Origin of the sequence: Pseudomonas sp. PSB18 (assembly GCF_014596565.1) — a bacterium.
In the GTDB taxonomy this organism is placed as follows: Bacteria; Pseudomonadota; Gammaproteobacteria; order Pseudomonadales; family Pseudomonadaceae; genus Aquipseudomonas.
This window is the reverse complement of the sequence record NZ_NOIN01000001.1, coordinates 1-57,671: the sequence shown is the minus strand read 5'-3', so window position 1 is coordinate 57,671 and position 57,671 is coordinate 1. Positions and strand designations below refer to the sequence as shown.

Here is a 57,671-nt window from a genome sequence, read left to right as displayed (position 1 = left end):
GGGAAGGGCTGCGGGATCTGGATTGCACCTTCGAACTGCATGATCGCAGCCACCTGGCTTGCCTGGTGTCGGTGTGCTCACTGGAGCAAGGTGGACGCATCGTTTCGCTGCGGGAAAACCGGCGCATCCGCGAAATCACCCGGCGGATCATCGGCACCCAGGCCAGTTACACCTTCGACACCATCCAGGGTAATTCCCGGGCCATCCAGGACGCGTTGCACCTTGGACGAATCGCCAGTCGCAGCGACTCCACCACGTTGATCCTTGGCGAAAGCGGCACCGGCAAGGAGCTGTTCGCCCAGGCGATCCACAACGCCAGTGAGCGTCGCAGTGGCCCATTCGTGGCGGTCAATTGCGGGGCGATCCCACGGGACCTGGTGCAGAGCGAATTGTTCGGGCATGTCGAGGGGGCTTTCACCGGTTCCGCTCGCGGCGGATCCGCCGGCAAGTTCGAGTTGGCCGATGGTGGCACGATCTTCCTCGACGAAATTGGTGACATGTCGTTCGGGGCCCAGGTCAGCCTGTTGCGGGTCTTGCAGGAAGGCGAAGTCACTCGCGTGGGGGCGAAGAAATCCCAGCGGGTGAACGTGCGCATCATCGCCGCCACCCACCGCAACCTGAGCCAGGCGGTGGCTGACGGCGCGTTTCGCGAGGATCTTTATTATCGGCTCAATGTGCTGAATCTGACGGTGCCGCCGCTGCGCATGCGCCGGGAGGACGTACCGTTGCTGGCGCACCATTTCCTCTCCCGTTGCGCCCGCTCACTGCGCAAGTCGGTGCGGGGCATCTCGCCCCAGGCGCTGGACGTGCTGTCGGCCTACCACTGGCCAGGCAACGTGCGTGAGTTGGAAAACATCATCGAGCGTGCGACCAATCTGGCGGTCAGCGAACAGTTGCAGCCGGATGATCTACCGCTGGAAATCAGGCAAGGCCCGCGGCCGTCATCGCCAGGGAATGTGCCTGAGCGACCGGCAGCCCTGGGCCTCGACGCCCATGAGATGAACGCGATTGTCGCCGCCCTAGAGGCCACTCGGGGCAATATCCGCCTGACTGCCCAGCAGTTGAACGTTTCCCGGGGTGGGCTGTACAACAAGATGAGTCGGTATGGATTGAGGGCCGAAACGTTTCGTTCTGGGGGTAAGGCTGCTCACTTAAGTCAGTAGATGAACCTGTGGCGAGGGGATTCATCCCCGCTGGGGCGCGAAGCGGCCCTAAGATTTTGGGGCTGCTACGCAGCCCAGCGGGGATGAATCCCCTCGCCACAGTGAACCGGGCGAGTCTTGAGTGAACAGCATTGCGTTCAGGGGTGAGCATTCTCCGAGGTCATGATCTGCAACGGGATATGGATGCGATGCCGCACCGGATCGAAGGTTGGTGCAGTCTGCAATTCAACCAGTAGATCAACCAGCGCCTGGGCCAGCAAGCGCGGCTGGGAATCGATGACCAGGCTGATCAGGCCCTGGGCAAGGGCCTGGCGCGACAGCTCGGTGGACTCCTGCAGGATGCAGCACAGTGACGGCCGGCTCGGCAGTTGCGAAAGGGCGCTGATAATGCCGTCGCCACCGCCACCGACCACACACAAGCCACGCAAGTCATCATGGCGCGCCAGCAGGTCCAGGGTCGCCTCTTCGGTGATGTCGTCGTTGTCCAGGTTGATCAGCGCCTCCAGCGGTCGCAGGCCGGGAGCATGCTCCGCCAGGTAGCTGCGCAGCCCGTCGATCCGTGCCTGGTGGCCGAGGAAACGATGGCCACCGAGTAGCACCCCGACACTGCCTTCACGGGTGCCGCAGGTGTGGGCCATCAGCCAACCCATGGTGCGCCCGACTGCATGATTGTCCTGGCCGACGTAAGGCTCGTCGGCCGTTTCAAGTATGTCGGACAGTAGCGCGATCACCGGCACGCCGGCGGCCCTGATCTGGGCAATGCTGGCGTTGATCGACGGGTGCGCGAAACTGACCACTGCCAGGCCGTCGCACTGCACCGCCAACTGTTCGATCTGGGCAACGATTGCGCTGGGCGTCCGATCGAAAACGTACTCGAATTGAATGCTCAGGTTGGCCCCGGCGTGACACTGCGCCGCTTCCGTGATGGCTGCGGCCACGTTGCCGTAGAACGCCTGGGCGGTGCCGAGCAGGAGAATGCCGAAACGGTAGCTGGGACGGCGCTCACGGATCCTTTGGCCGATCAGTCGGGCGGCGAAATAGCCGACTTTTTCGGCGGCCTGGAACACCTGCTCGGCGGTGGCCGGGGTGACCGGCGCTCGGGCGTTGAGCACCCGGTCCACGGTTGCGACACTCAACCCCGCGTACTGGGCGACGGTGGCGATGGTTGGGCGTTTGGTGGTGTTGGTCATGGCAGGCCCCACAGCGCGTTGATAGAAAACTATCAAGCTTCGATGGGCCTGGATGATAGCTTGATAGGGAATCAATTCAAGGGCTTGAGGCTAATCGGCGCGCTCTCTATGGTTTCTCCAACGATGCGAACCTGCATCGAGCAAGGGTTCAACACCATCCAGCTTGCGGAGAACAATAAAATGCCTGAACAAAACGCAGCCTCCGAACACCTCGATAAACCCGCACGTCGGGACTATTCACTGCTCGGACCCGAAGCCGCCAAAGCGGCGCAAAAAGGCCTGGTATCCGCCAATTGGTACCAATCGCCGATCTCGCGTAAACGTATGAAGGAATTGATGCAGCGCCGCGACGGCCCGGCGCTGCGGGACACCGCGATCTGGTTGCTGTCGATGGTCGTCACCGGTTTCGGTGGTTACTGGTTCTGGGGATCCTGGGCCTGCGTGCCGTTCTTCTTCGCCTATGGGCTGCTCTATGGCACGGCGTCGAATGCCCGTTGGCACGAAACCGGTCATGGCACCGCGTTCAAGACCCGTTGGATGAATGACGTGGTCTACCAGGTGTCGAGCTTCATGTTCATGTTCGAGCCCCATGTCTGGCGCTGGAGCCATGCGCGGCACCACACCGACACCATCATCGTCGGTCGTGATCCGGAGATCGTCGAGCCGCGCCCGCCAAGCCTGATCGGCATGGTGCTGAGCCTGATCAGGATGCCTTACGCGATCAAGACCATGGGGTCGGTCTGTCGGCATGCGACCGGGCGGATGGCGGAAGAAGAGCAGACCTTCATCCCCGAATCCGAGTGGCCGAAGATCTTTCTGGCAGCACGGGTCTGGCTGGTGATCTATGGATTGACCGTGGCGGCTGCACTGTACCTGCGGAGCTGGTTGCCGCTGATGTTCATCGGCTTGCCGACGCTCTATGGCGGCTGGCTATCCTACGTGTTCGGCCTGTCCCAGCATGTCGGCCTGGCTGAAGACGTGCTGGATCATCGCAGCAACTGCCGCACCATCTACATGAATCCGGTGCTGCGTTTCCTGTACCTGGACATGAATTATCACCTCGAACATCACATGTATCCGATGGTGCCGTTTCATGCGCTGGCGCAGCTTCACGAAGAGATCCGCCACGACTGCCCGCCGCCCTATACCAGCCTGTGGGAGGCGTTCAAGGAAATCCTCCCGACCATCTGGAAACAGCGCAAAGACCCGAGCTATTTCGTCCGTCGCCCTTTGCCGCCACGCACGGCGCCGACCGCCAGCACCCAGGCTGAAGCAACACCGGCCTGATCCTTCCCGTTTTACCACTACAAGAGAACGCGCCATGACCGATCAATGGATCGACGTTTGCGCCGTGGGCGAAATAAACGAAGAGGACGTCATTCGTTTCGACCACGGCCCGCAGACCTACGCCGTCTACCGCTCCGCTGACGATGAGTTTTTCGCCACCGCCGGCCTGTGCACCCATGAATCCATCCACTTGGCCGACGGTCTGGTGATGGACCATGTCATCGAGTGCCCCAAGCACAACGGGCGCTTTGACTACCGCTCCGGCAAAGCCCTGGGCGCGCCGGTGTGCGTCAACCTCAAGACCTATCCGGTCCGGGTTGAGGCAGGGCGGGTCCTGCTCGGTATTGACGTTTGACCACGTGGAGGTTGTGCCATGAAAGCTGACAACGCTCCCTTGGTGATCGTCGGTGCCGGGCATGCCGGCGGTCGTGCGGCGCTGACCCTGCGCGAGGAAGGTTATGGGGGGCGCTTGATTCTGATCGGCGATGAAGTCCATCCACCCTATGAACGTCCGCCGCTGTCCAAGGGGCTGTTGCAGGGTACGGCCGAACTGAGTGGGTACAGCCTGTGTGACAGCGCCCGGTTCGCCGAACTGGACATCGAGCACTGGGCGGGCAATCCGGTGGAGAGCCTCGACCCGCAACGACATCGACTGCAGTTGGCCGATGGTCGTGGGCTGCACTATGCGCGGCTGTTGCTGGCGACCGGGGGCAGGGCGCGGCGATTGACGTCGGTGCCTGAGCGTCTAGCCAATGTGCTGTATCTGCGCACCCATGACGAGGCATTGAGATTGCGTGCCTCGCTGCAACCCGGCAAACGATTGGTCGTCATCGGCGGAGGTTTCATCGGCCTCGAAGTCGCCGCCACCGCCCGGGCCTTGGGTTGTACCGTCATTGTGCTTGAAGCAGGACCGCGACTGGCGGGCCGCGTCCTGCCGGAGCGACTGTCCCACGAACTGCTGGCATTGCACCGCAGCCAGGGCGTGGACGTGCGCCTGGACGTCGCCATCGAGGCGGTGCAGGGCGACACTCGCGCCGAGTCAGTACAACTGGTTGACGGCGCGTTGCTGCCTTGCGATCTGGTCGTCGTTGGCATCGGCATGCAACCCAACATCGAATTGGCTGCGTCCGCCGGACTGGCCGTCGGTCAGGGCATCCGCGTCGATGCCCAGCTGCGTACCAGTGCGCCGGACATCTTCGCCGCCGGTGATGTCTGCGAGTTTCGGCTGCATCCGGAGGGCGTTTTTCAGCGTCAGGAGACCTGGCGCAACGCCGAAAACCAAGGGCGGCATGCAGCCCTCAACCTGCTGGGCCACGAGCTGCCCTTCGAGGTGATCCCCGGCTTCTGGTCCGACCAGTACGACTGGGGACTCCAGACCGTGGGCTTGATTTCAGATACGCAACCGACAGCGAGCCGACCCCTCGCAAACGGCGGTTTCCTGATGTTCTACCTCGATGCCGAGCGTCGCCTGCAAGGCGCCTGCGGCTGGGGCCAGGGCAACAGCGTCGCCAAGGACATCAAACTGTGTGAGCGACTGATCGCCAACCGAAGCTGCCTCGCCCTGGACGCCCTGGCCGATGCCGATGTGTCGCTTAAACAATTACTGAGGACCTGACATGCGCGAGTTCCTGATCTTTCAATCGCTCTGGGCCATGCAGGATCACCGTGGCGAATGCGTGCTTCCCCTCGAAGCACAGCTGGAAAACATTGCCGCCGCCGGCTTCGATGGCATCACCGATCACTTCTGGGAGCCTTCCCACGCTGCGCGCCTGCACGCCGCCGCCAAGGCACTGGACCTGCGAATCGAAGGTCAGCTCTTTCCCCGTACCGTGGATGATCTGGCGGCCGCCCTCGATGTCGCTGCGCGCCACGGCTGTCACCATCTCACGCTGCAAGCCGACGTCCGGCCGCGCACACTGAGGCAGGCGATCGCGCTGGTCGAGGGCTGGCAGCGCCTGGCCGAACAGGTGGATTTTCCGATTCTCCTAGAGACCCATCGTTATCGCCTCAGCAATGACCTGTTGTTCACGTTGGACCTGCTCGAGCAGATGCCCGACCTGAAACTGTTGGCGGACCTGTCCCACTATGTCGTGGGGCGCGAGATGCCGGAACCGGCCACCGCTGAAGACGACGAGTACATCCAGCGCATCCTGCGGCATAGTTGGGGTTTTCATGGACGTGTCAGTAATGGCGAACAGGTGCAAGTGCCCTTGAGTTTCACCCAGCACCGACCCTGGCTGGAGCGCTTCCTCGGTTGGTGGCGCTACGGAATCGAGGATTGGCTGGCTCGCCCGAGCACACCTGCGAGCCTGTCCTTTACCTGCGAACTTGGTCCGCCACCCTATGCGATCACCGGGGCCGATGGGCGCGATATCAGTGATCGCTGGGAAGAGGCGTTGATATTGAAGCAGTTGATGCGTGAGGTTTGGAGGGATTGTCACGTTCCGGGCGGAGGCTGATGGGTGTGGGATGACAATCGATGGCTATCGCGAGCAGGCTCGCTCCCACAGAGGGTTGTGTGTACAGAACTTTAATGAGCACCCCGGAATGTGGGAGCGAGCCTGCTCGCGAAGGCGTCGGCACAATCAATATCCATGCAAGCTGACCCACCGCTGGACAGACAGATTGTGCTGCATAAAGCCCTCAACAAAATTTTTCCTGCGATTTCATGGCCTGAAAACGAGACGGCGTTACCTGCGATGCATGCGGTAATGGATGACACGAAATCCGTGCCCTTAAACAAGGCCAACGCGCAGGAGAATTCCATGACCCAGCGGATCGCTTTCATTCATACCGTCGGTTTCCTGATCGAGGAGTTTCGGGCACGTATGCGTGCTGAGCTTCCCACCGCCGACTGCTTCCATATCCTGAACGAAAGCCTGCTGCAGGACCTGTTGCGTGGCGTACCGCAGCCGCAGGTCTACCAGCGCGTGGTTGATCAGATTGTGCTGGCGGCGCAAGCGCAGCCTGACTTGATCGTCGTCACCTGTTCATCGACGTCTCCGGCTGTCGACATCGCCCGCAGCATCGTGTCGCAGCCGATCCTGAAGATCGATGACCCGATGGCCTCGGAAGCGGTGCGCCGTGGCGCGCGCATTGGCCTGCTTTGTACGGCGACCAGTACGGTGGAACCGAGCAGCGCGCTATTGCACGCCCATGCCGCAGCGCAAGGGCGCGACATCATGATCAAGACGGTGCTGTGCCCCGAGGCCTACCAGGCGCTGATGGCGGGTGATCGGGCGCGGCATGACGCAATTCTCCATGAAGCGGCCCGCGGGATTTCCAATGAGGTGGATGTGTTGGTGCTCGCCCAGGCATCGTTGGCGCATTTGCGCGACGGGCTCGCCGCGGAGCTGAAATGCCCGGTATTGGCAAGCCCGTCGTTATTGATGGGGGAAATCGCCCGGCGCTGTGCCGAATGAGTCGATGAGGTGACACAAGGAGGCCGTGGCAGATTGTGCTGCACATGCCCCCAAAACAAGTTTTTCTGCGATTTAATGCGATGAAAACGAGACAGCTCTGCAGGCGGTGCATGGCGTAATGATCACTATCAGGTTGTTGGAAAAAACTACCTGCATTGCTCGGCTTGATAACCCCATCCAGATGAGACTCTTGGCATGTCACCCTCGATAAAACGCATCCCCAGCGATGAAAAGCTTCCTTCCCATGCCGATGTGGTGATCATTGGCGGCGGCATCATCGGCGCGACTGCCGCCTATTTCCTGGCAAGACGGGGACTCTCTGTGGCGCTGGTCGAGAAGGGCTATGTCGGCGGCGAACAGTCGAGCCGCAACTGGGGTTGGTGCCGCCAGCAGAATCGCGATGCCCGCGAGCTGCCTCTCTCTGGCATCGCCTTGCGGTTGTGGGATGAACTCACGGCGCAGATTGGCACCGATCTCGGTTTTCGCCGCTGCGGCCTCAAGTATGCGACCGACGATGCCAAGCAGCTCGCCGAATGGGAAGCGTGGCTGGCTATCGCGCGTCAATTCGACATCAAGACGCGGATACTGAGCCCCGGGGAGGCCACCTCCGCGATTCCGGCTGTCGGTCGGCAATGGCTGGGGGGCGTGCATTCCGTCGATGACGGCAAGGCAGAGCCCGCGCTCGCGGCGCCGGGGATTGCCGAGGGCGCACGTGCCCTTGGCGCGACCATCCACCAGGACTGCGCCGCCTACGGTCTGGATATCACCAATGGTGCGGTGACGGGGGTGATCACCGAAAAAGGTGTCATCCGCACCCAGGCCGTCCTCTGTGCCGCCGGCGCCTGGGCCTCGGCGTTCTGTCGGCGACACGGGTTGAGTTTTCCTCAGGCGAGCGTGCGCCAGACCGCACTGCGTACGCGCCCGGCGCCGAACCTCGGAGATGCGCTCTACACGCCGGATTTCGCGCTCACTCGCCGTCTGGATGGTAGTTATACGATCGCCATCAGCGGCAAGGCCCGGCTCGACATCACGCCCCAGGGCCTGCGTCATGGGAAGGCTTTTCTGCCGATGTTCATCAAGCGGCTGGCCGCCATGGAGTTCGGTATCGGCAAGGCCTTTATCCATGGCCCCGAAGGGTTGGCGGGCTGGGGCGCGGAAAAACCCCTGGCCTTCGAGCGCAACCGTGTACTCGACCCCGAGGCCAGGCCCGAGGCTATTGCCGAGATCCTGAAGCGGGTCCGGACGCGCTTCCCGGCCCTGGCGAACATTGAAGTGGCTGAAACCTGGGGAGGCTACGTGGACTTCACACCCGATGCCGTGCCGGTGATCTCTACCGTGGAGGGGCTGTCAGGCTTCGTTCTTGCGGCGGGCTGTTCCGGGCATGGGTTCGGCCTGGGGCCGGGGATCGGTTATCTGGCCGCTGATCTGGTCGCCAACGATACCCCTTGTGTCGATCCCAAGCCCTACCGTCTCTCGCGCTTGACCGATGGCTCGAAAATGGATGTGGGCGCGATTTGAGCATCAAGGGCGGCCTCGGAGCCGCCCTTGACCTGATCATTGATAAGCTGGGCCAGTATCCGCACCGGTTCGGTGAACGTCTGTCCAGGCCTGTGCACCAGTCCGATATCACGATGGAACGTATGCTCTCCCAGGTCGAGTGCACGTATGCCCGCTGGCCATTCCCGATGGGACACGGTCTGTGGCACGAGCGCTACACCTACGCCATTCTCGACCAGCTTGATGATGGCCTCCAGTTCATCCAGCTCACAGACTTCACGCAAGGTGAAATGCATCCGCCGCAGGAAGCGATCGACCTGCCTGCCACCGAAGGACGAACGGTCGTATCGAACGAAGGGCTGGCTGGAGAGCAGTTCCGACCAGTCTTCTCCCGGAACATCACGGGGGACGATCAGGCGATAGGGCTCCAGCGCCAAGGTGGTCCAGCGCAGATCGCTCTGGAGCGAGAAGGGCGGGCGGATGATGACCGCCATGTCGATTTCGCCGGCATCCACCAGGTTGACCAGTTCCATCGACAAGCCCGGAATGATCCGCGTCCGGCACTGTGGGCATTGTTGGTGGAACCGGGCCAGCGCGTCGGGCAGATAGGAGCGCTGGACGGACGCGATGGCGCCGATATTCACCAGGGTGCTGGCGGGCAGTCCCACGGTGGCGGAGCCGAGGTTGTCATAAAGACGAAGCAGCTCTTGAGCCTGCAGGAGTACTTGGTGGCCCATCCGGTTGAGGTGGGCCGAACGGCCTTTCCTGTCGAAAATCTCGAAACCGAGTTCGGCCTCCAGACGCTGGATCTGGGCGCTGACCGCTGCCTGGGTGAGGCCGATCCTGTTCCCGGCAGCGGCGAACGTACCTTCCCGGGCCACGGCGACAAGTGTCTTGAGTTCTTTGATCATTCACAAATATTAATTGTGATTTTGAAAAATATATATTGATTTTTCTTGATGATTTTCCGGCTTAGGCTCCACGTTCATCCACAAATATCACTCTTGGAGTGCTGATGAGCCTTTCGCCTTTCCACCTCGCAATCCCCGTTTACGACCTGGCAGCCGCACGTTCCTTTTATGGTGAAGTCTTTGGCCTGGAAGAGGGGCGTTCCAGCGCCCAGTGGGTCGACTTCAACTTCTATGGGCACCAACTGGTGATTCACGAGCATCCCAAAACGGCTTCGCAGGAAGACGTTCACAGCAATCCGGTCGACGGACACGATGTTCCCGTTCCGCATTTCGGCATCGTCCTGGGTTGGGAAGAGTGGGAGGCGCTGGCGGATCGCTTGAAGTCCTTTGGCATTGAGTTCGTGATCGAACCGTACATCCGTTTCAAAGGGCAGGTAGGGGAGCAGGCCACCATGTTTTTGTTCGACCCATGTGGTAACGCCCTTGAGTTCAAAGCTTTCAAGGATATGACCCAGCTCTTCGCCAAATAATCCGCCATTGCCGGGACGCTGATAAACCCGTGAAACAGTCGGCGCCAATAGTTTGGCGCCCACTTGTCTTGTTCTTAATTGGATCCAATAAAAACGCTTGTTGTTAACAAAATATTGACGATATCATTTGGCCACGCGAAGCCAGTCGTTTGCCGTTATACGAGCCCGAATGCTTCTTACCCTCGCAGTGAAGGGCTTATGAATCGGACAAATGATATTGACAACCTGATGAGCAGGTTCGGAGAAAGTGCGGCCAGCTATATCGAGATGGATAATTCCTTTAATTACAAGGAACTGTCCGAATCTCCGACGCTTGCCGCTCCTGTCATTCCTGCGCAAACGGAGAAATCGACAGGGGCTGTCCTGCCTGAGCCGGTCGAGATGGCGGACCCGCTGCCTGTCACAGTAGCGACGACGCTTCATCCGCTGGAGCGACGCGTCGAGCCGGTGCTGGATGAGCTGCTCCAGACCACGTCGGCCGGCGATGCGGTATCCGAACCTGTATCAGCCCCCGCCAATGCTTGTTCCTTGCGTTCACTGCTGGCTGAAGTCGCCCTTGAGCGCCAGGCAGAAGCGCGTGCGCAGAACGAGGAGGCGTTACGCCGGTCGATCCCGAACGGCCCGGCGGCGGTCATCCCGGCTCGGGTCATTGCGGTGGTATCGCCCAAAGGTGGCGTGGGCAAGAGTACGCTCTGCGCGGCGCTGGCTGGTGCGCTGGATGCCAAGGGGCGCCGGCTGGCCATCGACCTGGATCCGCAGAACGCTTTGCAATATCACCTGGGTGTCAGTCCGGATGTCGCAGGCATGGCCAGCGCAAGCCTGACCGGCGGGTGCTGGAGCGGCTTGTTGCTCGATGGCATTGGCGCAACGCGCGTCCTGCCCTTTGGCCCGGTTTCCGGGCAGGAACGTCGCGCCCTCGAGCGTTTCCTCGAGGACGACGCCCATTGGCTGGCGCGCCAGCTGGCACGCATGGATCTGACGGCCGACGATGTGGTCATTCTCGACACACCGCCTGGCCGCACCCTGTATCTGGAGCAGGTGCTCGATGTCGCTGATCAGGTGATCGTCGTCATTACACCGGACGCGGCTTCGTTCATGACGCTGGACCCGATCGATCGATTGCTCGAAGGGCGGACCCATCAGGCTTGGCGTCGTGACTGTCACTACATCGTCAACCAGTACGATGCCTCGCGCACGTTCTGCCAGGACATGCTCGAAGTGCTCAAGCGCCGCTTCGGCAAGCAGCTGATCGGTGTCCTGCCGCTCGATCACGCCATCAGCGAAGGCCTCGCCTTTGGCGTCAACCCATTACTGGAAGACGAAGACTCATCTGCGCGGCAGGAAATCCTGGCCATTGCCGATGCGCTGAAGTCGCCTGTCCGAACCTCTGCATTGGCAGGTAATCGCGCATCATGAGTCAACCCAACGAGCAGCATGAAGTTTCCGGCCGCCTGCAACGCTGGGTGCAAACCCTTGCAGACGGCTTTGACGGCCTTTCGCAAGGTGTTCGTCGCACCGTTCAGCTCAGTATCCTGCTGGTCTCGGGTTTATTGGCGCTGTTTATTATCACGGTGCCTTTCGACCTCCAGTCACAGTGCTATTTCGCCGCAGGCTGTTTTGTCGTCGCGCTGATTCTGCGCAAACAATCCGGCCGGTTCCCGGTGGTGCTGTTGATCGGTCTGTCGCTGACGGCTTCGCTGCGCTACATGTACTGGCGGATCACCTCGACCCTGGGCTTCGACGACTGGCTCGACATACTGTTCGGTTATGGTCTGCTGGCGGCGGAGCTGTACGCGTTGGTCGTACTGATTTTCGGTTACCTGCAAACCGCCTGGCCGCTGCGGCGCCAACCGGTGCTGATGAGTACGCCGCCTTCCGAATGGCCGGTGGTGGACGTGTTCATTCCAACGTACAACGAAGCGCTGGATATCGTGAAGGTGACGATCTTCGCCGCCCAGGCGATCGACTGGCCGAAAGACAAGCTGCGCGTGCACGTGCTGGACGATGGCCGTCGTGAAGACTTCCGGATCTTCTGCGACAGCATTGGCGTGAATTATCTGGCCCGTGACAACAATCGCCATGCCAAGGCCGGCAACCTCAATGAAGCACTGAAAGTCACGGAAGGCGAGTTCGTCGCGATCTTCGACGCCGACCACGTACCGACCCGTTCTTTCCTGCAGATCTGCCTGGGCTGGTTCGCCAAGGATCCAAAACTGGCGATGCTGCAGACGCCGCACTTCTTCTTTTCGCCGGATCCGTTCGAGAAAAACCTCAACACGTTCCGCTCCGTCCCGAACGAAGGCGAGCTGTTCTATGGCCTGGTCCAGGACGGCAACGACTTGTGGAACGCCACGTTCTTCTGCGGTTCCTGCGCCGTGATGCGCCGTACCGCGCTGCTGGAAGTGGGCGGCGTCGCGGTGGAAACCGTGACCGAGGATGCGCACACCGCCCTGAAGATGAACCGCGCCGGCTACAACACCGCCTACCTGGCCATTCCGCAGGCGGCAGGCCTGGCTACCGAAAGCCTTTCGCGTCACATCAGCCAGCGTATTCGCTGGGCACGGGGCATGGCGCAGATCTTCCGGACCGACAACCCGTTGATGGGCCGCGGTCTGAAACTGGGGCAGCGGCTGTGCTACCTGAACGCCATGTTGCACTTCTTCTACGGTCTGCCGCGCATGGCATTCCTGACGGCGCCACTGGCCTATCTGTTTTTCGGGGCGCAGATTTTCCACGCCTCGGCATTGATGATCACCGCTTACGTGCTGCCGCACATCTTGCACGCCAGCCTGACCAACTCACGGATCCAGGGCCGTTTCCGGCACTCGTTCTGGAACGAGGTCTACGAGACGGTACTGGCCTGGTACATCATGGGGCCGGTGCTCATGGCGCTGGTGAACCCCAAGTTCGGCGGTTTCAACGTGACCGACAAGGGCGGGATCATCGACCGCAAGTTTTTCGAGTGGAAACTCGCGCGTCCCTACATTGTGCTGTTGACCCTCAATGTCGCGGGCCTTGCCTTCGGCCTCTGGCAGCTGTTCCAGGGCGAGGAGGGCGCGATGACCACGATCCTCATCAACATGGCCTGGACGCTCTACAACGTCGTCATTACCAGTGCGTCGGTGGCGGTGGCCAGTGAAACGCGCCAGGTGCGCAGCGAGCCGCGGGTTGCCGCCGAACTGCCGGTGCGCATTGAGCTGGCGGATGGGCGCACGTTTGACGGCATCACCCAGGACTTCTCGCAGAAGGGGCTTGGTTTCCGTCTGCCGGACGGCGTTGAAATCGCCCAGGGCGAACGCATCCGCATGACGTTGTTTCGCAACCAGCAGGCCAGTGTGTTCCCCGGGACCGTGATGTTCAGTCGCGGCACTCTCCTGGGGGCTCAGTTCGACCCGCTGAGCCTGCGTCAGCAAAGCGAACTGGTGCGCCTGACTTTCTCGCGCGCCGACACCTGGGCGTCGACCTGGGGCGGTCGGCAGGTGGATACCCCCCTGGCTGCATTGCGCGACGTCGCTTTCATCGGCATGGGCGGTATCTACGAATTGCTCAAGGCAACCCTCGCCGAGCTGCAAAAATTCTTCTCTGCCCGCCGACCGTCTTCCCAACCACTCGACAACCTCATGGACAAGCAATGAACGCGAAGCATTTTTCAGGCGCGGGCCAGCGCGATAACAGGCGCTCGCTGGTTATTTTGGCTTCAACGTTGCTGGCTTTGAGTGGTGGCGCGGCTTTCGCCGATACGGCGCCAGCGGACACGGGCAATGGCTACAACCTGACCCTCAAGCAGTTGGGGCGGGCCTATCCGATGAACCTGCACGGTGTCGAAGCGACCGATAGCGTCAACTTTGACGTGCGTGCCGATCAGGTGGTGACCGGCGCGCACCTGACGCTGCAATACAGTTATTCGCCGGCGCTGCTGCCCGACCTGTCGCAGATCAACATCATGGTCAACGACGAAGTCGCGGCGAGTGTGCCGCTGCCCAAGGAAAACGCCGGCACGCTGCAGAAGCAGACGGTGGAGATTCCCCCGCAGTTGATCACCGAGTTCAATCGCCTGAGCGTGCAGTTCATCGGCCACTACACCATGACCTGTGAGGATCCTCAGCACTCGAGCCTGTGGGCCAAGGTCAGCAATGACTCTTCGCTGCAGATCCAGACCTCGCCGCTGGCCTTGCCGAACGATCTTTCGCTGATGCCCGTGCCGTTCTTCGATCGGCGCGATGCCCGCCCCCTGGATCTGCCGATCATCTTCAGCGCCGCGCCGGACAACGGCACCCTCGAGGCCGCGGGTGCGCTGTCGTCCTGGTTCGGGGCCCTGGCGAGCTATCGCGGGGCGACCTTCCGAGTCCAGCTCAATACGCTGCCCGCCCAGGGCAACGGTGTGATCGTGCTCAGCGGCGACGTGCCTGCGCAGATTGGCGGATTGTCGATTCCTGCGCCAAAGGGGCCGACCCTGAGCATCCTGACCAACCCGAACGACGCCAACGGCAAGTTGCTGGTGGTGGCGGGGCGCAACACCGAAGAACTCAAGCTGGCCGCCATCGCGCTGACGGTCGGTGGCCAGGCGCTGTCGGGCAGCACGGTGGTCATCAACAAGCTCGATACCCTCAAGCCCCGTAAGCCTTACGATGCACCGAACTGGCTACCCACCGATCGCCCGGTCAAGTTGGGCGAGCTGATCGCGAGCAAACAACTGAACGTTTCCGGGTACAACCCGGGCGACATCACCGTGCCGCTGAACTTCCCGCCGGATCTGTTCAACTGGCACCAGGATGGCGCACCGCTGAACCTGAAGTATCGCTATACGCCGCAGCCGAAATCCGTCAATTCGTCCTTCATCGTCAGCTTCAACGACGGCCTGATCAAGTCCGAGACCCTGCCTTCGGTGGAGCGTCTGGACAAGAGCCTGTTGAGCGCGATCAAGGACGAGACCCTGGTGCGTGACATGCGCGTGTTGCTGCCGCTCAATTCCGTTGCGCTGAAGTCGCGCCTGCAACTGCGCTACATGTACGACTACATCAAAGAGGGGGAATGCCGCGACATCATCATCGACAACATGCGCGGCAGCATCGACCCTGAGTCGACGCTGGACCTGACCGATTACGACCATTTCATGGCCATGCCCAACCTGGGCGTGTTCAAGGACGCCGGCTTCCCGTTCACCCGCATGGCTGACCTGTCGCAGACCGCGGTGGTGCTGCCGGACCACGCCGGCACGGGTGACGTAAGCGCTTACCTGAACGTATTGGGCCGCTTCGGTGACTCCACCGGTTACCCCGCGACCGGCGTGACGGTCATCCAGGCCGCACAGGCTCCATCCTTTGCCGACAAGGACCTGCTGGTGATGGCGTCCGGTGACAACCAACCCTTGCTGAGCCAATGGGCGGATCGTCTGCCGGCGGCCGGGACCGGTCAGCAGCAACGTTTCGAAGTGTCTGACCTGACCCTGCGCATACAGGACTGGCTCAGCTCCGATCCTGAAGCGAACCTGCGCAAAAGCCGTCTGGCCATGGCGTTCTCCGGTGACCAGCCAAACACCTATCTGACCGGCTTCGAATCGCCGCTCAAGAATGGCCGCAGTGTCGTGGTCATTGCCGGCGGGGATGCTGTCGGTCTGGCCCAGGCCACTGAGGCATTGGCCCGTACGGACCAGGGCGCAGGTTCCATTCAGGGCAGCCTGGTGGTCATCCGTGGCAAGTCCATCGAGCCGCTGGTGGCTGACGAACAGTATTTCGTCGGCAGCCTGTCGCCGGTCAAATACGTGCAGTGGCTGATGTCGCGGCATGTGGGCTGGACGCTACTGATGACCGCACTGGGTGTGCTGTTGCTGAGCGGACTGGCCTACCTGGGCCTGCGTTCCAAGGCCAGGAAACGGCTGAGTGTCTGAGCGCGACGATGAGACTTTATCGATGACGGTGCGTCACGCTCTATCCGGCGGTTGGCTGCGCGGCACTGCCTGCGCGATGCTGGCTTCCCTCGTGTCATTGACGTGCTTGCCGTCGTTCGCGTCGGAGCCGGCGTGTGCCGCCAAGGCCTGGCCCCTGTGGGAATCCTGGGCCACGCGCTACATCCAGGACGATGGCCGGATGTTGTCTTCCAGCATGGAGGCCAACCACAGCACCTCGGAGGGGCAGTCCTACGGCATGCTCTTCGCGTTGATCGGTAACGATCAGGCGCGCTTCGAGCATCTGTGGACCTGGACCCGCGCCAACATGCTCGGTTCGGATCCCTCGACCCGTCTGCCGGGCTGGCTGTGGGGGCAGGGCAAGGACGGGCGCTGGCAGCTTCAGGATGCGAACTCGGCCTCCGATGCCGACCTGTGGATCGTCTACTCGCTGCTCGAAGCCGCGCGTCTATGGCAGCGTCCCGAATACCGTGTCGATGCGCTGCGGTTGCTCAAGACCATTGAATCGAAGCTGGTCGTCACGTTGCCGGGCCTCGGCAAAATGCTGCTGCCGGGCCCAGAAGGTTTCGTTCAGCCAGACCATCTGTGGCGCCTGAATCCAAGCTATCTGCCTCGGCCGTTGCTCCTGCGCCTGGCCAAAGAGCAACCGAAGGGACCGTGGAAAGAGATTGCGGACAACACCGTCAAGCTGATCCGCAGTGCCAGCCCCAAAGGCTATGTCGCGGATTGGGTGGGCTATCGCGGGACTTCCGCGCAGTCCGGCCTGTTCGTGATCGATCCGATCAAGGGCGGATCGGGCAGTTACGATGCGATCCGCGTTTACCTGTGGGCGGGGATGACCCCCAAGACCGATCCAGCGAATCCAAAGCTTCTGGAAGCATTGGATGGTATGGCGCAAAGCACGGCGTCCAGCGGTGTCCCGCCAGAAAAAGTCCAGGTGGCTTCCGCTGCGATCGATGGCACGGGGCCGTTCGGCTATTCGGCGGCACTGGTGCCGTATTTCATCGCCAAGGGCCACCCATGGCTGGCCGAGCAACAGCAACGTCGCGCCCAGGACGGTATTGATGCGGCCTTCGCTAAAGGCAGCGACCAAGGTGCCGATCCTCTTTATTACAACGTCATGCTAAGCCTGTTCGGGTTGGGTTGGGCAGAGAAGCGTTACCAGTTCCGTGATGACGGAACGCTCACTTTGTCCTGGGAGACGTCATGCGCCCGCGCCGCTCTACGCTAGCTGTTGCAGTTTTCATTGCGCTGATTGCCTCCGGTGTCCATGCCGAAGGCACGGACATCCAGGCTCAACTGGTTGAACAGGGTCAGTACTGGCAAGCCCGTTCGAATGCGGCGCGCTCTGCCGAGATCTGGCAAAAGGTCCTGCGCCTCGATCCGAATCAGGTCGATGCCCTCTATGGCATGGGCTTGATCGGCGTCAAGCAGAACAAGCCGCAACAGGCCCAGGAATACCTGACGCGCCTGCAGGCGTTGTCACCGCAACCCTGGATGGCTCGCCAACTGGAGCAGGACATTGCGCTGGCCAGGCCGGACAACAAGGCCCGGCTGGATGAGGCCCGTCGGTTGGTCGACGCCGGTGAGCGTGACAAGGCGACCGACGTGTTTCGCCGGATGTTCAACGGGCTGACCCCGGAAGGCACGGTGGGGCGCGAGTACTACAACAACCTGGCCTTCAATGCCAACGGTTGGCCCGAGGCGCGCCAGGGCATGGAGCGTCTGCTGCGGGAAACTCCCGATGATGCGATCCTTGCGCTGTTCTATGGCAAGCAACTGATTCGTCACGAAGACACCCGCGCCGAGGGCGCTCGCGTGCTCGCCAGGCTGACCAAACGCGTGGAAATCGCCGGCGATGCCGATGAAAGCTGGCGCTTGGCGCTGGTCTGGATCGGCCCGCCGAATGCTGCCCAGGTGCCGCTGTTCGAGGAGTTCCTGAGGGCTCACCCGGATGATCAGGAAATCCGTGACCAGATGAACAAGGGTCGCCAAAAAGCGGCCACCGCCGGCGGTTCCACCTGGCAGCAGGATCCGCTGGTGGCGAGCGGGTTGCGGGCCTTGGAAAAGGGTGATCAAGCCGGCGCGGAAGCGGCCTTCCAGGCACGCCTCAAAACCCGTCCGGATGATAGCGATGCCCTGGGCGGCCTGGGTGTGGTCCGTCAGCAACAGGGGCGCTTCGCGGAAGCCGAGCAACTGCTGACCCGTGCGATCAACACCGGTGGGACCCGCTGGAAAACCGCATTGAACGGCGTTCGCTATTGGGCGCTGTTGCAACAGGGCCGCGACCTGCAGGCCAAAGGGCAGACCGCCAAGGCGACCGAGGCCGTCGCTCAGGCCATGCGCTTGAACCCCAATGGGGTCGACGCTCGTCTTACCCTGGCCGACATCCAGGCCCAGGCCGGCCAGTTCGACAGCGCAGCCGCCAACTACCGCCAGGTACTGGCGAGCCAGCCTGGCAACCCGCAGGCCATACGCGGCCTGGTCAATGTGTTGTCGCAAACCGGGCAGGCCGATGAGGCCTTGAGTCTGCTGGACAGCCTGCCTGCCGCTGAACAGGCCAAGCTCGGCAATACCGGCCAGTTGCGTGCCTTGCGTTCCACCCAGATGGCCAGTGTGGCCGAGCAGCGTGGCGATATCCGCAGTGCCCAGAATGCGCTGCTCGATGCCGTGAACAGCGATCCGGATAACGTCTGGACGCGCTTCAGCCTCGCGCGCCTGTATCTGAAAACCGGCGAATCGAAAAAGGCCCGCGATCTGATCGACGCCTTTCTCAAAAGCCACCCGGACAACGTCGATGCGCTGTACACCAGTGCCTTGCTGTCGGTGGAAATGGAGCAGTGGAAAGACGCCCAGGCCACCATCAACCGGATTCCCGTCGACCGTCGCACCGCTGACATCAACGAACTGGCGGATCGGATCACCTTGACCACGCAGATCAATCTGGCGGCGGCCATGGCCAAGCGTGGGCAGCGTCAGGAAGCCCTGGCTTTACTGGATCGCCTGCAGCCGATGGCCGGTCGCAGTCCTGGGCGCACGGCGACGTTGGCGTCGGCCTATGTCGACGCCGGGGATGTCGAGCAGGCGCTGTCGATGATGCGTTCGTTGCTGACCCAAAGCAGCGCACCGTCGGCCGATTTGATGCTGCAATACGCCTCCCTGCTGCTCAAGACGGGGGACGATGCCCAGGTCAACTCGATCCTGAACAGCTTGCAGAACCAGCCGTTAAGCGTCGCGACCCGCAAGCGTTATGACGATGTGCTGTACCTGTACCGTATCCGTCAGGCCGACCGCTTGCGCGAGGGCGGTGACCTGGCGGCGGCCTACGACACGTTGGCGCCGGCGCTGGCCCAACGGCCGGGCGATGTCGCCGCGACCTCGGCCCTGGCCAGGATGTACACCGCCAATGGCGATAACGCCAAGGCCTTCGACCTGTACAAGCCCCTGCTCAAGCGCAACCCGAATGACCCGTTGGTGCTGTTGAACGCGGCCGATGCCGCGGTGCTCGCCCACGACAACGGCTATGCGGAAAACGCCTTGGAACAGTTCATGGCGTTGCAGAACTACGATCCAGAATCGTTGACTGAAGTCGCACGCATCTACCGGGCGATGGGCAACAGCGGCAAGGCGACTGAAGTGCTGCGCAAAGCGGTAGCCATCGAGCAGAGCGAGAAGCAACGCAGCCTGGCCGCCCAGCCTGGTGCGATGAACGTGGCGGCGAATCCGTTCGCTGGCGGGGCGGGGCAGCGTCGGCAGGTCTTGCGTGGCCCGGCGTCGGCCATTCCGCCGCCGGCGGAGGCCATTCTCAACGGCGGCGTCATGCTCGCCAGTGCCGACGGCGTGCCTGCCGATGCCTATCCAGGCCAGCCACGAAGCAACAGTCAAGCGGCCTCCGTGCGGGGTACCCCGGTCGCCCAGAGCAATCCTTTCAACGCACAGCCGCAGCCCCGAACGGTACTGACTGTCGTCGACTCGACAAGCTCCGCCCAGCGCGCGCTCAACGATATTCTTCAGGAGCGCAGCGGTTACATTGCCCAAGGATTGAGCGTTCGCAGCAACAACAGCGAATCGGGCCTGAGCAAACTGACTGACGTGGAAACGCCATTCGAAGTGAATGTGCCGGCCGGTGACAACCGCGTGGCCGTGCGCATCACCCCCGTAGCGCTCACGGCCGGCAGTGTGAAGGGTGAGGCCGCCAGTCGTTTCGGCAGCGCCTCCAGCGCGACCTCCGGCATCGGTTCGCAGCGTGCCGAGGGCGTCGGCCTTGGGGTGGCGTACGAGCGTCCCGACGAGGGCATCAAGGCCGATATCGGTACCACGCCGATCGGCTTCAAATACGCGACAGCGGTAGGGGGCGTGAGCGTTGATCGTCCACTGAGCGATAACGGCAATTTCCGTTACCGCATCGCCGCTTCGCGTCGCGCGGTCACCGACAGCCTGACATCGTTTGCCGGCACCACCGACAAGCGTGACGGTGGATCGTGGGGCGGGGTGACCGCCAACGGTGTACGTGGCGAAATGAGCTACGACAACTCGCAGGTCGGTGCCTACGGTTATGGCTCCGTGCATGAACTGGTGGGCCACAATGTCGAGTCCAACACCCGGGGTGAACTCGGTGGTGGCGTCTATTGGTACCTGGACAATATGCAGGACCACTCGCTCACCGTTGGCCTCAGCGCCACGGCGCTGGGCTACGAGAACAACCAGGACTTCTTCACCTACGGGCATGGTGGCTACTTCAGTCCCCAGAGCTATTTCGCCCTGGGCGTGCCGGTGACCTGGCAGCAGCGCACCGAGCGCTTTACCTATCAGGTCAAGAGTTCGGTGGGCATCCAGCACTTCCAGCAGGACGGCGCCGATTTCTTCCCGAGCGACAGTGACCGCCAGGCAGCCAACGATTCGCGCTACTCGGGACAGAGCAAAACCGGCGTGGGCTACAGCCTGGCGGCAGCCGGTGAGTACAAGTTCGGTTCGCGCTTCTTCCTGGGTGCAACGATCGGCATGGATAACGCCAGTGACTACCAGCAATTCAATGGTGGCCTGTATGCGCGCTACATGTTCGAGGACATGACTGGCAGTCCGATGGCGCTACCGGTCAGCCCCTACCGCTCACCTTATTCGAACTGATTTCCGGAGATACCTATGCCTGCCTCTGCCCTCGCTGGCCTGACCCTTCTGGTGCTTGGCGAAAGCCATATGAGCCTTGCCGACCACCTGATGGAGCCGCTCAACGCTGATCTCTCCCGTCAGGGCGCGATCGTTCATTCCATCGGCGCCTGTGGCGCCAGCGCCGGCGACTGGTTGATCACCAAGAAAGTCGATTGTGGTGCCGAGCAAAAAGGCACCGCCAAGATCGAGATCAAAGGCCGTGACGCGACCACCACGCCCATCGCCGAGCTGATCGCCAAGGACAAGCCCGACCTGGTCGTACTGGTCATCGGCGATACCATGGCGTCCTACGACAAACCGGCGTTTCCCAAGGCCTGGGCCTGGCAGAGCGTGACCAGCCTGACCAAGGCCATCGCCGCCACCGGCACCAAATGTGCCTGGGTCGGCCCGGCATGGGGCAAGGCGGGCGGCATGTACCAGAAGAACGATGCGCGTACCCAGTTGATGTCGCAATTTCTCGCCAGCAACGTCGCGCCTTGCACCTATATCGATTCGCTGACCTTCTCCAAGCCGGGCCAATGGGTCACCACGGACGGTCAGCATTTCACCGTGGCGGGTTACAAGGCCTGGGGCACCGCAATCGGCGCTGCACTGGGCAAGCTGCCGCCTGAAGCGTTGAGCAGCAAAGGGGCGAAAAAATGACCAACGCCAAGGCCCTGAGTGCGGCTGCGCTGCTGTTGTCGAGCTTGAACGTAGTGGCGGCGGACATCCCGCTGTACCCGACCGGTCCCGCCGAAGATGCGGCGTTCATTCGCTTCGTCAACGGCAGCACCGAGCCGATGCAGGTCATTGCCCAGGAAGGCCAACCGCCGCTGAGCCTGGACGCGGCGCAGCCCGCGTCGCTGTTCTTCCCGGTCACGGCCAGCAGCGCCATCAAGGGCACCCTGGTCCGCGGCCAACAACGTCTGGCGCTGGACGTCAAAGCCGAGCCCGGCGAATTCGCGACCGTGGTCGCGCTTCCCGACGGCAAGGGGCTCAGGCAAGTGACGGTGCATGACATTCCGGACGACTTCAACGGCCTCAAGGCCTCGCTGGGCTTCTTCAACCTGGACAGCAGCTGCGTCGATGCCAGCCTGCGCCCCGCAGGTCGCACCGCCGACCTGTTCAAAGGCGTGACCGAAGGCAACCTGCAACGTCGCTCGATCAACCCGGTGAAGCTGTCCGTGCAACTGGTCTGCGCCAACGCCAATGTCGGCCCCGCGCTGGATCTGGGTGAACTGAAGGCGGGCGAGCGCTACAGCGTATTGCTGCTACCGACCGCTACCGGCCCCCGACTCTTGGCCGCCACGGACACGTTGTCCCACTGATCGGATTGCGCTGTCGCCATGGTTTTCGCCTCGCTCGAGTTCCTGACGCTGTTCCTGCCGGCCTTCCTGTTGATCTACGCCCTGGTTCCCCACGGCTGGCGCAACGGGGTGCTGCTGGCGGGCAGTTGGTTGTTCTACGGCTGGCTGAGCCCGCTGTTCCTGTCGTTGCATGTCGTACTGACCATCGTCGCCTGGGTCGGTGGCCTGCTGGTCGACCGTTCCCGCGAGGACTCCCGTGGGCGTCTGCGGCTGCTGGTCGCGTTGATCGTGTTCAACACCGCCGTGCTGTGCTGGTACAAGTACGCGAACATCCTCGCCGGCACATGGAGCGAGCTGATGACCCACTACGGCGCCATGCCGCTCGAGTGGCAGAAGGTCGCGTTGCCGGCCGGGTTGTCGTTCATCGTCTTGCAGGCGATTTCCTACCTGGTGGACGTGCATCGCCACACGGTTCCGGTGGAGCGCAGTTTCCTCAACTACGCCACCTACATTTCCATGTTCGGTCACTCGATTGCCGGCCCGATCATTCGTTATGACTGGGTCCGCCGTGAGCTGGTGCAGCGCTGGTTCAACTGGAAGAACTTTACCTTGGGTGCCCGCCGCTTCATGGTCGGCATGTGCATGAAGGTGTTGGTGGCCGACACCCTGTCGCCGTTGGTGGACGTGACCTTCCATCTGGAAAACCCCTCATTCGTCGACGCCTGGATCGGTTGCCTGGCGTACTCGCTGCAGCTGTTCTTCGACTTCGCCGGGTACAGCGCCATGGCGATCGGCCTGGGGCTGATGCTGGGGTTTCATTTCCCGGAAAACTTCAACCGGCCGTACCTGGCCAGCAGCATCCAGGATTTCTGGCGACGCTGGCACTTGTCGCTGTCCAGTTGGCTACGCGATTACCTGTACATCGGCCTGGGCGGTAACCGTCACGGTGTCTGGAAGACCTATCGCAACCTGTTCCTGACCATGGCCATTGCCGGGTTGTGGCATGGCGGTGATAGCTGGAACTACTTGCTGTGGGGTTCGGCCCATGGCGTGGCGTTGTGCGTCGACCGGGCCTGGTCGCGCTCGAACCTGCCTGCTGTCCCGCGTGTATTGGCGCATATGCTGACGCTGTTGTTCGTGTGCCTGGCGTGGACACTGTTCCGTGCCCCGGATTTCCACTCGGCCATGACCCTGTACGCCGGGCAGTTCGGTCTGCACGGGTTTGCCCTTGGCGATGCGCTGGCGGTGACGTTGCGCCCGGTGCAGGGCCTGGCGGCGGTGCTGGGCGTGGTGTGCGTGATCCTGCCGATCTGGCAGGTACGTTTTGAAAGACGAATGGCGGGCAATGCGCTGTATGCGTTGGCTGTCGCCTTTTGGCCCGTAGCCGGTTTCCTGCTGTCGTTCGCTCTGATCGCCAGCCGTGAAGCCGTGCCTTTCCTGTACTTTCAGTTCTGATGACGACGCCAAAGAAGACTCCACCCAGCGCACCGACGCCCCCCAGCGACCTGGTGACCCGAACCAGCAAAGTCTCCGGCTACACACTGATCGGCTTGCTCGGTGTCGGCTTGATTTCCTGTGGCTGGCTGCTGTTCAGCGGCAAGGTGCAAATGCTGCCGCCCAACCTGACCCGCGATGCGGCGATGCATGGCGACGTCACCCACCGTATCGCCAAGCAGCTGTCCAGCGCCTGGTTCCCGGAACAGGCCGCCAATCTGGAGCGCGGCGCCAGTTGGCTGCTGTTCCATGACACTGGGCCGCGGGTTCGTCCGGGCTGTCAGGGCTGGCTGTTCCTGACCGATGAGATGCGCATCAACCACCACGCCCGGGCCAACGCCGAGGCCAAGGCGCAGGCGGTGATCGACGTACAACGGCGCCTGAGCCAACGTGGCGTTCAATTGCTGGTGGCGGTGGTGCCGGACAAGAGCCGCATCGCTGCCGAGCAGTTATGTGGCCTGGATCGCCCGGCCGAACTGGCCCGGCGGGCGGAGGAGTGGACCGCGACACTGAACCAGGCGGGGGTATCGGCGCTGAACCTTGCACCCACATTGCAGCCGTTGGGTGCATCGGCTTACCTGCGTACCGACACACACTGGAGCGAGACCGGCGCCAATGCGGCGGCCCGGGCGATTGCGCAACAGGTCCAGGGGATGGGTATTCACCCCACGCCACAAAAAACCTTTGCTACCCACACCAACCCGGCGGCCCTGCGTGCAGGTGACCTCGTACACCTGGCCGGCATCGATTGGCTGCCGCTGAGTTGGCAACCCACCCCGGAAACCGTCGCGGCCACGCAAGTCAGCGAGCAGCAGCAAGCCGTTCAGGACGGAGGCGACAACCTCGATGATCTGTTCGGCGATGAAGGCCTGCCCAACGTCGCGTTGATCGGCACCTCGTTCTCGCGCAATTCCAACTTCGTGGGTTTCCTCGAGCTGGCGCTGGGAGCCCCGGTTGGCAGTTTCGCCAAGGACGGTGGCGAATTCTCCGGTGGCGCCAACCAGTACTTCAGCAACCCGGCTTTTCGGGATACGCCCCCCAAGTTGCTGATCTGGGAGATCCCCGAGCGTGATCTGCAGACGCCGTATGAGGCCATCGGGATGTTGAGCGGGAAGGAGTGAGCCTCAATGCGAATGCCGCGGCTCACCGCTACGGGCAATCACCCGCAGATGCAACGTGGCGGGTTCCAGGCAGCCTCCGGTGGAAAGTTGCCCCACCAGTTGCCGGTAGAGTTCTTGCCAGGGTGTCTGTGAGGGAGGGATCTGCGGTACCCATTCCCGTCGGCGCCGCTCCATCTCCGCCTCGTCGATCAACAGATTGACGGTTCGGGTGTTCAAGTCCACTTTCAGGCGATCGTTGGTCTTGAGCAACGCCAGGCCACCGCCTACGGCGGCTTCCGGGGACATGTTGAGAATCGATGGACTCGCGGAGGTGCCGCTCTGGCGTCCGTCGCCCAGGCACGGCAGCGAGTCGATGCCGCGTTTGATCAGGGCCGCCGGCGGAGCCATGTTCACCACTTCGGCACTGCCGGGATAGCCGACGGTGCCGACGCCGCGAACGACGAGGATACAGCGCTCGTCGATGTCCAGCGCCGGATCGTCGATGCGCGCGTGATAGTCCTCCGGGCCTTCGAACACGATGGCCCGGGCTTCGAAACTGTTCTCGGCGCCGGGTTCGGACAGGTAGGTCTTGCGGAAGGCCTCGCCCACCACCGACATCTTCATGATCGCGCTGTCGAAGAAGTTGCCACTGAGCACGATGAACCCGGCGCGATGCTTGAGTGGCGTGTCGAAGGGATGGATGACGTCGACGTCGTTGGTCCGGCTGTTGCCCACGATTTCGCCAATGGTTCGGCCGCTGACCGTGGCGCAGTCTGTGTGCAAGCGCCCGGCTTTTTGCAGCTCATGCATGACCGAGGGCACGCCTCCAGCCCGGTGGAAGCCTTCACCCAGGTACTTGCCCGCCGGCATGCAATTGACCAGCAGCGGTACGTCTTCGCCAATCCGCTGCCAATCATCCAGGCTCAATTCGACACCCATGTGTCGGGCAATGGCTATCAGGTGCGGTGGGCAGTTGCTTGAAGCGCCCAATGCCGAAGCGACGGCGATGGCATTTTCGAAGGCCTGGCGGGTCATGATCTGCGAGGGACGAATGTCTTGTCGGACCAACTCGCAGATGCGCTTGCCAGTGGCATAGGCCATTTGTCCGCGCTCGCGGTAGGGCGCCGGAATGCTCGCGCAGCCCGGCAGCGACATGCCCAGGGCTTCGGCCAGTGCATTCATCGACAGGGCAGTGCCCATGGTGTTGCAGTGGCCCACCGAAGGCGACGCCGCAGTGGTCATTTCCATGAAGCCTTCATAGTCGATTTCGCCGGCGGCCATCAGGTTGCGCGCATGCCAGAGTACGGTGCCTGACCCGATCAGGTCGCCCTTGTAGTGACCGTCGAGCATCGGCCCGCCGGACAGGACGATGGCCGGCAGGTCGGTGGTTGCGGCCGCCATCAGGCAGGCCGGGGTCGTCTTGTCGCAACCCGTGGTGAGCACCACGCCGTCCAAGGGATAACCGTGGAGGATTTCCACCAGCCCCAGATAGGCCAGGTTGCGGTCCAGTGCTGCGGTGGGCCGACGCGACTGTTCGGCAATCGGATGCACCGGGAACTCCATGGGAATGCCGCCTGCATCGCGAATACCGGCCTTGACCCGTTGCGCCAGCTCCAGATGGTGGCGGTTGCAGGGCGTCAGGTCGCTGCCGGTCTGGGCGATGCCGATGATCGGGCGTCCCGATTGCAGCTCTTCGCGGGTCATCCCGTAATTCATGTAGCGCTCGACGTACAAGGCCGTCATGTCCGCGTGGGCGGGGTCGTTGAACCACTGTTCGCTGCGCAGGCGGCGTTTGGGCGTGTCACTCATGATGCTTGTCTCTCTTATAGTTGGATGAATCGACAAACCGCACCGGCGTCAGCGTGCGAGCAATCCTCGAGCGGCGAGATTGCGCAACAGGGCGCTCAAGCCGAACGTCCAGGGTGCCGCTTCACAGCTGAGGGTTACACGGTTGTGCAGGCTGCCGAGCAATGGGCTGCTGATCCGGACCCGGTCACCCGGTTTATGGGTGAAGCCACTGCCGACGGCGTCTCGGTCTTCGGTCGGGGCAAACAGGGTACCCAGGAACAGCAGGAACCCGTCCGGGTATTGGTGATTGGCGTTGAGTGTCTGGGCCGCCAGGTCCAACGGATCCCGGCTGATCTGGCGCATGGAACTCGATCCCCGCATCCGATAACCGTCCTCGCCCTGGACGTCCAGGTCGACCACGCAGGTGCGTACATCGTCCAGGCTGAAGTGCTCATCGAACAGGCGAATGAAAGGGCCGATGGCACAGGAGGCATTGTTGTCCTTGGCCTTGCTCAGCAGCAACGCGCTGCGTCCCTCGAAGTCTCGCAGGTTGACATCGTTGCCCAAGGTGGCGCCATGGACCTGGCCACGGCTGTTCACCGCCAGCACCACCTCGGGCTCAGGATTGTTCCACTGGGAGCCGGGGTGGATACCGATGTGACTGCCGCTGCCCACGGCGGCGAGTACCGGCGCCTTGGTGAAGATTTCCGCGTCCGGGCCGATGCCGACTTCCAGGTATTGCGACCACATGCCTTGCTCGATCAGCAGCGCTTTCAGGCGCATGGCCTGTTCGGAGCCCGGTACCACCGAGCGCAGGTTGTCGCCGATCACACTGCGCACGGTGGCTCGCACGGCATCGGCTTTTACCGGATCACCACCGGCCTGTTCCTCGATCACCCGCTCGATCATGCTGGCGGCGAAGGTCACGCCGGCGGCCTTGATCACTTGCAGATCCAGCGGTGGCAACAACCAAGGCCTGGAAAGATCGGCCTCAGGCCCCGTGTTGGCGAGCAGGGCTTCGACGCTGGCGATGAAGATACCCGGCGTTTGCCTCACCGCGGCCAATGGCGATTCCGTTTCCAGCAGGTCGCTCAAGGTCGCAAAATGCTCCGACAGATCGAACACACCATCGTTGCGCAACACAATCGGCGAGGGCCCGGCGATCCGCCCGGGCACCCAGGCGCGGCCAATCAGCGTTCCGGCCAGGCCGTCGGACGGCAATGTATTCTCGGGCGTAAGCAGTAGCGACATGGCAGTTCTTCCTGGTTCGTGATTGCTTTCACGCTAGGGTGGGCGGACGATAAACTCCAATGAGATATATTCAGTAATCGATAACGAACGGTTATTGCAGGCTCGAGGAAATCGCCCATGTCAGATGTATCCTTTTCCAGCTTCTGCGGCTGGCTGAAATTCCGTCATCTGCTGCTGATCGATACCTTGGGCCGCACTTGCAACATGCACCTGGCGGCCCAGCAGATGAACCTCAGCCAGCCGGCCGTCAGCAAGATGCTCAAGGAAATCGAGAGCCTGCTCGGCTTTGCCTTGTTCGAGCGGCGACCGCGCAGCATGCCGCCCACGGCGTTGGGCGAACATGTGCTGCGGTATGCGCAGATCGCCTTGAATGACGCGCGTTCGTTCGTTGAGCAGATCAGCAGCCTGCGCGAGGGGGGCCATGGTTACCTCAAGGTCGGCGGGATTTTTGCCGCGACGGCGGTAGCCCTGCCCGAGGCGATTTTGCAGATCAAGCAGCGATGGCCGTTGCTATCGATCGAGGTCGTGGAGCAGACCAGTAACCATCTGATGGAGATGCTCGAAGAGAAGAAGCTCGATCTGGCGGTGGCTCGTTTCACCGATCAAAGCCAGCAGCAGCGTTATGACTTCCAGCCCCTGGCTCCAGAACCGTTCTGCATTGTGGTCAATAGCCACCATCCCCTGGCCGGTGCCGGGCCGACCTCCCTGCAGCAATTGGTGGATCTGCCCTGGATTCTCTACCCGGTCGGCACGCCCATTCGCGCGCGTATGGAGCTGGCTTTCGCCGAGGCCGGGGTAGGCATGCCACGCAACACCATCGACACCATTTCCATGCAGACCTTCCTCCAGGTGCTGCAGCGTGGTCCGATGATCGGGATGCTGCCCAATGCCATGGTCGATCCATTGCTCGAGAGCGGCCAACTGAAAACCCTCGACACCCCGCTGCACCTGGTGCCCCAGGACTACGGCATTCTCACGCGCAGAGGCGAACCGTTGATGGGCGCGGCGCTGGAGTTCGCGGAAATCCTCAAGGACCACGCTCGCCTGAGCAGTGATCATGTTGTTGGAACACTGGGAAACGACGACTGATCCGATAACGGATCGTTATCGATTAATCAGAAAATGCCATTGGGAAAGAATCGTTTCACGGTCGTAGAGTGAGCCCCAGCTCCCATCCGATAAAAACAATCAGGCATGTCCACGTGCCCAGGGGTTATCACATGCAAACCGTCTCCGAGCATTTACTTGCCCAGGCGCAAACCGGTGAACTCGATTTCGAAGACCGGACCTACCGCAAAGTCATCTGGCGCATCCTTCCCGTCCTGCTCCTGTGCTACATGGCGGCTTATCTTGACCGGGTGAACATTGGTTTCGCCAAGCTCGACATGCTCAACGAACTGCAATTCAGCAACACCGTGTATGCCTTGGGCGCCAGTATGTTTTTCTGGGGCTATTTCATCTTCGAAGTGCCCAGCAACCTGCTGTTGCATCGCTTCGGTGCGCGGTTCTGGATTGCCCGGATCATGCTCAGTTGGGCGGTGATCTCCATGGCCGTGGCCTACACGGTACCGCTGGCGGGCTTCTTTCATATCGAATCGAGCACGATGTTCTACGTGCTGCGCTTTCTGTTGGGTGTCTGCGAAGCGGGCTTTTTTCCCGGCGTGATCCTGTACCTCAACTACTGGTTCCCGACCCATCGGCAAAGCCGGGTGATGTCCGGCTTCCTGTTGGCGTTGCCGGTCAGCCTGACGTTGGGCGGGATACTCTCAGGTTGGCTGATGAACAGCATGCAAGGGGTGAGGGGGCTGTCCGGTTGGCAATGGATGCTGCTGATCGAAGGCATTCCCTCGATCATCATGGCGTTCGTGGTGATTGTCTGCCTGGCCGATAACATCGATAAGGCGAAATGGCTTTCCGATGCGGAGAAAAACCTGCTCAAGGCTAATCTGCAGACGGACAACCAGGGCAAGGCCAGCCGTTTGAGCGAGGTGTTCCTCAACCCTCGGGTGTGGTTGCTGGTGCTGATTCTGTTGACCTTCAACACAGGTTTCTATGGCCTGGCGTTCTGGATGCCCTCGATCATCAAGAGCACCGGGATCACCAACAGCTTGCACATTGGCTTGCTGACCGCGATTCCTTACGCGGTGGCCGTCGTGGCAATGTTGCTCAACGCGCGGCACTCCAACCGCACCGGCGAGCGGCGCCTGCACGCCGCCATTCCAGCCTTCATCGGCGGCGTCGGCCTGATCCTCAGCGCTTTCTTCGCCAACAACCTGGTGTTGTCCGTACTGTTCCTCAGCGTTGCCGCTTCGGGAATCCTCAGCCTGATGCCGATTTTCTGGACCCTGCCAGGGACGCTGTTGTCGGGCGTCGCGGCAGCCGCTGGCATCGGCATGATCAATGCCATCGGCAACCTGTCGGGTTTCACCGGCTCGATGATCACCGCAGTAGCGGAAACCCTCACGGGCAACATCAATAACGGCACCTATGTACTGGCCCTGTGTCTGTTGGTCAGCGGTGGACTGATCCTGGCCATCCCCGCCTCGATGCTCGCCCGAACCCCCAAGGCCGCCGTCACGTCAGCAAAACTGGAGGTCGCTTGAATCTGCTCAATAAGCGCGTATTGGTCACGGCCGCGGGGCAGGGCATCGGCCTGGCCAGCGCCATCGCCTTCGCCCGGGCCGGTGCCGAGGTGTTCGCCAGTGATATCGATATTGGTGCGTTGGCGGGCATCGAAGGGGTTACAGCCATGACCCTGGACGTGACGTCTGCCGAGGCCATCGACACGGCTTGCGAACGAATCGGTGGGCTGGACGTGCTGTTCAACTGTGCCGGTTACGTGCACAGCGGCAATCTCCTGGAATGCGACGAATCGGCCTGGGCGCGCTCGATGGACCTCAATGTCACGGCGATGTATCGGACCATCCGTGCGTTCCTGCCGGGCATGCTGGCCCGTGGCGGCGGTTCGATCATCAACATGTCGTCGGTGGCGTCGAGTATCAAGGGCGTGCCGAACCGTTTCGCCTATGCGACCAGCAAGGCCGCGGTGATAGGCCTGACGAAGGCCGTCGCCATTGACTTTGTCGGTCAGGGCATTCGCTGCAACGCGATCTGTCCGGGGACGGTGGACTCGCCCTCGTTGCGCCAGCGCATTGCCGCCCAGGCCCGGCAACAGGGCGTCGATGAATCACAGATCTATCATCAGTTCCTTGAGCGCCAGCCCATGGGCCGAATTGGCAGCACCGAGGAAATCGCGCAGTTGGCTGTGTACCTGGGCAGCGATGCGTCGACCTACACCACCGGCGCTGTGCATGTCATCGACGGCGGCATGAGCCTCTGAGTCGTCTTTACGTTGGGTTTGAATGAGGAGCATTCGATGAAACTGTTGCGCTACGGCGAAAAAGGCGCGGAAAAACCCGGTCTGTTGGATGCGGATAATCGAATCCGCGACCTGTCGGAGCACGTGCCGGACATCGCGGGACACGTCTTGAGTCCGGAGGGGTTGGCGGCGCTGGCCGACCTCGACCCGAACAGCCTGCCGATCGTTGCTGGACAGCCACGGCTCGGTGCCTGTGTCGGGCACGTCGGCAAATTCATCTGCATTGGCCTGAACTACGCTGACCATGCGGCCGAGTCGAATATGGACGTGCCGAAGGAGCCGATCATCTTCGGCAAATGGACCAGTGCCATTTGCGGGCCGAACGACGATATCCAGATTCCCCGCGGCTCGCTCAAGACCGACTGGGAAGTGGAGTTGGGCGTCGTCATCGGCAGGGGCGGACGCAACATCGATGAAGCGAATGCGATGGAGCATGTCGCCGGCTATTGCGTCATCAACGATGTATCCGAGCGGGAGTGGCAGTTGGAGCGGGGCGGCACCTGGGACAAAGGCAAGGGCTTCGACACCTTCGGCCCCATGGGCCCGTGGCTGGTCACCCGGGACGAGGTCGGCGATCCCCATGGCCTGGACCTATGGCTGGAAGTCGATGGGCACCGCTACCAGAACGGCAATACGCGAACGCTGATCTTCAGCGTACCGCAACTGATCGCCTACCTGAGCCGATGCATGAGCCTGCAGCCGGGGGATGTGATCTCGACGGGAACACCCCCCGGGGTCGGCCTGGGCATCAAGCCGCAACCGGTGTTCCTGCGCCCGGGGCAGACCGTGCGCCTGGGCATCACGGGGCTGGGGGAGCAACGCCAGGTCACGGTGCAGGCGGAGTAATACCGGACCGTTTATCGCGTACGGGCTCGCCCAGTGTCTCCAGTGCTGCCCTGGTCGCTGAACTCAAGTTCCCAGCACCAGGGCCGGACCGTCACCCTCCGGCAATGCGATGGCTGAGTCGCCCGGCGTCAGGATGACCTTGCGGCAGTCCTCCTGCTTCTTGTCGAAAATCTCGTACCCCTCGGCGGCCTGTTCCAGCGACATCCGGTGGCTGATGATGACCTCCGGCGCCAGGCGACCGGTCTCGATGTGGCCGAGCAACTCGGGAAGATAGCGCTGCACATGGGTCTGTCCCATCTTGAACGTCAGGCCTTTGTCGAATGCATCGCCAAACAGGAAGCCGTGGATGAAGCCCGCATACACCCCCGGCACGCTCACGACCCCGCCACGGCGGACGGCCGCGATGCACTGGCGCAGGGCTTTGCCGCTGCTGCCTTCAAGCTTGAGCGTGGCGAGCACCGTCTCGGTGGTGCTGCCTTTGGCCTCGAAGCCCACCGCATCGACCACACCGTCGACACCGCGCATGCCTTTGGTCTGGCGAATGATCGTGTCGGCGGGGTCGTCGTCTTCATCGAAGTTGATCGGAATCACGCCATAGGTTTGCTGTGCGTAGGCGAGGCGATAGGGGTGGTGATCGACCATGAATATCTGCTCGGCGCCCAGCATCCTGGCGCATGCGGCACTCAACAAACCGACCGGCCCGGCGCCGTAGATGGCGATACTCGAGCCGTTGCCGATGCCTGCGTTGGTGACCGCCTGGAAAGCAGTGGGCAGGATGTCCGAAAGAAACAGCACCTTCTCGTCCGAAAGGGTCCCAGGCACTTTAAAGGGGCCGGTGTTGGCCTTCGGCACCCGTACATATTCGGCCTGCCCACCGGGTACGCCGCCATACAGGTGGCTGAAGCCGAACAGCGCTGCGCCGGGTGGGATGGCTTTCTTGTTGAGGATGGCACCGCGACCGGTGTTGGTCGTTTCGCAGGCTGCGAACAGGTCCATCTGGCAGAAAAAACAGCTGCCGCACGCGATCACGAACGGGATCACCACGCGGTCGCCGGGTTGAACGGCGGTCACTGCGGGACCTGCCTCTTCGACGATTCCCATGAACTCGTGTCCGAAGATATCGCCATGCTCGACCGAGGGGATCTTGCCGCGATAGAGGTGCAGGTCCGAACCACAGATGGCGGTCGCCGTGACGCGCAGGATGATGTCGTCGCTGTCCACCAGAACCGGGTCCGGAACGGTGTCGACTTTTACAGTGTGCGCACCGTGGTAAGTGAGTGCTCTCATGACGTCCTGCCTCTCTCTTTGTTTACATGCTGGTAAAGGGCAGAGGGAGGATGCCGGATGGAAGTTCAGAGAGATCTTGCGGCGCGGGGACTGGCGGTCATCGCGAAAGCGGTGGGTCAGTTTGGGGCGGTGTGGCGTGCGCTGGCGCCATCGCGAGCGGGCTCGCTCCCACATGGGAGCTGCTTCGCCCACAGATCTTGCAATCGTCCGAAAGCCCTGTGGGAGCGAGCCCGCTCGCGATGACGGCAGCCCGGCTAGCTGACGGCCGCCTGCTGGACCTTGCGATGCACCCACCGTGCCTCATCCTTGAGTTCCAGGACTTGCCAATGAATGTGCTCCAACGAGGCGTTGTGCCCGACGCTGATCAGAATCGTCTCCGGCAGCGTCTGCTTGAGCAGCTGATAGCAGCGCAGCTCGTTGACCGCGTCCAGTGCCGAGCTGCTCTCGTCGAGGAACAGCACCGTCGGACGGGCCAGCAGGGCGCGGACGAACGCGCAGCGTTGCTGCTCGCCAACGCTGAGGGTCTGGGCCCAATCCCGTTCCTCATCCAGTTGATCGCCCAGGTGTTGCAGGCCAACCTGCTCCATCACCTGGCGCAACGCGGCATCTTCTTCGGGCCGTGGCGGGTTGGGATACCAGAGCGCCTCGCGCAGGCAGCCCAGCGGCAGGTAGGGTTTTTGCGACAGGGTCAGGGCCCGCTCACGGTCGTAGCGGCTGGTGCCGCGAGCATGGGGCCAAAGCCCGCTGATGGTGCGAAGCAGGGTCGATTTACCGTAGCCGGACGGCGCGCTGATCATCAGGCTGTCGCCGGGTTTGAGCGACAGGTTGAAGCCCTTGAACAATTGCCGGCCGCTGGGCAGCCAGACGTCCAGGTCCTTGATCTCGAGGCCGCTGGCCTGCTGTTCGAGCCGGACCTCGGACTTGATTTCGAGGTGGTCCAGACGCTCCTGGAAACCGTTCAAACGGTCGATCACCGACTTCCATTCCGACAGTTCCGGAAACACGCTGACCAGGTAGGCGATGGCCGCGTGGACTTCGCCGAAGGCTGCGCTGATCTGCGTCAGGCGACCCAAGGGGAACGCGCCGGCGAAGAATTGCGGCGCCATGATGAACATGGGAATGACCGTGGCGCTGCGCAGGTAGAAGGTCGAATAGCCCATGATCAGCTTCTGCTTCTTGACCAGCGCCCAGAAATTCTCCAGCGCCGCTTCCAGACGCTGGTTGAAGCGCTCGTTCTCCACCGCTTCGCCACGGTATTGGGCTACCGAGTCGGCGTTTTCCCGCAGGCGGATGAGAGAGAAGCGGAAATCCGCTTCACGCCGTTGTTGCATGAAATTGAGGCTTGGCAATGCACGTCCCAGCCAGAAGGCCAGGCCGGTGCCCAACAGCGCATACACCAGCGCGATCCACACCAGCAGCCCCGGGATGACCACCGATTGGTCGTCGAACGGCACGCTGACCAGGTTCGACGCCTGCCAGAGAATATTCAGGAAGGAGAACAGCGACACCACCGACGTCAACAGTCCCAGGCTCAATTTCAGCGACTTGACGATAAACAGGTCGATGTCCTCGGCGATCCGCTGGTCGGGGTTATCGACCTCGGTCTCGGTCAGTTTCAGCTTCTGGTAGCGCTGGCTGCCCAGCCATTGGTCGAGCATGTTGCGGGTGGCCCAACGGCGCCAGCGTATGGTCAGCTTCTGCTGGAAGTGGAACGCGCCCACGGTAAACCCCGCCATGCCGACCTGCAGCAGGATGAACTGTAGGCTGCCGACGAGAAAGCCCTGATAGTCCAGGGCCTGCAACGCGTTGTAGAAATGCAGGTTCCAGAAGTTGTTGAGGATGTTGATGCCCACCAGGCACAGGGTCATCAACACGGTGCCCAACAACAGCAACAGGGCCGGGTATTTTTCCTCGGATGTCCAGAACGGCCGCGCGAGACGCCAGAAAGTGCGGAGTGTGTGCATGTGGTCTTGGTAAGCCCGGTCGCTGACGACGTTGAGTTTGCAGATGAGGAAGGATAGGATCAGCCAATGCTAATCGTTTGCATTAATTAGGGAAAGGGAGACCCGTCATCGAATTTCCAGAATGGCTCAACCAGGCCTGGCCGCCGATACGGCGGGTGATCCGGCAGGGAGCTGGCGACCAGCCTTGCGTCGCGTTGAGCCGACTTGCCGAGCCTGAGGTCCTGCAACCGCTGCTGGCCCGCTTCGCCCTGCGTTATCCGGGGGTGAACCGCGCCGCCGTGGTGTCGCAGTGGTCGATGAACTACATGAGCATCGTCCTGCCGGCGACCCTGGCCTGTGTGTTGACCCGCCATAGCGCCATCGATTTCTGGGGCGAAGAGGCGGTGCTGTTGCACGATGACGGTCAACCCTCGGCGCTGGGGCTGGCGAACCGACTGCCGGCGTTGGGCCCGGACGAGCGCGGGGCCTACTGGTCGCGGTTGGTCCACGAGCACCTGGCACCGCTGTTCGCGACCCTGGCTGCCGCCGGAGGGCTGGCGCCGAAGATACTGTGGGGCAACATGGTTGCCATCTGGGATGGTGCGTTCGCGCGAATGGACCCCGACCTGTCCCGGGACGGATTCGCCGAGGCACATGGGTGGCTGGAACCGGTCACGGTGAATGACGGGCGTCTGAAGCTGCGGGGCCTGCAACGCATGGTCGAATCACCCGCGCCGCAGATCTGCCCGTGCTTGCCCTTGCGCCGGCATTGCTGCCTGCATTACCAACTGCACGAACCCGTCGAAGGCCAACCGCCGGTGCTCTGCGAGTCCTGCCCCAAACTGCATCGCCTGCCCCTGGCGGAGCAGGTGAGCTACCTGCATTACATCTATGAAGAGGCGTGAGCCTCGTTAGGGGTAATGCTGTTCACCTAAGAAGAACGATGAACCTGTGGCGAGGGGATTTATCCCCGCTGGGCTGCAAAGCAGCCCCAAAGCCCTGCTACTCGGTATATCAGGTGGATTGAGTCGCCTGTGTTGGGGCTGCTACGCAGCCCAGCGGGGCGGTGCGACGTTTCGCTAAATCCCCTCGCCACAGGTCTATCGACCGCTTCAGGAGAGCATGGCCGGCGTCTTCATGGCGGCCTGGGGCGCGATTTCGCTGAGCTGGCCATGCTCGATACGAATCAACCGGTCCGCCAGGCCGAAGTAGGCATCGTCATGGGAAATGACGATCAGCAGTTTGCCGCGCTCGCGCAGGTCAGGCAGGATCCGGGTGTAGAAAAAGTGCTTGAACACCGGATCCTGGTCGGCCGCCCACTCGTCGAACAGGTAGCACGGACGATCATCCAGGTAGGCGCTGAGCAGCGCCAGACGCTTGCGTTGCCCGGTGGACAGCGCCAGTGTCGTCAGCTTGCCTTCCTCGATGTGCACCTTGTGATCCAGCTGCAGGTGGATCAGGTAGTCCTGGGCCTGCTTCACCAACTGCGGGTCGTCGCCATCGAACAGGTTCTCGAACAGGCAGAAGTCGGTGAAGATCGCCGAGAAGTGCTGGCGGTAGTGGTGGTTGTCATTGCTTGAGGAGACTTGCTCGTCGAGCATGATGTCGCCGCCTTCCGGCCGGTAGAGGCCCGTCAGCAACAAGGCCAGGGTGGTCTTGCCGCTGCCGTTGCCGCCGGTGATGAACACCACTTCGCCGGCATTCAACGTCAGGTCGATGGGGCCAAGGGTGAAATGACCGTCTTCGCGCTCGCGGTAGTAGGTATGGCTGACCTGCCGACACACCAGGCTGCGAACCTGGGTCGGAGAAAGGGAACCGTCGGCCTCGTCGGCGGTTTGCATCTCACCTTCCAGGGCACGGATCTTGTTCAGCGCGACGCTGGCCCGGCCCAGGGTCGGCAAGGCGTGCATCAGTTCCGACAACGGCGTGATCATGTACAGGATTGCCAGGATGTAGCCGGTCACCAGGCTGGCGCTCAGGTCGATGAACTGCGGCGCGGCGAACAGCACCACGCCGATCAGCAGGTAGAACACCGCATTACCCCAGTTCAGCACGAGGGCATAGATGCTCATGCCCCGTACAAAGTCCCGGCGGTACTGCTGGCTCACCGGTATCAGCAGGCGCGTGAAGAAGTGTTGCCGGCGCGGGTGGTTGAGTTGCAGCTCCTTGCTGCCGTCGGTGAGCAGGCGGTATTGGTCGAACAACTGGTCCTTGAGCTCCCGCGCGCGGGAGATCGAGGTCAGTGCCCGGCGCTGCGGCCAGTTGAAACTGAGGCTGCCCAGGGCAATCAACAGCATCGTCAAACCGAGCAACGGCAGGCTCAGCCAGCCCAGGTAGGCCAGGCACGCGGCGATGATCCCGGCATTGACCAGCAGGATCGGCACCAGCTCCACCGCCTGGCTGATGGTCTGGGTGTCGTCGGTCAGCATCGCCAGCAGACGGTGCTTGCCCAGGCGTTGCAACTGCGCGTAAGGCGTGTCGATCAGCTTGGCGCTCAGGTGCAGGCGCATGTCGTTGACCGCCCCCTGGCCCAGGCGCAGCAGACTGATGTCGGAGATCACCCGCGAAATCGCCACCAGCACCACCAGGCCACCGAAGTACAGGCCGTCCACCGGACGCAACTGATCGAACACGGTCAGGCTGTGGTTGATGTTGGCGATCAGCCCGGCGGCCGCGAGGCCGCAGATCAGGCCCGTCAGGGTCGCCACCAGCAGTGCGCGCCATGAGCGTTTAGCCATGAGTAACAACAGATCCATTTCAAACCGCTCCGTGTGTTGCAAAAGTCTCGAGATGCGCCGCCAATTGTTGATGCAGGGCGCCTTGCTCGAGAATGGTGAGGTGCTGCGCCTGGATGACTTCGCGGGTCAGCGGCCCGCTGCTCAGGCGTTCCCAGTGCGGGTCGACGAACTCGGCCTGGGCCAGGGTGTCGCTGGCCCACCAGACATGAACCGGGCAGCTTAGCTGCGCTGGCTTGAAGCTGGCTAGCAGGTGCTGTGTGTGCTGCTGATAGCGTAGTCGTGTTTGCAGGTGGTCCCAACTGTCGCCATCGAGTTGCAGGCCTTGCTGCCGGGCCCACTGCACCAGTTCCGGCAGGCGTGCTGCTGGGGGCAGGGCGCCCAGCTGCGCGGTCAACGCGGCGATGACGGCTGGCGGCAACTGACGCATCAGCGCCTGGCTGTCCAGGGTCAGCGCCTGCGCAGCCGACTCCAGCAGCGCCTCGACACTGTCTTCCGGCGCCTGATGCTGGTACTGCGAGTCGAGGATGCCGAGGAAGGCCACTTGCTCACCCTGGCTTTCCAGGCGTGCGGCCGCGGCAATCGCCAGCAGTCCACCGAGGGAGAAGCCCAGCAGGTGATAGGGCCCGTGGGGTTGCTGTTGGCGCAAATGCTCGACATAGAGCGCGGCGAGGCCCTCGATATCACCGTCCAGCGTGGTGCTGTCCTCGGCCAGATAGGCCGCCTGCAAACCCCAGAGGTTCCAGGACTGCAGAGGGGCCAGCAGCGTGCGGTAGTCCTGCACATGGCCGGTGGACGGATGGAAGCAGAACAGATTGGCCGCCTCGGCGTTGGGCGCCGACAGTCGGACCAGCGGCGAGAGCTTGAGCTCGGCCTGCACCAGCGCCGCAAAGGCCGAGACGCTGGGGGCGTTGAACACCGCATTGACCGTCACCGGTGCCGACAACGCGGTCTGCAGGCGACTGGCAAGCGTCACCGCTGCCAGGGAGTGGCCGCCCAGTTCGAAGAAGTCATCGTCGATGCCCACCCGCTCCAGGCCCAGCACTTGCGCCCAGACGTCGGCGAGCAGGGCTTCCAGCGGTGTGCGCGGCAAGGCGCTGCCAACCGTGTCGAGCACCTTGTCCGCCCATTGCTGCAAGGTCTTGCGGTCGAGCTTGCCGTTACCCATCAGCGGCAGTGCTTCGACAATCCGCAGGGTCGGCAGCATGTAGTCCGGCAGGCAATCCTGGGCCTGGCCGTGCAGCCGGGCGACGGAGGTCGAATGCCCGGGTACCAGGGTCATGAAGGCGAACAGTTGCTGGCCGAGCTCGCCCCGAGGGATGCATTCCACGGCGGCTTGGGCAACGCCGGGCAGTCCGGTCAGTTGCGCCTGTATCTCGTCGAGTTCCACGCGGAAGCCGCGGATCTTCACCTGGCGATCCGCCCGCCCGGTGATTTCCAGGCTGCCGTCATGGAGATAACGGGCCATGTCGCCGGTGCGATACAGGCGCTCGCCAGGCAGTTGGGCCAGTTCGATAAAGCGATCGGCGCTTTGTTGCGCGTCCAGGTAACCCCGTGCCAGTTGTGGGCCGCCGATGTACAGCTCGGCGCTTTGGCCAGGAGCGGCCAGGGCCTGCTGGTCGTCGAGCAAGTACAGGCGCATGCCGTCGAGACGGTCGCTGAGAGGCAAACGACGATAATCCACCGCCGGTTCGACAGCGTGCATCACCACCCCGACCGTGGTTTCGGTAGGGCCGTAATGGTTGAAGATCATCAGCGTAGGTGCGTGCTGGCGAATGCTCTGCAACAGACGCCGCGAGCAGCTTTCACCACCGAGGATCAATTGTTTGCGCGGCAGCACCGCAGCGCTTTGGGCGTGGATCAACCAGGCGTCAAGCAGCGACGGCACGATCTTCAAGTGATCGATCGGGTACTGCGCCTGCCACGCTGCCCAGGCCTGGGCGTCCATGGCGGTTTCCTTGTCCAGCAGGTGCAATTCGCCGCCGCTGAGCAGCGCCGGGAACAGCAGGGTGTAACCGAGGTCGGCCGCCAGCGACGTGACCACCGCGCTGCGCTCGCCGGCTGCGAGTTTCAAGCGCCGGGAGACGCTGGCGACATAACTGCCAAGCTGCCGGTGTTCGACGATGACGCCTTTGGGCGTGCCGGTGCTGCCCGAGGTGAACAGCACGTAGGCCGCGTCCTCGGGTTGGATGTCGACATCCGGTGCGCTGGTCGGCCCTTGTTGCCAGGCGGCCTCATTGCGCAGGTCGAGGCTGTCGACGGATGGCAGCACGGGAGCGCTGCCGGCCGCGCCGCTGAGGACGAAGGCCGGTTGCGCCTGCTGCAGGATCGCCAGGGAGCGTTGCGCGGGCTGCTGGGCATCCAACGGGATGAACGCCGCGCCGCTCTTGAGCACGGCCAGCATCGCCAGCACCATCTGCACCGAACGATCCAGGTACAACGCCACGCGGTCCTCGCGGCCGACACCCTGGGCCCTCAGGTAATGGGCCAGTTGATTGCTGCGTGCGTCCAGCTCGGCGTAGCTCAAGTGCCCGTTGTGATCGCGCAGGGCCAGGTGTCCGGGGAACTGCGCGGCACATTGGCTGAAGCGCGCTGGCACGCTGGTAAACGTCGGCGGCGCGTCGAGCGGGGGTTGCAAGGCTGCCAGCGTCGCCGCGAAGCCCGGCGCCTGCAACGACAGTTGCGACAGCGGTTTGTCCGGGTTGGCGAGGGCATCGAGCAACAACGATTGCAATTGTTCCAGCAGCGTCGTGGCGGCTTGTTCGCTGTAGCGGCTCGGCGGGTGAGACAGGTTCAGGCGATAGTCGCCGCCGAGGGTTTCGGCCACCAGCAGCAGCTCCATCCCCGACGGGATGGCTTGGACGTCCAGCACGGTAAGCGTCGATGCGCTGCTGCCCAGAAGGCCGAGCGGACCAGGCAACTGCGCACCCCATTGGAAGCCGTAATGGGAAGCCTCGATCGCCTGCGCAGCGCCGACGCCGCAATACTCCTGCCATTCGATGGCGTGTTCACAGAGTGTCTGCAGGTTCGCCAGCGCCTGGGCAAAAGAGTGCTCGGGCGCCGGCTCCCAGCGCAGGGGCAGGGGCTTGGCGAACTGGCCCCAGCAATCGGCAAGTTCTTCGTAATCGTCGCGGCAATCGTGGACCCAGTTCAGGGTCAGCGCCGGGCTGTCTCCGCTGCTCAAGCGCTGCAGCAGCACGCCCCAGGCGGCCATCAGCACTTGTTCGGCGGATGCACCGCGACGCTGGCAAAAACCGTCCAGGGCCATGCGCAATTGTGGCATGGCGGTCAGGCGAGTGATCACCGGCACATCGGCGTGATCGCTGCGTACCTGGCGGTAGAGCAATTCGCCGGTGGTCGAGTCGTCCAGCGCCTGGGTAGCCCAGAAGCGCCGGCCCTGCTCGGCATCGTCGTCGGCCTGCAATTCGTAGAGCCAGGCACTGTATTGGGTGTAGGTCATGGCTTCGTCGTCGAACGCCGGAGCCTGCACCGACGCCAGTGCCTGTACCAGGCGCAGCAAGGTCCCGCGGTCCGCGCTCAGCACGGGCAGTTGCAGCACGACCCGGTGCCGGTCTTCATCCACCGATTGCACCTCGACGGTGATCCCATCGGCTGCGGTGACGGTGGATTCAATGACCTGCAACGGCGTCAGCAACCCCGGCTCCGGCCGCACCCGCAAGCGCAGGGCTTCGTGGCAAGCACTCAACGCGGCGAGCCGTTGTTGCAGGCGCTCCAGCACCAATGCACCGCGAATTTCCAGTTCCAGCCGCACCGGCGGCAACCCACCCAGCCACTGGCTGCGTTGCTGCGGCGAGAGGGCGAAGGCTTCTTCACGCTTTTCGTAAGCCGTCATGCCTGCACCTCCGCCATTGGCAGCGCCTGCGCTTCAGGCAAATGCTCCTTCAGTTCTTCGCGGCGCATCATCTGGCCCATGGCAACACAGATCTTGCGCTCGCCTTCAAAAGGGTCCCGGGCGTGGGCCACCAGCATGTTGTCGAGCATCACCATGTCACCCTTTTGCCAGGTAAACCGCACGGCGCAGTCTTCGTAGGCCGCGCCGATCACCTCCATCACCGCATCTTCGATCACGCTGCCATCGCCGTAGTAGACGTTGCGCGGCAGATGCTCCGGGCCGAACAGATTGATCAGGTTGCTGCGCACTTCAGGCTCCAGGCAGGCGGTGTGGTGCAGTTGCACCTGGTTGAAGAACGACAGCTCGCCGGTCTCTGGGTGCTCGACAATCGCCGGGCAGTGCTGGGCGATACGCAGGTTATCGACCCCCAGCCATTCCCAGCGCATGCCCGATGCCCGGCATTGGCGTTCGACTTCCTCGCGCTGTTCGGTCTTGAAGAAGTCCTGCCAGCGCACGTCCAGCTTGTCGGTGAAGTGGCGCACGTAGAGCAAGCCGTGGGTTTTCAGACGGATGACGATGTCGTTCGGCAACCGCGCCAGTACCTGCCGGCAATCGACGATGGGCGTGCAGCCGCCCACGGGCGACGGTGTCTCGCAATAGAACCACTGCTTGCGCGGCCATTGCGGCAGGTGCGAGCTCTCGTTGTGGAAGAGAATCATGTGTTGTTCCGGGTACGGCGTGGAATGGTAGATGTTCTTGCCGGAGGTGTTCTTCGGCAGGTCGCCGTAGGTCCCGTAGAGGTCCGGTTCGATGGCCTGGGCGAATTGTTCGAACGCGGCGGCGTCCGGCAGGTTGAAGCCACGGAACAACAGGCCGCCGTGGGTGCGCAATTGCCCGTTGATCCATTCCCGGGCTTGCAGCGCCCAGTGCACCGGATCCAGGTCGCCCAGCAACGGCTCGATTACCAACGGCAGGGGTTGCCCGGCGATCAGGCTGCGGCTGCGCACCTGTTCGTGGGCCAACTGGCTGACGGCGGTGGCGCGGGTCTGCTTGAGCTTGCTCAGCTTGGAAAGCTTGCGGGCGCTGCGGGCCGTGGCGTCGTCGGCGGGCGAGTCGGACAGGGCGGGTGCGGCGCTGCCTTGGCCTTCCTCGAGGCGCCAGGACCAGTGGTCCAGTGCCTGTCCGGAGACCGAGGTGATCTGCTCGACCAGGCTTGCGAAGCCTTGCTCGAAACGCTGGACGGTCGCTTCCTGCAACACGCTGGTGCGATACACCCAGCGCACGTTCAGGCCCTGCTCTTCGTCTTCCTCGACAAACACCGCGAGGTCGAACTTGCTGCTCTCCTGGCGCGATACCAGGTGTTCCACCGCAAGGTCCGGCAGGTTGGCGTTGCCGCTCGGCGTGTTCTGCATGACGAACAGCACCTGGACCAACGGGTTCACCCCCGGTGTGCGCGGCGGTTGCAATTCCTCCACCAGCTTGTCGAACGGCACCTGCTGATGCTGGAAGGCCGAGAGGCAATCTTCACGCAAGCGTTGCAGGCGAGCGTCGAAGGTGTCGCCTTCGGTCAGGCGTGCGCGGATCGGCAGCACGTTGACGAAGAAGCCGATCAGGTGTTCCAGGGCCGGGTGTTCGCGGTTGGCCAGGTCGGTGCCGACGATGAAATCGCTGGCCCCGGTGGCGCGCTGCATCAGGCTGTTGAAGGCGTTGAGCAGGACCATGAACAGCGTCGCCCGTTGCTCCTGCGCATACGCCTTGAGCACTCGGGTCTGGGCCGGTGTGAAGCGTTGCTCCAGGGCCGCGCCCTGGTAATCGGGAAGCGCCGGGCGTGGGCAATCAAGCGGCAGCGGGATCAGCGTCGGTGCGCCTTCCATTTGCCGGCGCCAGTAGTCGATGGCCCGTGCCAGCAGCTGTTGCTGTGCTTCGCTGCGTTGCCAGTGGGCATAGTCGGCGTACTGGATCGGCAACGCCGGCAGGGCCGGCGTCGAACCGCTGGCGTACGCCTGATAGCCGATGATCAGTTCCTGGACGAGGATGCCCATGGACCAGGCGTCAGTGGCGATGTGATGCAGCACCAATTGCAGCACATGATCATCCGTGCCCAGGCGCAGCAGGTTGGCGCGCAGCATCGGCGCCTGTTGCAAGTCAAACGGGGTGCCGGCCTGCTCGTCGATCAGGCGTTGCATTGTGCTTGTCTGCGCTTCGCCGACCAGTTGACCCAGCTCGGTCGGCGTCAGGTCGACCCGCGGTGCCGGGCTGATCACCTGGCAGGGCTGGTCACCGTTGAGGTGGAAGGCGGTGCGCAACGACTCATGGCGCTCCAGCACAGCCTGCAACGCTGCTTGCAACGCCTGGATGTCCAGCGCCCCGCGCAACCTCACCACCGTACTCATGTTATAGGCGGCGCTCGGGCCTTCGAAGCGATCGAGGAACCACAAGCGCTGCTGGGCGTAGGACAACGGCAGCGGCTGGTGACGTGGCGCCAGGGCGATTTCATTGTCGCCCTCGGCCGCGACCTGGGTGTCGCGCTGCCGATCCACCGCTGCGGCCAGTTGCTCCAGGGTGCCGCGTTCGAACAGTGTGCGCAGGGGCAGGCTGACGTTCAGGCGCCGACGGATCCGCGACAGCACTTGGGTAGCCAGCAGCGAGTGGCCGCCGATGGCGAAGAAGTCATCGTGTACACCGACGCTGTCCAGGCCGAGGATCTCCTGCCAGAGTTCTGCCAGGACCTGCTCGGTGGCGGTGCGCGGTGCCACGCACCGCTCATCGGTGGTCTCGGTCTGAGGCACGCCTTTGGCGGCGAGGGCTCGGCGGTCGACCTTGCCGTTGGCGTTCAACGGCAATTGTTCCAGCGCCAGCCAGCGGGCCGGGACCATGTAATTCGCCAGTTGCGAGCCCAGGTAAGCGCTCAGTACCTGTTGCGCGGATTCGCCGCCCAGGTCGGCAGCGCTGTCGAGCACGTACCAGGCGACCAACTGCAAGGCGCCCCGGGTGTCGGGCAGCGCCAGGACGGCGGCGCTATCCACCGCCGGGTGTTGCATCAGGCGGTTTTCGATCTCGCCCAGTTCGATACGGTGACCACGGATCTTCACTTGCTGGTCGCGACGACCGAGGTACTCGATCACACCATCGGCGCGCATCCGGCCGATGTCGCCGCTGCGGTACAGGCGTGCGTCCGCCTGGAACGGGTGCGGGACAAAGGCTTCTCGGGTGCGCTGCGGGTCACGCAGGTAACCGCGACCCACGCCGACGCCACCGATGCACAACTCACCGGGAACGCCGAGGGGCACCATGCGCAGCTCCGAATCCAACACGAACACCTGATTATTGGCGGTCGGCTTGCCGATGGGCATGTGCAGGCAATCGTCGGTCGGGGCCTCGGTGATCGGGTGGAAGGCGACGTCGTCCGAGCATTCCGCCGGGCCGTAGGCGTTCATCAACGGAATCGCCGGGAAGCGTGCGAACCAGTCCCGGGCCAGGGCCGGTGGCAGGGCCTCGCCGGTGGGCAGTAGCCAGCGCAGGCTCGCCAGGCTGTGATGTGCCTGACTCTCCTGGAGCATGCCCCGGATCAGCGCCGGTACGGTTTCCAGCAGCGTCAGCCCGTGTTCCTGGACGGCATCGAGCAGGGCCACCGGGTCGTGGGCCTGAGCATCGGGCAGGATATGCACGGTGGCGCCGAACAGTGGCGCGGCGAGGAATTGCCACACGCTAATGTCGAACGCCGCGGACGCCGTCTGGGCAATCCGGTCGTGTTCACCCAGGCCCAGGCTCGGCACCTTGCCGAACATGTTGTTGAGCATCCCCCGTTGTTCGACCATGACCCCTTTCGGTGTGCCGGTGGAGCCCGAAGTGAAGATCACGTAGGCCAGTTGGTCAGGGTTGTGCGAATACGTAACCGGTGCTTGTTCGCCGCCTTGCCAGAGTGCTTGGGCGATCAGGCAGGTGGGTTGCCGGCGCAGCTGCGGCAGGACGTTGTCCAGCGTCGCCGTCGCGCTCTCGCAGACCAGCAGCAGCGGGGCTTCGCCGAGGTTCAGCAGTTCCGCCAGGCGGGTGGGCGGTTGCTGGATGTCCAGGGCCTGGAACGCGGCGCCGACCTTGAGCGTGGCGATCATCATCGTCAGCAAGGCCAGGCCACGCTCGGCAAACAGCGCCACCAGGGTTTCCGGACCGGCGCCGGACGCTTGCAGCGAGTGGGCGATGGCGTTGGCGCGGCGGTCCAGTTCGGCGTAGGTCAGCGATTGGCCCTGGCTGACCGCGGCGATGTGGTGCGGACGGCGCTGCACCTGATCGGCGAACAGCGCCGCATAGCCGCGCTCCAGCGGGAAGTCCACGGCGCTGCGGTTGCATTCGATCTGCAACTGCTGGCGCTCCGCTTCGGGGAGCATGTGCAGGCTGCCCAGGGGCGCCTGCGGCTGATCGAGCATGCTCGACAGCAGTTGCACCAGATGACCGAGCATGCGCTGCACGGTGTCGGTGCTGAAGCGCTGGCTGTCATAGGACAGGCGAATGCCCAGGCGGTCGCCGGGGTACAGCACCACCGTCATCGGGAAGTTGGTGTGCACCCGGTCTTCGTAGATGTCGATGCTGAAGGCATCCAGTTGCACGCTGCTGATGTCCAGCGGGGCGTTTTCGAACACCACCAGGCTGTCGAACAACTGCTGGCCACGGGGCACTTCACTGCAACGCTGGATGTCCACCAGCGATGCGCTTTCGTGCTCGCGCAATTGCGCGTTGTGCGACAGCAATGCCTGCAGCCAGTCGGCGACCGGCGCTTCGGGGTCGACGTCGACCCGCAGCGGCAGGCTGTTGATGAACAGCCCGACCATTTCCTCCACACCGGCCAGATCGGTCGGGCGGCCGGCCACAGTCACGCCGAACAGCACGTCGCGGTTGCCGCTGTAGCGCGACAGCAGCAGGGCCCAGGCGCCCTGGATCCAGGTGTTCGGCGTCAGCTGGTATTGCTGGCACAACTGCTGCAACCGCTGGGTCTGGGCGATGCTCAGGGTCTGGTCGAAGTCGCCGACCTGCTCCGGTGCCTGCTCGGGACGGGCCACGGGGCTGTCCACGTGCAGCGGCGTCGGCTCGCTGAAACCGGCCATTTCCGCTTGCCAGAAGGCGTGCGCGGCGGCCATGTCATGGCGCTCCAGCCAGCTCATGTAGCCGCGGAACGAACGCAGGCGCGGACGGGCCACGGGCTCCTGGCGTACCAGGGCCTGGTAGATCGCCAACAGATCTTCCATCAACAAACCGAAGCACCAGGCGTCGGTGAGGATATGGTGGAAGCTGCGCACCACGGCGAAGCGGCGCTCGTCGAGTTGGAACACCCGCAGATGGGTCAGCGGCGCGCAGGCCATGTCGAAACCTTGCAGGCGTTGCGCTTCCAGGGCCTGGTCCATCGCCAGGCGCTGCTGCTCTTCGTCGAGATGGCGCAGGTCCTGCCAGTCGAAGGCCCGATGGGTGTGCCGGTAGACGCATTGCAGCGGCTCGTGGTCTTCCTGCCACCAGAACGCGGTGCGCATCATCGGGTGCCGTTGCAGGAACAACTGCCAGGCCGCTTCCATGGCCGGGCGCTGCAATACGCCGTCCCAGCTGTAGCGTTGCTGCATCAGGTAGATACCGCTGTGGGGTTGCAGCAGGGTGTGCAGGAGCATGCCCTGTTGCATCGACGACAACGGGTAGACGTCTTCGATGTTCGACCAGTCCAGGGGCTCGGCCGCCAGGGTCGCCGCTTGCGTGTGGCACAGCGGGAAGGCCTGGCTGGCAGGGCGCAGGTCGGTTGCGCTGTGCAGCCCGGCGAGTTCGACCAAGCGTTGCATGAGCCGTGGCGCCCAAGTGGCGGCGAGGCCGCCCTGGTTGCGCAGGTGCAGGCAATCGTCCTGCCACCAGGCATCGAGTGTCAGTGGGCAGTCAGACGCCGCCAGTGGGTTTGCCGCTTCGACCCCGGTGAGGATGCCGTGCTCCTCGCGATGGCTGTCGAGGTTGCCCAGCCAGCGAATGGCGACCGCTGCCGCCGGCAGATCGCGCAGGGGCTCTTGCAGGTAGGTGTTGTCCGACAGGTAGCGCAAGGCACCGTAGTCAACGCCGTGTTGTGGGTAGGCGCGCATCTGCGCAACCACGGCCTGCACCCGTTGCAGCAGGCTGTCGCCTTCGGTCTGGAGGAAGTACGGCACGGCCAGATCCAGGGGGCCGAGGATGCGTGCCGGTTCGAGGTCGGCCACGGCGATGGGCGCATCGACAGGCAGGCGCTCGGTGGCGGGGCGGGTGCCTTGAACGCTCAGTGCGACCAGGCCGTCGCCGCCCAGCTCACGGCATTGTTCCACCACGGCAGCGGCCAGCAGGCTGTTCCAATCCAGCTGCAGCACCTCGGCCACGCGCTTGAGTTCGCTGGAGGTGGTGGCTGGCAGGGCGTGCTCGACCACGCTGGCGGGCTGTTCGCTTTCCGGCAGTTGCAGCGGATCCATGCTGGCGTATTGCAGCCAATGTTCCCAGGCATCGTCCAGGGCGTCGCTTTGTGCGTGTGCCTGCTGGTGTCGCGTCCACTGGCTGAAATCGCCGCCGGCATAGGACAGGCGGACCGGCCGGTGATACATCAGCTGTGCCAGCGCCAGGTTGAGGTCAGTGAGCAGCAGCGACCAGGATGCTTCATCCACACACAAGGGGTGAGCGGCCAGCAGCAGGGACGGCTTGCCGTCCACGTCCAGCAGGCAGGCGTGCAAGGTCTGGCCAGCGTCCAGCTCAAGCGCGTCGACACCGGCCTGGGCCAGGGCCTGCAAGTGCACCGGGTCGCACACGGCCAGTTTCTCGTGGGCGATCAGCGGTGCTTTGGCCGAGCCCAGGACGCGTTGCTGCCATTGCCCCTCGGGTAACGCTTTCAGTGCCAGGCGCAAAGCCTGGTGGTGTTGCTGCAAGGCGCTGATTGCCTGGCCCAGCAGGTTGCTGTCGATGGCCTGGGACAGCGCCACGCAGCGCCAGGTGGCCTTGAGCGGGCCCTGTTGCAGCCGCGCCAACTGGCCGGCGCCCAGTGGCAACTCGTAGCCATCGGTAAGGTTTTCCGCCACCCCTTGGCTGGCATCGGCACCCAGTACCCGGGCGATATCGGCGATGGTGCGGTTCTCGAACAACTGCCGAGGCGTGAGCTTCAGCCCCTGCTGGTTGGCGCGGGCGATGATCTGCAGGTTGATGATCGAGTCCCCCCCCAGCGCGAAGAAGTTGTCGTGCACGCCCACCCGTTCAAGCTTGAGGACGTCTTGCCAGATGTCGGCCAGCAGCGCTTCGACTTCGTTGCGCGGGGCGACGTGGCTGGCGCTGTCGTCGGTGGGTTTTTGCGGTGTCGGCAAGCGCTGGACGTCGACTTTGCCATTGCGGGTGAGGGGCAGTTCGTCGAGGGTGATGAAGTGCGCCGGCACCATGTAGTCCGGCACGCGGGCGCTGAGGTCGTTGCGCAGCTTGGCGGGGGAGATCGATTGGCTGGCGACCAGCCAGGCCACCAGGCGTGGGCTGCCGTCCAGTTCGACGACGCGCACCAGTGCCTGCTCGATCAGCGGTGACAGGCGCTTGATCTGCGCCTCGACTTCGCCCAGCTCCAGGCGGTTGCCACGGATCTTCACCTGGCTGTCGACGCGGCCAAGGAACGCGATTTGACCGTCGACTTGCCAGCGCACGCGGTCGCCGGAGCGATACCAGCGTTGCTCGTTCGCATCGAGATGGAAGCGTTCGGCAGTGAGGTCGTCCCGGTGCAGGTAACCCCGGGCCAGGGCGCCGCTGATCAGCAGTTCACCGGACACGCCGATGGCCGCCAGGCGACCGTTGCCGTCGACCACCTGCAGTTGACGGTTCGGCAACGGCCGGCCGAGGGCGATGCTGCGCAGGCCTGCCGGCAGTTCGGTCGCGATGGCGCCGACGGTCGCTTCACTCGGACCATAGTGGTTGAACACCTTCAAGCCCGGTGCCAGGCGGTTCACCTGCTCCAGCAGCGCCGGGCTGAGGGCGTCGCCACCGAACACCAGCAGCGCGCGCGGCAGCAGGCGCGCATCGGGCAGTGCCTGCAACAGGCCGGCGAGGTGGCTTGGGGTGATTTTCAGTACATCCACCGGATGCTGGTCGAAGAGTTCGGCCAGGGCCAGTGGGTTGAAACCGCTGTCTTCATCCACCAGCAACAGGCTGGCGCCGCTGCACAGGGCACCGAACAGTTGGGTATGGCCGAGGTCGGCGGCGATGCTCGACAACAAGCCGTAGCGGGCGGCCGCCGGCGGGTTGAGTACGGCCTGCACCGCCGTCAGGTAGTCGACGATGGACCGGTGCTCGACCACCACACCCTTGGGCGTGCCGGTGGAGCCCGAGGTGTAGATCACGTAGGCGGCATCGGTCGGGCTGTGGGCCACGGCGGGTGGCGTGTCCGGCTGGGTGGCGATGGCCTGGGCCTGTTCGGTCAGCCACAGCGCCGGCGTATGCTCGGCCAGGCCCTTGAGCAGCGGCGAAGGGCTGGCGCCGATCAGCAACGCGGCACGGCTGTCCACCAGCACGTCGACCAGGCGGCCGGCGGGCTGCTTGATGTCCAGCGGCAGGTACGCCGCGCCGGCCTTGAGGGTGGCGAGCAGGGCAACGACGAAATCGGCGCTGCGTTCCATGGCCAGGGCGACCACGCTGTCGTGGCCGATGCCCTGGGCGCGCAGGTATTGGCTGAGGCGGTTGGCCTGTCGATCGAGTTCACGGTAGGTCAGTGCCACCTGGCGATCGCGTACCGCCAGTTGTTCGGGGTATGCGACCACCTGTTGTTCGAAACGCTGGTGCAGGCAGTCCTGAGGCACCGGCAATTGCGCGCCGAGCCCTTGTACCAGCAACTGCTGGCGTTCTTCCGGGCTCAGCCACTCCAGTTCGTTGACCCGGCACTGCCCCTGCGCCGTCATCGCCAACAGAATCGCGCGCAACTGTGCGGACAGCACCGCGACCTCGGCGTCGCTGAAGCGGCTGCGGTCGTAGCTGATCAGGTAGTGCAACTGTTTGTCCGGCATCACGATCAGCGACAGCGGGAAGTGGTTGCGACCCTGGGTCAGGGTGATGCCGTCGGCCCGCTGCTCGCTGGCCGGGGCGCTGAAGCTCAAGCCGCCGGTGTCCTGGTTCAGTGCATCGGTGACCGGGAAGTTTTCGAACACCAGGATCGAATCGAACAGCGCCTGTTCAGCGGCGATGCGCGTCATCGACTTGAGTTTGCCCAGGGGCAGGTAGGCGTGGTGGCGCAGGTCGCTGTTGGCGTGCTGCAACTGCTGCAGCCAATCCACCAGCGCCGGGCTGTCGGCCCACTGTACCCGCAGCGGCAGGGTGTTGATGAACAGCCCGACGGTGCTGTCGACCGCCGCCAGGTTCTCCGGGCGGCCGGCGACGGTGACGCCGTAAACCACGTCGTCACGCCCGGCATGTTGGCCCAGCAGCAACGCCCAGGCGCCCTGGATCAAGGTGTTGATGGTCAGGTCGTGGCGACGGGCGAACTGTGACAGCTGCTCGGTTTCGCTGTCGTCCAGCAGGCTTTCCCGCTCGGCGAAAGGCGCCCCTGCAGGCGCGGCCTCGCGCACGGCAAAGTTGGGCAGCGGAGTCGGTTCGCTCAGGTCCTGCAACTGCTCGCGCCAGAAGCCTTCGGTGGCCGCCATGTCCTGCTCCGCCAGCCAGGCGATGTAGTCGCGGTAGGCTCGGGTCGGTGGCAGGTGGGCGGGGCGGCCATGGGCTTGCTCGTAGTAGAGCGCCAGCCATTCCTGCACTGCGATGCCGACGCTCCAGCCGTCCATGAGGATGTGATGGAAGGTCCAGATCAGGTGCCAGCGCTCGGGTGCCAGGCGCACCAGGCAGACGCGCATCAGCGGCGATTCATTCAGCTCCAGGGGTTGCGCCCGTTGCTCCAGGCCCAATTGTTCCAGGGCGGCCTGTGGGTCGGCGCGGTCTTGCCAGTCCAGTTCGGTCAGGGGCAGCTCGACGTCCTGCTGCACCACCTGATAGGCATCGTCCAGCTCTTCCCAGAGAAACGCGCTGCGCAGCACGGCGTGGCGCTGCATCAGCGCCTGCCAGGCACCGCGAAAGGCGTTGAGTTGCAGCGGGCCGTTCATTTCCAGGCTCAATTGCTGGTAGTACACCCGCGAATCCGGTTCAAAGACACTGTGGAACAACAGGCCGTGCTGGGTCGGCGATAGGGAGTAGATGTCTTCGATGTTGTTCATGCTTGCTTGGTCCATTTCAAAGGCTTGAAAACAGTGAGTGTCGGGCTGACGCCGCGGTGGTCGGGCGATGACCCCGCGGCGGCTGCGCCACTCACTGGCTTTGGGAGTTCGGTTTGGTCTTGAGCTTGCCCAGCAGTTTGTCCAGGGACTTCTGGTTCAGCGCCTTGGCGAGCGGGAAGTCCGAGGGCATCAGCGCACCGGCCTGCGGATCGAGGCAGTGCTCGACCAGCGCTTGCAGATGCTCCAGCAGGCGAGCGGGCAAGCGGCTGTCGGCCTCCGGCGTGACGCTGTGCCATTCGACACGCAACACGCCGTCCTCCAGCCACGCCACCACTTCGCGGGCGTGGGTCACCCGGTTTGCCGGCGACACGTCTGCCGGTGGGGTCAGGCTGCTGGCGCGCAACCAGCCCTCGGGCGTTTGTTCATGCCCCAGGTAGTTGAACAGCACGTCGCCGTGACTGGCCGGCAGCTGGCCGCGTTGACGCAGCAAGCCGTAGCCGAGGCCTTGGCCCGGCACGGCACGCAAGGCTTCCTTGGCGTTGCGCACCTGGTCACCACGGGCGCCGCTGGCGCTGACGCGCAGCGGGAACAGCGTGGTGAACCAGCCGACCGTGCGGCTGACGTCCAGACCATCGAAAGGCGCATCGCGGCCATGGCGCTCCAGGTCCACGACGATGTCGCTGCGACCTTCGGTTTCCGCCAGGGTCGCTGCGAGGGCGGCGATCAGCAGTTCTTCCGGTTGCGTGCGGTACGCCGCGTGGGACTCGGTCAGCCATTGGTGAGTGCGGGTCGCCTCCCAACGGGCCGACAGGGTCCGGCGCTCGGCCACGGTGGCAACCGGCGGCCGGTTCACGCTGATCTGAGTGCTCCAGTAGCGCTGTTCGCCCGCTACCTTGGCGGCGTGGACGTGCAGGTGCTCGGCCCATTGCCGGTAGGAGGTGGTTTTCGCCGGCAAGGTGGGTTGTTCGCCGCGCTCCAGACCTGAATACAGGTGTTGGAAATCCTCCAGCAGCGGCGTCCAGGACACCGCATCCACCACCAGGTGATGAGCCACCAGGTACAGGCGCTGGGGTTCACCTTCCAGCAGGGCCGCGGCAAACAGGGGACCGTGTTGCAGGTCCAGGCTTTGCGCGACGCGCAGCAGTTGGTCCGGGTGCTCGCAGCAAGTCAGTTGCGCCGGCGCCACGGGGGCGATCCGCGCCTGCCATTGCCCATCGACTTCGGCGAAGCGCAAGCGCAGGGCGTCGTGATGCCCGACCAGGCGATCCAACACCGCCTGCACGATGGCCGGCTCAAGACGCCGGTCGCTGTCGGCCAACACGGACTGGTTCCAGTGCGCGGCCTGGGGCTGCTGCTGATCGAAGAACCACTGGTGCAACGGCATCAACGGCATCGCACCGGTGACTTCACCCTGTTCGGCCTGGGTCAGCAGGGCCGTGGTCACCTGGGCCAGCGCCGCCGGGGTGGGCGAGCGGAACAGGTCCCGTGGTGTCAGCGAGTAGCCGTGTTCGCGCAGACGTGAGATCAGCTTGAGACCGAGAATCGAATCACCGCCCAAGGCGAAGAAGCTGTCGGTGGTGCCGACTGCGCGGCCGCCGGTCAGGCTTTCGCCGAGCAGCTCGCCGAACAACTGGCACAACAGGCTTTCCAGCGCGTTGCGCGGTGCGGCGTAGTCTTTCTGGGTTTGCGGCAAGGGCAGGGCCGCCAGGGCCTTGCGGTCGATCTTGCCGTTGCTGTTCAGCGGCAGCGTCGGGATGTGGACCCATACCGCCGGCACCATGTAGGCCGGCAACTCGGTGGCGAGCAGGGTGTCGAGGCCCGATTGCGCGGCGCTGCTGCTGTAGAACGCCACCAGACGGTTATCGATGACCAGGGTGCAGGCCCCGGTGATGGCCGGCAGGTTCAGCACGGCGGCGTCGATCTCACCGAGTTCGATACGCTGGCCGCGCAGCTTCACCTGATGATCCAGGCGCCCGAGGTATTCGATGTTGCCATCGGCCAGGAAGCGGCAGCGGTCGCCGGTGCGGTACAGACGATCACCGTCGATGAACGGGCTGGCGAGGAAGCGTTCCTCGGTCAGGTCGGGACGCTTGAGGTAACCCCGAGCAACGCCGACACCGCCGATGTGCAACTCGCCGATGCTGCCAATCGGCAGCGGCTTCAGGCTTTCGTCGAGGATGTACAGGCGCAGGTTGGCGATGGGTTTGCCGATGGGCACGATCACATCGTCCACCGAGCAGCGCCAGACCGACACGTCGATGGCCGCTTCGGTCGGGCCGTACAGGTTGACCAGTGCCGCCGGGTGTTGGCCCATGAAGCGCCGCACCAGATCCACCGGCAGCGCCTCGCCGCTGGCAAACACCTGGCGCAGGCTGCGGCAGTCGACCAGGCTCGGCTCCTCGACAAAGGCGCGGAGCATCGACGGTACGAAGTGCAACGTGGTGACCTGTTCCTGCTGGATCAACTGGCTGAGGTACGCCGGATCGCGATGACCATCGGGACGCGCGACCACCAGGGTGGCGCCGGTGATCAGCGGCCAGAAGAACTCCCACACCGAGACGTCGAAGCTGTACGGGGTTTTCTGCAGCACACGGTCGTTCGGACCAATCGGGAACGCGTCCTGCATCCAGTACAGGCGGTTCATCAAGGCGCCGTGTTCGTTCATCACGCCTTTCGGTTGGCCGGTGGAGCCGGAGGTGTAGAGCACGTAGGCCAGGTCGCTGGCGGCGACGCTGATCGGGTCGAACGCCGGCGCCTGGGGCAGGGTGTCAAGGGTCCAGGCCTGATGGCTGGCCGGCAGGCGCGACAGCCACTGGGCCTGGGTCAAGGTGACCTTGGCGTCAGCGTCTTCGATCAGGAAGGCCAGGCGTCCGGCGGGCAGTTCCGGATCCAGCGGCAGCCACGCGGCGCCGGCATGGACGATGCCGAGCAGGGCGACGACCATGTCCACCGAGCGCTCCATGCACACCGGCACGATGTCATCGGTGCCGATGCCGGCCGCGCGCAGGGCCCGGGCGACGGCTTGCGCCCGTTGATCCAGCTCGGCGTAGCTCAGGCGTTGGCCTTCGAACACCAGCGCCGGGGCGTTGGGGCTGAGGGCGGCTTGCTGGCTGAGGGCAGTGTGCAGGTCGGTGGGGCCGCTGTAATGGCGCTCGGTGGCGTTCCAGCGGTCCAGTTGCTGCTGATCCTGCTGCTGCGGGAACAGCTCGATCAGCGTTCGCCCAGGCGCCGCCACCAACGCATCCAGCAATGCACACCATTGCGCGCTCCAGCGTTGCATCGTCAATTCGTCGAACAGCGCCGCCTGGTATTCCAGCGCCAGGGTCATGTCGCTGCCGTCGTCCTGGACTTCCCAGCTCTGTTCGAACTTGGCATCGACCACCGGCAGCGTCTGCTCTTCGACCTCCAGTCCCGGCCATTGGCTGCTGTCCACGCGGCCATAGTTGAGGGAGAACAGCACCTGGAACAGCGGTGTGCGGTTCAGGTCGCGGTGCTGGGCGACGGCGCCGACCAGGGTGGCGAAGGGCAGGTCGGCGTGGGCCTGGGCCGCGCGCAGATCGGCTTCGAGACTGGCGAGCAACTGCTCGGCCGGGGCTCGCTGGTCGACTTCGCTGCGGATCACCAGGGTGTTGACCAGGCACGCCAGCAGCGTCTGGGATTGCGGCTGATCGCGCTGGTCCGCCGGGGTGCCGAGACGAATCTCGCGCTGACCGCTGTAACGCGCCAGCAGTGCGCTCAGGGCCGAGGCCAGCACCACGTAAGTGGTGGTGCCGCGCTGACGGGCGAACTGGCGGATCGATTCGGCGCGCTGGGCGCCGAGGTTGACGATCAGTTGCCGGGCCCGACGATCGGCTTCGGCGCCCCGTGGATGGTCGATGGGCAGGTCGAGCTGGTAGTCGTCCTGGCCCAGGTGGTTTTTCCAGTAATCCAGGCTGTTATTGCGTCGGGCCTGGGTGTCCGGGTGCTGTTGCCACAGGGCGAAGTCGACATAGTCGATCTCCAGCGGCGTCCAGGCCGGCGACTGTCCCTCGAGGCCGGCGGCGTAGGCCTGGGTCAGCTCGTCGATGAGCAATTGCATGGCCCAACCGTCGGTGGCGCTGTGGTGCAGGCACACCAGCAACAGGTTTTCGTCGCTGTCCTGGCGTTGCAGCAGGTGCGCACGCCAAGGTGCGGCGGCAGCCAGGTCGAACGGCGCCATCAACTCGGCTTGGGCCGTGGCGCAGGTCACGGTCCAATCCTGTGTGGTAACGGCAGTGACCGTGAGCGCCGCCCCGTGATCGTCGATCAGCAGTTGCGGCTCGCCCTGGACTTCGACAATCCGGCTGCGCAACACCAGGTGGCGTTGGCTGACCTGTTCGAAGGCTTCGCGCAAGACGCGGACCTGCAGGTCGCCGCGCAACGTCAGGGCGAACGGCATGTGGTACTCGCGGGAGTCCGGCACCAGGCGACTGAGCATCCAGAAGCGCTTCTGTGCCAGCCCCAAGGGCAGTGCCGCCGGACGCGGCTGCGCGGTGATCGATTCGTCCGCTGTCGCCACGCCCAGGTAATCGGCCAGAGCTGCGACTGTCGGGCGTTCGAACACCACCGCCAACGGCAGGGAAACCCCCAGGCGTTCACGGACCCGGCTGACCAGTCGGGTCGCCAACAGGGAATGGCCGCCGAGCTGGAAGAAATGAGCTTCGATGCCCACCGACGCGCATTCCAGCACTTCGCTGAACAGCTCGCAGAGCGCGCTTTGCGTGGCGGTGAGCGGCGCGGTGTACGGCCGGTCGCTGTGGTGTTCCGGTAGCGGGGTGGCGGCGAGGGCCTTGCGGTCGAGTTTGCCGTTGCTGTTCAGGGGCAGGCTGTCGAGCTGGACGAAGAAGCTGGGCAGCATGTGCGAGGGCAGGTTGTCGCTCAGTGCGCTGCGAATGGCAACCTCGTCAGCGTCGCCACACCAGAAACTCACCAAGCGTTGCTCCAGCAGCAGGGTCGCGGCGTCGCGCACACCGTTTTGCGCCAGCAGCTCGGCGTCGATTTCGCCAAGTTCGATGCGCTGGCCGCGCAGTTTCACCTGATGATCCAGGCGCCCGAGGTATTCGATGTTGCCATCGGCCAGGAAGCGGCAGCGGTCGCCGGTGCGGTACAGGCGATCCCCGTCGATGAACGGGCTGGCGAGGAAGCGTTCCTCGGTCAGGTCGGGACGCTTGAGGTAGCCCCGAGCGACGCCGACACCGCCGATGTATAACTCGCCGATGCTGCCGATGGGCAGCGGTTGCAGGCTTTCGTCGAGGATGTACAGGCGCAGATTGGCGATGGGTTTGCCGATGGGCACGATCACATCGTCCACCGAGCAGCGCCAGACCGACACGTCGATGGCCGCTTCGGTCGGGCCGTACAGGTTGACCAGTGCCGCCGGGTGTTGGCCCATGAAGCGCCGCACCAGATCCA

At 63.5% G+C, this 57,671-nt stretch carries 32 protein-coding genes (1 of these 32 running past the window's edge); 22 read left to right on the top strand and 10 right to left on the bottom strand.

Annotated elements, in window-relative coordinates:
- Positions 1–1,163, top strand: the 3' portion of a protein-coding gene (locus CGA22_RS00160; RefSeq protein WP_041021747.1) for a sigma-54 interaction domain-containing protein. Its footprint begins 856 nt before the window's first position; the window shows 1,163 of its 2,019 coding nt (coding positions 857–2,019); the start codon falls outside the window, past its left edge; it ends in the stop codon at positions 1,161–1,163.
- 137 nt (positions 1,164–1,300) lie between these two features.
- Here CGA22_RS00160 and CGA22_RS00155 read toward each other — a convergent pair whose 3' ends face one another.
- Positions 1,301–2,353 carry a LacI family DNA-binding transcriptional regulator gene (locus CGA22_RS00155; RefSeq protein WP_041021748.1) on the bottom strand — a complete coding sequence of 351 codons (1,053 nt, stop codon included), beginning with the start codon at positions 2,351–2,353 and terminating at the stop codon, positions 1,301–1,303.
- Positions 2,354–2,533: 180 nt separating this feature from the next.
- On the opposite strand from CGA22_RS00155, the gene CGA22_RS00150 reads away from it, so the two are divergent.
- From CGA22_RS00150 to CGA22_RS00125, 6 genes are all read left to right on the top strand, one after another.
- The gene (locus tag CGA22_RS00150) at positions 2,534–3,640 is read left to right on the top strand and encodes a fatty acid desaturase family protein (RefSeq protein WP_041021770.1); all 1,107 of its coding nucleotides are present in this window, start codon (positions 2,534–2,536) and stop codon (positions 3,638–3,640) included.
- A gap of 34 nt (positions 3,641–3,674) precedes the next feature.
- Positions 3,675–3,995, top strand: a complete 321-nt coding sequence (locus CGA22_RS00145) for a MocE family 2Fe-2S type ferredoxin (protein WP_041021749.1) — start codon at positions 3,675–3,677, stop codon at positions 3,993–3,995.
- 18 nt (positions 3,996–4,013) lie between these two features.
- Positions 4,014–5,255, top strand: coding sequence for an NAD(P)/FAD-dependent oxidoreductase (locus tag CGA22_RS00140; protein WP_041021750.1), 1,242 nt, complete (start codon positions 4,014–4,016; stop codon positions 5,253–5,255).
- Position 5,256: 1 nt separating this feature from the next.
- Complete coding sequence (locus CGA22_RS00135) at positions 5,257–6,099, top strand: xylose isomerase (RefSeq protein ID WP_041021751.1); 843 nt, start codon at positions 5,257–5,259, stop codon at positions 6,097–6,099.
- Positions 6,100–6,234: 135 nt separating this feature from the next.
- On the top strand, positions 6,235–7,062 hold the full coding sequence (locus tag CGA22_RS00130; protein WP_218187523.1) for an aspartate/glutamate racemase family protein: 828 nt from the start codon (positions 6,235–6,237) through the stop codon (positions 7,060–7,062).
- A 195-nt stretch (positions 7,063–7,257) separates the two neighbouring features.
- Positions 7,258–8,580, top strand: coding sequence for an NAD(P)/FAD-dependent oxidoreductase (locus tag CGA22_RS00125; RefSeq protein ID WP_041021753.1), 1,323 nt, complete (start codon positions 7,258–7,260; stop codon positions 8,578–8,580).
- Here CGA22_RS00125 and CGA22_RS00120 read toward each other — a convergent pair.
- Positions 8,526–9,470, bottom strand: coding sequence for a LysR substrate-binding domain-containing protein (locus tag CGA22_RS00120; protein ID WP_223194617.1), 945 nt, complete (start codon positions 9,468–9,470; stop codon positions 8,526–8,528). The two genes, CGA22_RS00125 and CGA22_RS00120, sit on opposite strands and share 55 nt — an antisense overlap.
- Before the next feature lie 104 nt (positions 9,471–9,574).
- On the opposite strand from CGA22_RS00120, the gene CGA22_RS00115 reads away from it, so the two are divergent.
- The 10 genes from CGA22_RS00115 (at position 9,575) to CGA22_RS00070 (ending at position 24,975) form a co-directional block, all read left to right on the top strand.
- Positions 9,575–10,000: a VOC family protein gene (locus tag CGA22_RS00115; protein WP_041021754.1), complete on the top strand. Its 426-nt coding sequence runs from the start codon at positions 9,575–9,577 to the stop codon at positions 9,998–10,000.
- 198 nt (positions 10,001–10,198) lie between these two features.
- Positions 10,199–11,416: a cellulose biosynthesis protein BcsQ gene (bcsQ, locus tag CGA22_RS00110; protein WP_041021755.1), complete on the top strand. Its 1,218-nt coding sequence runs from the start codon at positions 10,199–10,201 to the stop codon at positions 11,414–11,416.
- Complete coding sequence (gene bcsA / locus CGA22_RS00105) at positions 11,413–13,635, top strand: UDP-forming cellulose synthase catalytic subunit (protein ID WP_041021756.1); 2,223 nt, start codon at positions 11,413–11,415, stop codon at positions 13,633–13,635. Before bcsQ ends, bcsA begins: the two co-directional genes overlap by 4 nt.
- Positions 13,632–15,887: a cellulose biosynthesis cyclic di-GMP-binding regulatory protein BcsB gene (gene bcsB, locus CGA22_RS00100; RefSeq protein WP_041021757.1), complete on the top strand. Its 2,256-nt coding sequence runs from the start codon at positions 13,632–13,634 to the stop codon at positions 15,885–15,887. The genes bcsA and bcsB overlap by 4 nt, the downstream gene beginning before the upstream one ends.
- A gap of 22 nt (positions 15,888–15,909) precedes the next feature.
- Positions 15,910–17,136 carry a cellulose synthase complex periplasmic endoglucanase BcsZ gene (gene bcsZ, locus CGA22_RS00095; protein ID WP_041021758.1) on the top strand — a complete coding sequence of 409 codons (1,227 nt, stop codon included), beginning with the start codon at positions 15,910–15,912 and terminating at the stop codon, positions 17,134–17,136.
- Positions 17,112–21,032, top strand: a complete 3,921-nt coding sequence (locus tag CGA22_RS00090) for a cellulose biosynthesis protein BcsC (protein ID WP_041021759.1) — start codon at positions 17,112–17,114, stop codon at positions 21,030–21,032. Before bcsZ ends, CGA22_RS00090 begins: the two co-directional genes overlap by 25 nt.
- Before the next feature lie 15 nt (positions 21,033–21,047).
- The gene (locus tag CGA22_RS00085; protein ID WP_041021760.1) at positions 21,048–21,716 is read left to right on the top strand and encodes an SGNH/GDSL hydrolase family protein; all 669 of its coding nucleotides are present in this window, start codon (positions 21,048–21,050) and stop codon (positions 21,714–21,716) included.
- On the top strand, positions 21,713–22,381 hold the full coding sequence (locus CGA22_RS00080; protein ID WP_041021761.1) for an alginate O-acetyltransferase AlgF: 669 nt from the start codon (positions 21,713–21,715) through the stop codon (positions 22,379–22,381). The genes CGA22_RS00085 and CGA22_RS00080 overlap by 4 nt, the downstream gene beginning before the upstream one ends.
- A gap of 18 nt (positions 22,382–22,399) precedes the next feature.
- Positions 22,400–23,815 carry an MBOAT family O-acyltransferase gene (locus tag CGA22_RS00075; protein WP_041021762.1) on the top strand — a complete coding sequence of 472 codons (1,416 nt, stop codon included), beginning with the start codon at positions 22,400–22,402 and terminating at the stop codon, positions 23,813–23,815.
- Entirely contained in the window at positions 23,815–24,975 is a 1,161-nt protein-coding gene (locus CGA22_RS00070) for an alginate O-acetyltransferase AlgX-related protein (protein WP_041021763.1), read from the top strand. Before CGA22_RS00075 ends, CGA22_RS00070 begins: the two co-directional genes overlap by 1 nt.
- A gap of 3 nt (positions 24,976–24,978) precedes the next feature.
- Here CGA22_RS00070 and CGA22_RS00065 read toward each other — a convergent pair whose 3' ends face one another.
- Together CGA22_RS00065 and CGA22_RS00060 are read right to left on the bottom strand one after the other, a co-directional pair.
- Positions 24,979–26,763 carry an IlvD/Edd family dehydratase gene (locus tag CGA22_RS00065; protein ID WP_041021764.1) on the bottom strand — a complete coding sequence of 595 codons (1,785 nt, stop codon included), beginning with the start codon at positions 26,761–26,763 and terminating at the stop codon, positions 24,979–24,981.
- Positions 26,764–26,811: 48 nt separating this feature from the next.
- The gene (locus CGA22_RS00060; RefSeq protein WP_041021765.1) at positions 26,812–27,993 is read right to left on the bottom strand and encodes a fumarylacetoacetate hydrolase family protein; all 1,182 of its coding nucleotides are present in this window, start codon (positions 27,991–27,993) and stop codon (positions 26,812–26,814) included.
- Positions 27,994–28,110: 117 nt separating this feature from the next.
- On the opposite strand from CGA22_RS00060, the gene CGA22_RS00055 reads away from it, so the two are divergent.
- The 4 genes from CGA22_RS00055 (at position 28,111) to CGA22_RS00040 (ending at position 32,218) form a co-directional block, all read left to right on the top strand.
- The gene (locus CGA22_RS00055) at positions 28,111–29,082 is read left to right on the top strand and encodes a LysR family transcriptional regulator (protein WP_041021766.1); all 972 of its coding nucleotides are present in this window, start codon (positions 28,111–28,113) and stop codon (positions 29,080–29,082) included.
- Between the two features lie 131 nt (positions 29,083–29,213).
- Complete coding sequence (locus CGA22_RS00050; RefSeq protein ID WP_188258451.1) at positions 29,214–30,596, top strand: MFS transporter; 1,383 nt, start codon at positions 29,214–29,216, stop codon at positions 30,594–30,596.
- Positions 30,593–31,333, top strand: coding sequence for an SDR family oxidoreductase (locus CGA22_RS00045; RefSeq protein ID WP_041020519.1), 741 nt, complete (start codon positions 30,593–30,595; stop codon positions 31,331–31,333). The genes CGA22_RS00050 and CGA22_RS00045 overlap by 4 nt, the downstream gene beginning before the upstream one ends.
- 36 nt (positions 31,334–31,369) lie before the next feature.
- Positions 31,370–32,218, top strand: coding sequence for an ureidoglycolate lyase (locus tag CGA22_RS00040; RefSeq protein ID WP_041020520.1), 849 nt, complete (start codon positions 31,370–31,372; stop codon positions 32,216–32,218).
- Between the two features lie 63 nt (positions 32,219–32,281).
- On the opposite strand, the gene CGA22_RS00035 is transcribed toward CGA22_RS00040, so the two are convergent.
- The gene (locus CGA22_RS00035; RefSeq protein ID WP_041020521.1) at positions 32,282–33,505 is read right to left on the bottom strand and encodes a zinc-dependent alcohol dehydrogenase; all 1,224 of its coding nucleotides are present in this window, start codon (positions 33,503–33,505) and stop codon (positions 32,282–32,284) included.
- Between the two features lie 254 nt (positions 33,506–33,759).
- Positions 33,760–35,469, bottom strand: a complete 1,710-nt coding sequence (locus CGA22_RS00030) for an ABC transporter ATP-binding protein/permease (protein WP_041020522.1) — start codon at positions 35,467–35,469, stop codon at positions 33,760–33,762.
- Between the two features lie 194 nt (positions 35,470–35,663).
- Here CGA22_RS00030 and fhuF point away from each other — a divergent pair, with 194 nt between their 5' ends.
- Entirely contained in the window at positions 35,664–36,353 is a 690-nt protein-coding gene (fhuF, locus tag CGA22_RS00025) for a siderophore-iron reductase FhuF (protein WP_084213697.1), read from the top strand.
- Positions 36,354–36,560: 207 nt separating this feature from the next.
- Here fhuF and CGA22_RS00020 read toward each other — a convergent pair whose 3' ends face one another.
- The 4 genes from CGA22_RS00020 to CGA22_RS00005 form a co-directional block, all read right to left on the bottom strand.
- A complete protein-coding gene (locus CGA22_RS00020) occupies positions 36,561–38,204 on the bottom strand; it encodes a cyclic peptide export ABC transporter (protein WP_041020523.1) in 1,644 nt (547 codons plus the stop codon).
- 1 nt (position 38,205) lies between these two features.
- Positions 38,206–42,036 (bottom strand): non-ribosomal peptide synthetase, encoded by a 3,831-nt coding sequence (locus CGA22_RS00015; RefSeq protein WP_041020524.1) that lies wholly within the window; start codon positions 42,034–42,036, stop codon positions 38,206–38,208.
- Positions 42,033–52,241 (bottom strand): non-ribosomal peptide synthetase, encoded by a 10,209-nt coding sequence (locus tag CGA22_RS00010; RefSeq protein ID WP_188258450.1) that lies wholly within the window; start codon positions 52,239–52,241, stop codon positions 42,033–42,035. The genes CGA22_RS00015 and CGA22_RS00010 overlap by 4 nt, the downstream gene beginning before the upstream one ends.
- Positions 52,242–52,332: 91 nt before the next feature.
- The gene (locus CGA22_RS00005) at positions 52,333–57,663 is read right to left on the bottom strand and encodes a non-ribosomal peptide synthetase (protein WP_317451648.1); all 5,331 of its coding nucleotides are present in this window, start codon (positions 57,661–57,663) and stop codon (positions 52,333–52,335) included.
- Positions 57,664–57,671: the final 8 nt, after the last annotated feature.

Bases quoted from the DNA above. Each gene is read 5' to 3' on its own strand.
- CGA22_RS00010 (WP_188258450.1), bottom strand. From the start codon at position 52,241: ATGAACAACATCGAAGACATCTACTCCCTATCGCCGACCCAGCACGGC.
- CGA22_RS00120 (WP_223194617.1), bottom strand. From the start codon at position 9,470: ATGATCAAAGAACTCAAGACACTTGTCGCCGTGGCCCGGGAAGGTACG.
- CGA22_RS00155 (WP_041021748.1), bottom strand. From the start codon at position 2,353: ATGACCAACACCACCAAACGCCCAACCATCGCCACCGTCGCCCAGTAC.
- bcsZ (WP_041021758.1), top strand. From the start codon at position 15,910: ATGACGGTGCGTCACGCTCTATCCGGCGGTTGGCTGCGCGGCACTGCC.
- CGA22_RS00130 (WP_218187523.1), top strand. From the start codon at position 6,235: ATGCAAGCTGACCCACCGCTGGACAGACAGATTGTGCTGCATAAAGCC.
- CGA22_RS00125 (WP_041021753.1), top strand. From the start codon at position 7,258: ATGTCACCCTCGATAAAACGCATCCCCAGCGATGAAAAGCTTCCTTCC.
- CGA22_RS00075 (WP_041021762.1), top strand. From the start codon at position 22,400: ATGGTTTTCGCCTCGCTCGAGTTCCTGACGCTGTTCCTGCCGGCCTTC.
- CGA22_RS00050 (WP_188258451.1), top strand. From the start codon at position 29,214: ATGCAAACCGTCTCCGAGCATTTACTTGCCCAGGCGCAAACCGGTGAA.
- CGA22_RS00135 (WP_041021751.1), top strand. From the start codon at position 5,257: ATGCGCGAGTTCCTGATCTTTCAATCGCTCTGGGCCATGCAGGATCAC.
- CGA22_RS00030 (WP_041020522.1), bottom strand. From the start codon at position 35,469: ATGCACACACTCCGCACTTTCTGGCGTCTCGCGCGGCCGTTCTGGACA.
- CGA22_RS00060 (WP_041021765.1), bottom strand. From the start codon at position 27,993: ATGTCGCTACTGCTTACGCCCGAGAATACATTGCCGTCCGACGGCCTG.
- CGA22_RS00020 (WP_041020523.1), bottom strand. From the start codon at position 38,204: ATGGATCTGTTGTTACTCATGGCTAAACGCTCATGGCGCGCACTGCTG.
- CGA22_RS00035 (WP_041020521.1), bottom strand. From the start codon at position 33,505: ATGAGAGCACTCACTTACCACGGTGCGCACACTGTAAAAGTCGACACC.
- CGA22_RS00090 (WP_041021759.1), top strand. From the start codon at position 17,112: ATGCGCCCGCGCCGCTCTACGCTAGCTGTTGCAGTTTTCATTGCGCTG.
- CGA22_RS00015 (WP_041020524.1), bottom strand. From the start codon at position 42,036: ATGACGGCTTACGAAAAGCGTGAAGAAGCCTTCGCCCTCTCGCCGCAG.
- CGA22_RS00085 (WP_041021760.1), top strand. From the start codon at position 21,048: ATGCCTGCCTCTGCCCTCGCTGGCCTGACCCTTCTGGTGCTTGGCGAA.
- CGA22_RS00065 (WP_041021764.1), bottom strand. From the start codon at position 26,763: ATGAGTGACACGCCCAAACGCCGCCTGCGCAGCGAACAGTGGTTCAAC.
- CGA22_RS00070 (WP_041021763.1), top strand. From the start codon at position 23,815: ATGACGACGCCAAAGAAGACTCCACCCAGCGCACCGACGCCCCCCAGC.
- CGA22_RS00115 (WP_041021754.1), top strand. From the start codon at position 9,575: ATGAGCCTTTCGCCTTTCCACCTCGCAATCCCCGTTTACGACCTGGCA.
- CGA22_RS00080 (WP_041021761.1), top strand. From the start codon at position 21,713: ATGACCAACGCCAAGGCCCTGAGTGCGGCTGCGCTGCTGTTGTCGAGC.
- bcsB (WP_041021757.1), top strand. From the start codon at position 13,632: ATGAACGCGAAGCATTTTTCAGGCGCGGGCCAGCGCGATAACAGGCGC.
- CGA22_RS00140 (WP_041021750.1), top strand. From the start codon at position 4,014: ATGAAAGCTGACAACGCTCCCTTGGTGATCGTCGGTGCCGGGCATGCC.
- bcsQ (WP_041021755.1), top strand. From the start codon at position 10,199: ATGAATCGGACAAATGATATTGACAACCTGATGAGCAGGTTCGGAGAA.
- CGA22_RS00145 (WP_041021749.1), top strand. From the start codon at position 3,675: ATGACCGATCAATGGATCGACGTTTGCGCCGTGGGCGAAATAAACGAA.
- bcsA (WP_041021756.1), top strand. From the start codon at position 11,413: ATGAGTCAACCCAACGAGCAGCATGAAGTTTCCGGCCGCCTGCAACGC.
- CGA22_RS00055 (WP_041021766.1), top strand. From the start codon at position 28,111: ATGTCAGATGTATCCTTTTCCAGCTTCTGCGGCTGGCTGAAATTCCGT.
- CGA22_RS00040 (WP_041020520.1), top strand. From the start codon at position 31,370: ATGAAACTGTTGCGCTACGGCGAAAAAGGCGCGGAAAAACCCGGTCTG.
- CGA22_RS00150 (WP_041021770.1), top strand. From the start codon at position 2,534: ATGCCTGAACAAAACGCAGCCTCCGAACACCTCGATAAACCCGCACGT.